At 71.2% G+C, this 57,671-nt stretch carries 50 protein-coding genes and 1 pseudogene (1 of these 51 running past the window's edge); 9 read left to right on the plus strand and 42 right to left on the minus strand.

The window, feature by feature from the left end:
- Positions 1 to 10 precede the first annotated feature (10 nt).
- Positions 11 to 1,090, minus strand: coding sequence for an aminotransferase class V-fold PLP-dependent enzyme (locus DEJ25_RS12070; protein WP_110903155.1), 1,080 nt, complete (start codon positions 1,088 to 1,090; stop codon positions 11 to 13).
- A gap of 71 nt (positions 1,091 to 1,161) precedes the next feature.
- Here DEJ25_RS12070 and DEJ25_RS12075 point away from each other — a divergent pair, with 71 nt between their 5' ends.
- The gene (locus DEJ25_RS12075; protein ID WP_111044843.1) at positions 1,162 to 2,112 is read left to right on the plus strand and encodes a LysR family transcriptional regulator; all 951 of its coding nucleotides are present in this window, start codon (positions 1,162 to 1,164) and stop codon (positions 2,110 to 2,112) included.
- 20 nt (positions 2,113 to 2,132) lie between these two features.
- Here the strand turns inward: DEJ25_RS12075 and DEJ25_RS12080 are convergent, their stop codons facing one another.
- From DEJ25_RS12080 to hrcA, 15 genes are all read right to left on the minus strand, one after another.
- Entirely contained in the window at positions 2,133 to 2,930 is a 798-nt protein-coding gene (locus tag DEJ25_RS12080; protein ID WP_111044844.1) for an isoprenyl transferase, read from the minus strand.
- On the minus strand, positions 2,927 to 3,772 hold the full coding sequence (gene recO / locus DEJ25_RS12085; protein WP_110903152.1) for a DNA repair protein RecO: 846 nt from the start codon (positions 3,770 to 3,772) through the stop codon (positions 2,927 to 2,929). The genes DEJ25_RS12080 and recO overlap by 4 nt, the downstream gene beginning before the upstream one ends.
- A 245-nt stretch (positions 3,773 to 4,017) precedes the next feature.
- Positions 4,018 to 5,787: a 2-isopropylmalate synthase gene (gene leuA / locus DEJ25_RS12090; protein WP_111044845.1), complete on the minus strand. Its 1,770-nt coding sequence runs from the start codon at positions 5,785 to 5,787 to the stop codon at positions 4,018 to 4,020.
- Between the two features lie 255 nt (positions 5,788 to 6,042).
- On the minus strand, positions 6,043 to 7,449 hold the full coding sequence (locus DEJ25_RS12095; protein WP_111044846.1) for an ABC transporter permease: 1,407 nt from the start codon (positions 7,447 to 7,449) through the stop codon (positions 6,043 to 6,045).
- Complete coding sequence (locus tag DEJ25_RS12100) at positions 7,446 to 8,195, minus strand: ABC transporter ATP-binding protein (protein WP_111044847.1); 750 nt, start codon at positions 8,193 to 8,195, stop codon at positions 7,446 to 7,448. Before DEJ25_RS12100 ends, DEJ25_RS12095 begins: the two co-directional genes overlap by 4 nt.
- Positions 8,196 to 8,303: 108 nt before the next feature.
- Positions 8,304 to 9,002: a response regulator transcription factor gene (locus DEJ25_RS12105; RefSeq protein WP_258366490.1), complete on the minus strand. Its 699-nt coding sequence runs from the start codon at positions 9,000 to 9,002 to the stop codon at positions 8,304 to 8,306.
- A gap of 13 nt (positions 9,003 to 9,015) precedes the next feature.
- A complete protein-coding gene (locus tag DEJ25_RS12110) occupies positions 9,016 to 10,227 on the minus strand; it encodes a sensor histidine kinase (RefSeq protein ID WP_146236689.1) in 1,212 nt (403 codons plus the stop codon).
- Between the two features lie 56 nt (positions 10,228 to 10,283).
- The gene (era, locus tag DEJ25_RS12115; protein ID WP_110903147.1) at positions 10,284 to 11,222 is read right to left on the minus strand and encodes a GTPase Era; all 939 of its coding nucleotides are present in this window, start codon (positions 11,220 to 11,222) and stop codon (positions 10,284 to 10,286) included.
- A complete protein-coding gene (locus DEJ25_RS12120) occupies positions 11,219 to 12,541 on the minus strand; it encodes a hemolysin family protein (RefSeq protein ID WP_110903146.1) in 1,323 nt (440 codons plus the stop codon). Before DEJ25_RS12120 ends, era begins: the two co-directional genes overlap by 4 nt.
- A 5-nt stretch (positions 12,542 to 12,546) precedes the next feature.
- Positions 12,547 to 13,008 carry an rRNA maturation RNase YbeY gene (ybeY, locus tag DEJ25_RS12125; RefSeq protein WP_110903145.1) on the minus strand — a complete coding sequence of 154 codons (462 nt, stop codon included), beginning with the start codon at positions 13,006 to 13,008 and terminating at the stop codon, positions 12,547 to 12,549.
- The gene (locus tag DEJ25_RS12130) at positions 13,005 to 14,048 is read right to left on the minus strand and encodes a PhoH family protein (protein WP_375334558.1); all 1,044 of its coding nucleotides are present in this window, start codon (positions 14,046 to 14,048) and stop codon (positions 13,005 to 13,007) included. The genes ybeY and DEJ25_RS12130 overlap by 4 nt, the downstream gene beginning before the upstream one ends.
- Positions 14,038 to 14,391, minus strand: a complete 354-nt coding sequence (locus DEJ25_RS12135) for a histidine triad nucleotide-binding protein (RefSeq protein WP_111044848.1) — start codon at positions 14,389 to 14,391, stop codon at positions 14,038 to 14,040. Before DEJ25_RS12135 ends, DEJ25_RS12130 begins: the two co-directional genes overlap by 11 nt.
- Before the next feature lie 76 nt (positions 14,392 to 14,467).
- Entirely contained in the window at positions 14,468 to 15,232 is a 765-nt protein-coding gene (locus tag DEJ25_RS12140) for a 16S rRNA (uracil(1498)-N(3))-methyltransferase (protein ID WP_110903143.1), read from the minus strand.
- A complete protein-coding gene (gene dnaJ, locus DEJ25_RS12145) occupies positions 15,232 to 16,344 on the minus strand; it encodes a molecular chaperone DnaJ (RefSeq protein ID WP_110903142.1) in 1,113 nt (370 codons plus the stop codon). Before dnaJ ends, DEJ25_RS12140 begins: the two co-directional genes overlap by 1 nt.
- A 49-nt stretch (positions 16,345 to 16,393) precedes the next feature.
- Positions 16,394 to 17,416 (minus strand): heat-inducible transcriptional repressor HrcA, encoded by a 1,023-nt coding sequence (hrcA, locus tag DEJ25_RS12150; protein ID WP_110903141.1) that lies wholly within the window; start codon positions 17,414 to 17,416, stop codon positions 16,394 to 16,396.
- Between the two features lie 119 nt (positions 17,417 to 17,535).
- Here hrcA and DEJ25_RS17055 point away from each other — a divergent pair, with 119 nt between their 5' ends.
- Entirely contained in the window at positions 17,536 to 18,051 is a 516-nt protein-coding gene (locus DEJ25_RS17055) for a DUF4870 domain-containing protein (protein ID WP_258366491.1), read from the plus strand.
- A 24-nt stretch (positions 18,052 to 18,075) separates the two neighbouring features.
- Here the strand turns inward: DEJ25_RS17055 and hemW are convergent, their stop codons facing one another.
- Positions 18,076 to 19,293, minus strand: a complete 1,218-nt coding sequence (gene hemW, locus DEJ25_RS12160; RefSeq protein WP_110903210.1) for a radical SAM family heme chaperone HemW — start codon at positions 19,291 to 19,293, stop codon at positions 18,076 to 18,078.
- 29 nt (positions 19,294 to 19,322) lie between these two features.
- Here hemW and DEJ25_RS12165 point away from each other — a divergent pair, with 29 nt between their 5' ends.
- On the plus strand, positions 19,323 to 20,015 hold the full coding sequence (locus tag DEJ25_RS12165; protein WP_181427432.1) for an HAD family hydrolase: 693 nt from the start codon (positions 19,323 to 19,325) through the stop codon (positions 20,013 to 20,015).
- Between the two features lie 204 nt (positions 20,016 to 20,219).
- Here the strand turns inward: DEJ25_RS12165 and DEJ25_RS12170 are convergent, their stop codons facing one another.
- The 3 genes from DEJ25_RS12170 to DEJ25_RS12180 all read right to left on the minus strand — a co-directional run bounded on the left by DEJ25_RS12170 (position 20,220) and on the right by DEJ25_RS12180 (position 23,961).
- Entirely contained in the window at positions 20,220 to 20,867 is a 648-nt protein-coding gene (locus DEJ25_RS12170; RefSeq protein ID WP_258366249.1) for a DUF1990 family protein, read from the minus strand.
- Entirely contained in the window at positions 20,864 to 22,711 is a 1,848-nt protein-coding gene (gene lepA, locus DEJ25_RS12175) for a translation elongation factor 4 (RefSeq protein WP_110903139.1), read from the minus strand. The genes DEJ25_RS12170 and lepA overlap by 4 nt, the downstream gene beginning before the upstream one ends.
- Positions 22,712 to 22,794: 83 nt before the next feature.
- Positions 22,795 to 23,961 carry a pyridoxal phosphate-dependent aminotransferase gene (locus DEJ25_RS12180; protein ID WP_111044850.1) on the minus strand — a complete coding sequence of 389 codons (1,167 nt, stop codon included), beginning with the start codon at positions 23,959 to 23,961 and terminating at the stop codon, positions 22,795 to 22,797.
- A gap of 203 nt (positions 23,962 to 24,164) precedes the next feature.
- Between DEJ25_RS12180 and rpsT the strand changes: the two genes are divergently transcribed.
- Complete coding sequence (gene rpsT / locus DEJ25_RS12185) at positions 24,165 to 24,425, plus strand: 30S ribosomal protein S20 (RefSeq protein ID WP_110903137.1); 261 nt, start codon at positions 24,165 to 24,167, stop codon at positions 24,423 to 24,425.
- Between the two features lie 340 nt (positions 24,426 to 24,765).
- Here rpsT and holA read toward each other — a convergent pair whose 3' ends face one another.
- The 13 genes and pseudogenes from holA to DEJ25_RS16750 all read right to left on the minus strand — a co-directional run bounded on the left by holA (position 24,766) and on the right by DEJ25_RS16750 (position 41,870).
- Positions 24,766 to 25,785 (minus strand): DNA polymerase III subunit delta, encoded by a 1,020-nt coding sequence (gene holA, locus DEJ25_RS12190; protein WP_111044851.1) that lies wholly within the window; start codon positions 25,783 to 25,785, stop codon positions 24,766 to 24,768.
- A gap of 716 nt (positions 25,786 to 26,501) precedes the next feature.
- Positions 26,502 to 28,328, minus strand: a pseudogene (locus DEJ25_RS17235) (ComEC/Rec2 family competence protein); the annotation flags it as partial.
- Positions 28,325 to 29,044, minus strand: coding sequence for a helix-hairpin-helix domain-containing protein (locus DEJ25_RS12210; protein WP_111044852.1), 720 nt, complete (start codon positions 29,042 to 29,044; stop codon positions 28,325 to 28,327). The pseudogene DEJ25_RS17235 and the gene DEJ25_RS12210, both read right to left, overlap by 4 nt.
- A 90-nt stretch (positions 29,045 to 29,134) precedes the next feature.
- Positions 29,135 to 31,681: a leucine--tRNA ligase gene (leuS, locus tag DEJ25_RS12215; protein ID WP_111044900.1), complete on the minus strand. Its 2,547-nt coding sequence runs from the start codon at positions 31,679 to 31,681 to the stop codon at positions 29,135 to 29,137.
- Between the two features lie 50 nt (positions 31,682 to 31,731).
- A complete protein-coding gene (gene cydC / locus DEJ25_RS12220; protein WP_111044853.1) occupies positions 31,732 to 33,447 on the minus strand; it encodes a thiol reductant ABC exporter subunit CydC in 1,716 nt (571 codons plus the stop codon).
- Complete coding sequence (cydD, locus tag DEJ25_RS12225; protein WP_111044854.1) at positions 33,444 to 35,123, minus strand: thiol reductant ABC exporter subunit CydD; 1,680 nt, start codon at positions 35,121 to 35,123, stop codon at positions 33,444 to 33,446. The genes cydC and cydD overlap by 4 nt, the downstream gene beginning before the upstream one ends.
- A 13-nt stretch (positions 35,124 to 35,136) precedes the next feature.
- A complete protein-coding gene (cydB, locus tag DEJ25_RS12230; RefSeq protein ID WP_111044855.1) occupies positions 35,137 to 36,141 on the minus strand; it encodes a cytochrome d ubiquinol oxidase subunit II in 1,005 nt (334 codons plus the stop codon).
- Between the two features lie 18 nt (positions 36,142 to 36,159).
- A complete protein-coding gene (locus DEJ25_RS12235) occupies positions 36,160 to 37,572 on the minus strand; it encodes a cytochrome ubiquinol oxidase subunit I (RefSeq protein WP_111044856.1) in 1,413 nt (470 codons plus the stop codon).
- Between the two features lie 207 nt (positions 37,573 to 37,779).
- On the minus strand, positions 37,780 to 38,703 hold the full coding sequence (locus tag DEJ25_RS12240) for an ABC transporter substrate-binding protein (protein WP_110903129.1): 924 nt from the start codon (positions 38,701 to 38,703) through the stop codon (positions 37,780 to 37,782).
- On the minus strand, positions 38,700 to 39,428 hold the full coding sequence (locus DEJ25_RS12245; RefSeq protein WP_110903128.1) for an ABC transporter permease: 729 nt from the start codon (positions 39,426 to 39,428) through the stop codon (positions 38,700 to 38,702). Before DEJ25_RS12245 ends, DEJ25_RS12240 begins: the two co-directional genes overlap by 4 nt.
- The gene (locus DEJ25_RS12250) at positions 39,425 to 40,141 is read right to left on the minus strand and encodes an ABC transporter permease (RefSeq protein WP_110903127.1); all 717 of its coding nucleotides are present in this window, start codon (positions 40,139 to 40,141) and stop codon (positions 39,425 to 39,427) included. Before DEJ25_RS12250 ends, DEJ25_RS12245 begins: the two co-directional genes overlap by 4 nt.
- The gene (locus DEJ25_RS12255; RefSeq protein WP_111044857.1) at positions 40,138 to 41,043 is read right to left on the minus strand and encodes an ABC transporter ATP-binding protein; all 906 of its coding nucleotides are present in this window, start codon (positions 41,041 to 41,043) and stop codon (positions 40,138 to 40,140) included. The genes DEJ25_RS12250 and DEJ25_RS12255 overlap by 4 nt, the downstream gene beginning before the upstream one ends.
- 179 nt (positions 41,044 to 41,222) lie before the next feature.
- On the minus strand, positions 41,223 to 41,870 hold the full coding sequence (locus DEJ25_RS16750; protein WP_181421522.1) for a TetR/AcrR family transcriptional regulator: 648 nt from the start codon (positions 41,868 to 41,870) through the stop codon (positions 41,223 to 41,225).
- A 211-nt stretch (positions 41,871 to 42,081) separates the two neighbouring features.
- Between DEJ25_RS16750 and DEJ25_RS12265 the strand changes: the two genes are divergently transcribed.
- Both DEJ25_RS12265 and DEJ25_RS12270 read left to right on the plus strand, forming a co-directional pair.
- Positions 42,082 to 43,164, plus strand: a complete 1,083-nt coding sequence (locus DEJ25_RS12265) for an App1 family protein (protein ID WP_375334559.1) — start codon at positions 42,082 to 42,084, stop codon at positions 43,162 to 43,164.
- Between the two features lie 70 nt (positions 43,165 to 43,234).
- On the plus strand, positions 43,235 to 45,160 hold the full coding sequence (locus DEJ25_RS12270) for a glycoside hydrolase family 15 protein (protein ID WP_258366497.1): 1,926 nt from the start codon (positions 43,235 to 43,237) through the stop codon (positions 45,158 to 45,160).
- 104 nt (positions 45,161 to 45,264) lie between these two features.
- On the opposite strand, the gene DEJ25_RS12275 is transcribed toward DEJ25_RS12270, so the two are convergent.
- The 6 genes from DEJ25_RS12275 to DEJ25_RS12300 all read right to left on the minus strand — a co-directional run bounded on the left by DEJ25_RS12275 (position 45,265) and on the right by DEJ25_RS12300 (position 52,251).
- Positions 45,265 to 46,638 carry a glucose-6-phosphate dehydrogenase gene (locus DEJ25_RS12275; protein WP_111044859.1) on the minus strand — a complete coding sequence of 458 codons (1,374 nt, stop codon included), beginning with the start codon at positions 46,636 to 46,638 and terminating at the stop codon, positions 45,265 to 45,267.
- Positions 46,639 to 46,864: 226 nt separating this feature from the next.
- Positions 46,865 to 47,281, minus strand: a complete 417-nt coding sequence (locus tag DEJ25_RS12280; RefSeq protein WP_110903122.1) for a cytochrome c oxidase subunit 4 — start codon at positions 47,279 to 47,281, stop codon at positions 46,865 to 46,867.
- 5 nt (positions 47,282 to 47,286) lie between these two features.
- On the minus strand, positions 47,287 to 49,026 hold the full coding sequence (ctaD, locus tag DEJ25_RS12285; RefSeq protein ID WP_181421521.1) for a cytochrome c oxidase subunit I: 1,740 nt from the start codon (positions 49,024 to 49,026) through the stop codon (positions 47,287 to 47,289).
- 12 nt (positions 49,027 to 49,038) lie between these two features.
- The gene (coxB, locus tag DEJ25_RS12290) at positions 49,039 to 49,941 is read right to left on the minus strand and encodes a cytochrome c oxidase subunit II (RefSeq protein WP_110903121.1); all 903 of its coding nucleotides are present in this window, start codon (positions 49,939 to 49,941) and stop codon (positions 49,039 to 49,041) included.
- 358 nt (positions 49,942 to 50,299) lie between these two features.
- Positions 50,300 to 50,668 carry an iron-sulfur cluster assembly accessory protein gene (locus tag DEJ25_RS12295; RefSeq protein WP_110903120.1) on the minus strand — a complete coding sequence of 123 codons (369 nt, stop codon included), beginning with the start codon at positions 50,666 to 50,668 and terminating at the stop codon, positions 50,300 to 50,302.
- A gap of 104 nt (positions 50,669 to 50,772) precedes the next feature.
- The gene (locus tag DEJ25_RS12300; RefSeq protein WP_111044860.1) at positions 50,773 to 52,251 is read right to left on the minus strand and encodes a dipeptidase; all 1,479 of its coding nucleotides are present in this window, start codon (positions 52,249 to 52,251) and stop codon (positions 50,773 to 50,775) included.
- 51 nt (positions 52,252 to 52,302) lie between these two features.
- Here DEJ25_RS12300 and DEJ25_RS12305 point away from each other — a divergent pair, with 51 nt between their 5' ends.
- Positions 52,303 to 52,878 (plus strand): DUF3043 domain-containing protein, encoded by a 576-nt coding sequence (locus tag DEJ25_RS12305; protein WP_258366248.1) that lies wholly within the window; start codon positions 52,303 to 52,305, stop codon positions 52,876 to 52,878.
- A gap of 370 nt (positions 52,879 to 53,248) precedes the next feature.
- On the opposite strand, the gene DEJ25_RS12310 is transcribed toward DEJ25_RS12305, so the two are convergent.
- The 3 genes from DEJ25_RS12310 to hisD are packed head-to-tail and all read right to left on the minus strand — an operon-like array spanning position 53,249 to position 56,124.
- Positions 53,249 to 54,316 carry a quinone-dependent dihydroorotate dehydrogenase gene (locus tag DEJ25_RS12310; protein ID WP_375334560.1) on the minus strand — a complete coding sequence of 356 codons (1,068 nt, stop codon included), beginning with the start codon at positions 54,314 to 54,316 and terminating at the stop codon, positions 53,249 to 53,251.
- Positions 54,313 to 54,804 (minus strand): transcriptional regulator NrdR, encoded by a 492-nt coding sequence (nrdR, locus tag DEJ25_RS12315; RefSeq protein ID WP_110903118.1) that lies wholly within the window; start codon positions 54,802 to 54,804, stop codon positions 54,313 to 54,315. The genes DEJ25_RS12310 and nrdR overlap by 4 nt, the downstream gene beginning before the upstream one ends.
- A 12-nt stretch (positions 54,805 to 54,816) precedes the next feature.
- Positions 54,817 to 56,124, minus strand: a complete 1,308-nt coding sequence (gene hisD, locus DEJ25_RS12320; RefSeq protein WP_111044861.1) for a histidinol dehydrogenase — start codon at positions 56,122 to 56,124, stop codon at positions 54,817 to 54,819.
- 80 nt (positions 56,125 to 56,204) lie between these two features.
- Here hisD and DEJ25_RS12325 point away from each other — a divergent pair, with 80 nt between their 5' ends.
- Both DEJ25_RS12325 and DEJ25_RS12330 read left to right on the plus strand, forming a co-directional pair.
- On the plus strand, positions 56,205 to 57,575 hold the full coding sequence (locus DEJ25_RS12325) for a hypothetical protein (RefSeq protein WP_110903116.1): 1,371 nt from the start codon (positions 56,205 to 56,207) through the stop codon (positions 57,573 to 57,575).
- Positions 57,572 to 57,671, plus strand: partial view of a glycosyltransferase family 2 protein gene (locus DEJ25_RS12330; RefSeq protein ID WP_111044862.1) — the 5' end (the start) only. 1,340 nt of this gene lie beyond the right edge of the window; only the first 100 of its 1,440 coding nucleotides appear in the window; its start codon is at positions 57,572 to 57,574; its stop codon lies off the right edge, out of view. Before DEJ25_RS12325 ends, DEJ25_RS12330 begins: the two co-directional genes overlap by 4 nt.

Below are 57,671 nucleotides of genomic sequence, written 5' to 3' on the forward strand. Positions count from 1 at the left end.
CCCGGACGCCTCACCTGCTCGACGCGCCCGGCTCCACCCCCGCCAGCGCCGCCGCCGCGGTGCGCACGTCGTCCTCGTCGTTCCACAGGTGGAACGCGATCCGCAGCCGTCCGGCCCGCCCCGAGGCGGTGAGTCCTGCGGCGGTGAGCGCACGCAGCCCGGTGCCGTCGGCGTCCGGGAAGGTGATGATCGCCTGCCCGCCCGAATGCTGCCCCTGCCGAGGCGCCCCCAGGGCGTCGCAGAGCCGGTCTGCGAGACCGGTGGCGTGCCTCCAGGTCGACTGCGCGTCGAGCGAGGTGGCGTGCCGGAGGGCGGCGACCGCGCCGGGCCACGCCTGCCAGGCCGGCGAGACGTCGAAGCGGCGGGCGTCGTCGGCCAGCCGCATGGCGGGCCCGTAGCAGGAGGACCAGACGTCCTGCCCCGCGTACCACCCGGCCTGCACGGGCCGCAGTCGGCCGAGCGCGGTGTCGGAGAGCGTCATGAAGGCGACCCCGCGGGGTGCGCAGAGCCACTTGTAGGCGTGGGTGATGGTGACGTCGAAGGGAGCGGCGGACACGGGGAGGACGCCGGCGGCCTGCGTGAGGTCGCACAGCGTGAGTGCTCCGACGCGTCGGGCCGCGGCGACGACCGGGTCGGGGTCGGTGACGACGCCGGTGGCGGACTGCACGGCTGACCAGGCGACGAGCGCGGTGTCCGGGCCGATCGACGCGGCGAGTTCGACGAGGGGGACGCTCCGGACCCGGACGCCGCGGTGTGCCTGCGCCAGGAAGGGGAAGACGACGGAGCTGAAGTCGCCGTCGGGGACGACCACCTCGGCGCCGTCGGGCAGGGCGTCGGCGACGACGGCGGCCATCACCGAGGTCTGCGATCCGGTCGCGACCCGCGCTGCCGGGACGTCGACCAGGTCCGCGAAGAGCGCGCGCCCCTCCTCGACGAGGGCGCCGTAGTGGGCCGGCGAGGTCTCGGCACGGGACCAGGCGTCGAGGTCTGCGCGTTGCGCGGCGAGGGTGCCGCTCGACGGGAGGCCGGCGGTGCACGCAGCGAGGTACCCGCGGCCGGCGGGGAACGAGTCCGTGGGGAACGAGTCCATGTCCGACAGGGTCCCTCCACCGGAGCCATCACGCCAGAGCAGCTTCGTTGTGCCACCGGTAACATCGCGTGATGGACGACATCGACCCGCAGCTGCTCCGAGTCCTCCGAGCCGTCGCCGACAGCGGGTCGATCACCCGCGCTGCCGTCGCGCTCGGGTCGAGCCAACCGGCCGTCAGTCAGCTGCTCACCCGGGCGGAACAGCGTCTCGGGCACGCGCTCGTCCTACGCGGTGCACGCGGCGCGACCCTCACACACGCCGGGCAGGTGCTCGCCGACCATGCCCTGCACGTGCAGGCCGCACTGACCGCCGCCCGCGAGGACCTCGACGCCGTCGGCGGGCTCACCCGTGGGCGCGTGCGGTTGGCCGGCTTCCCGAGTGCCTCGTCCGCCCTGGTGCCCGCGGTGCTCGCCCGGATGGCGGTGACGGCTCCGGGCGTGACGACCTCGTACGTCGAGGTCGAACCGCCCGAGGCGCTCGATCTGCTGCGCGGCGGCGAGGTCGACGTCGCACTCACCTTCACCTACGCCGGCGACGAGGTCGGGGCCGTCCCGGACCCGGGGCTCGTCACCCGTCCGCTCGGGCGTGACCCGCTCGCCCTGGTGACGCCGGTCGCTGCGGACGGTGCCGGCCTGCCGGGAGGCCCGGATGCCGTCCGCCCCGTCGGCTCCACCGCCGTGGACCTCGCGTCCCACCGCGGCGCCCGCTGGATCGGCGGGTGCCCGCGGTGCCGCGGCCACCTGCTCGCCTCGTGCGCGACCGCGGGGTTCACGCCGGAGATCGTCCTCGAGACGGACAACGCGGCCGCGGTCGTGGGACTCGTCGCCGCCGGGCTCGGGGTGGCGCTGCTCCCCCGGCTGGCGCTCGCGACGACGGTCATCCCCGCGGGGGTGTCGGTCGACCCCGTGGACGACGACCTGGCTCGGCGCGTCGAGGTGGTCGTGGCCCGCGGGGCGGAGCGCGTGCCGAGCGTCCGGGCGGCGCTGGAAGCGGTGCGGTCGGCGGCACACCTCCTCGCCTGACGCGCGGCCGACTCCCGTGCCTACGCGGTCGGTGTGTCGACCGCGCCGCCGTAGCGGCGGTCGCGGCTGGCGTACTCCTCGATCGCACCCCAGAGGTCGGTGCGCCGGAAGTCGGGCCAGAGCCGGTCGAGGAACACCATCTCGGCGTACGCCGACTGCCAGAGCAGGAAGTTGCTCGTCCGCTGCTCACCCGAGCTGCGGAGGAACAGGTCGACGTCCGGCAACTCGGGCACGTACAACCGCTTCGCCAGGGTCTTCTCGGTGACCTGGCTCGGCTTCAGGCGCCCGGCCGCCACGTCGTCCGCGATCCCGCGCACCGCGTCAGCGATCTCGTTCCGGCCGCCGTAGTTGACGCACATCGTGAGGGTCAGGACGTCGTTCGAGGCCGTCATCTCCTCGGCGGTCTGCAGCTCGTCGATGACGCTGCGCCAGAGCTTCGGGGTGCGACCGGCCCAGCGGACCCGCACGCCCCACTCGTCGAGCTGGTCCCGACGACGGCGGATGACGTCGCGGTTGAAGCCCATCAGGAACCGGACCTCTTCGGGCGAACGCTTCCAGTTCTCGGTCGAGAACGCGTACGCGGAGACGTGCGTGACGCCGATCTGGATCGCGCCGGCGACGACGTCGAGCAGTGAGGCCTCACCGGCCTTGTGTCCCTCGATGCGGGTGAGGCCGCGCTGGTTCGCCCACCGGCCGTTGCCGTCCATCACGATCGCCACGTGGCCCGGGACGAAGCGCTTCGGGATCGCCGGGGGCTGCTCGCCCGTCCAGTCGACGGGCAGGAACGGACCCGGCTCGGTGGCGGGGCGAGGGCTCATGCGCGGGTTCCTCCGGGGACGGGGTCGTGGTCGTCGGGCGTCGGCACGTCGGGCGCCGGCACCGCTGCGACCGCCGCCGGCACACCACCGGGGTGCGGGGCGAGCGGCGACGGGTGCTCGGTGCGGTCGACGTGCGGCAACGAACGGAGCGATCGTTCCAGGTGCCACTGCGCGTACGCCGCGACCACGCCGGAGGCCCGTGATCTCGTCCGCTCGTCGGTCACGTCGACACTGCCCCAGTCCCCCGCCAGCAGCTGCCCGAGGACGGCGAGCGTCGCCGGGTCCAGGCGCGGCGTGCCGGGAGGCGCGGCCGAGTCCGCCACGACCCCGCCGAGCTGCACGACGAACGCCGAGTGCGGTCCGGGCTCCCCGGTGACGGCGCAGTCACTGAAGGACGGCGCCCACCCAGCGATGCTCATCGCGCGGAGCAGGTACGAGTCGAGGGTGGCACTCGGCTGGTGCTCACCGCGCGACAGTGACCGCAGTGCACCGACGAGCAGCAGGTACTGCTGCAGGCCGGCGTCCGCCTCGCTCAGTCGGTCGGCGGTCTCGACCATCGCGCTCGCGGCGGTGTACGCGCCGTAGTCGGCCACGATGCGGGCGCCGTACGCGCCGAGGGACTCCGCCTGCGTGACGATGTCGAGCGAGCGGCCCTCGTAGAACTGGGCGTCGACGACCATGAACGGTTCGAGGCGCGAGCCGAACTTCGACGCGGTGCGCCGGACGCCCTTCGCGACGGCGCGGATCTTGCCGTGCTCCCGGCTGAGCATCGTGACGATGCGGTCGGCCTCACCGAGCTTGTGGGTGCGCAACACGACGCACTCGTCCCGGTACAGCGGCATGCCCCCAGTATCCCCCGCCCCGCCGACACCTCCACCCGCTCGCCCGCTCGCCCGCTCGCCGAGGTCGCCGAGGTCGCACGACCCGCCGCGTGGTGATCGCCGAGGTCGCGGGAACTGCCGCCGCGGCGGCGTCCGGACGGCAGGACGTGCGACCTCGACGCTGGCGGCGACCACGAAACGGACGGGAGGCGCGGTGCGGGTCCGCACCGCGCCTCCCGTCCCGGGTCGGGTCAGGTCGGGTCAGGTCAGGCGGAGACGAGCTCCGGGGCGCCCGAGGCGGCACCCGCGCGCACGGCGCGGTTCACCGCGGAGACGATCGCCTTGAGCGAGGCCGTCGCGATGTCGGCGTCGATCCCGACGCCCCACAGCCGGACGCCGTCGACGTCGAGCTCGACGTAGGACGCCGCCTGCGCGTCACCCGAGGCGCTCATCGTGTGCTCCGAGTAGTCGTACAGCGTGACCGCGACGCCCTGCTCCTTCATCACCGTGAGGAACGCGTCGATCGGACCGGTGCCGACGGCCTCGGACGTGATCGAGCCCTCGTCGACGCGCATCGCGACCGACAGCTTGGTCGTGCCGTCGAAGTCGCTCGACGTGGCGGTCTTCGTGATCTCGTACCGACCCCACTTGTCGTCGTCGACGTGGGCGGGCAGGTACTCGTCGTGGAACAGGTCCCAGATCCGGTCAGAGGTGAACTCGCCGCCCTCCGCGTCGGTGCGCTGCTGCACGACCCCGCTGAACTCGATCTGCAGCTTGCGGGGCAGGTCGAGCGCGTGGTCGGTCTTCAGCAGGTACGCGACGCCGCCCTTGCCGGACTGCGAGTTGACGCGGATGACGGCCTCGTACGAGCGGCCGATGTCCTTCGGGTCGACCGGCAGGTACGGCACCGCCCAGACGACGTCGTCGACGCCGACACCCTCGGCGGCTGCACGGGCCTCGAGGGCCTCGAGCCCCTTCTTGATGGCGTCCTGGTGCGAGCCGCTGAACGCCGTGTAGACGAGGTCACCCGCCCACGGCTGGCGCTCCGGCACCGGCAGCTGGTTGCAGTACTCGACCGTGCGCTTGACCTGGTCGATGTCCGAGAAGTCGATCTCCGGGTCGATGCCCTGCGTGAACAGGTTCATGCCCAGGGCGACGAGGTCGACGTTGCCGGTCCGCTCACCGTTGCCGAACAGGCAGCCCTCGATGCGGTCGGCACCGGCCATGTACCCCAGCTCGGCAGCGGCGACGGCGGTCCCGCGGTCGTTGTGCGGGTGCAGCGACAGGATGACGTCCTCGCGGTGGGCGAGGTTCCGCGACATCCACTCGATCGAGTCGGCGTAGACGTTCGGGGTCGCCATCTCGACGGTCGCGGGCAGGTTGATGATGACCTTGCGCTCGGGCGTCGGCGCGAAGACCTCGAGCACGGCGTTGCATATCTGCACCGCGACCTCGAGCTCGGTGCCCGTGTAGGACTCCGGCGAGTACTCGTAGTAGACCGTCGTGTCGTGCTGCAGCCGGGCCTCCGCCGCCTTGCACATGTGCGCTCCGGCCACGGCGATGTCGACGACACCCTGCACGTCGGTGCGGAAGACGACCTCGCGCTGCACGATGCTCGTCGAGTTGTAGAGGTGCACGATGGCCTGCTTCGCCCCGTCGATCGCCTCGTACGTGCGGTCGATGAGGTGCTCGCGGGCCTGGGTCAGGACCTGGATCGTGACGTCGTCGGGGATCGCGTCCTCGTCGATCAGGCTGCGGACGAAGTCGAAGTCGGTCTGCGAGGCGCTGGGGAACCCGACCTCGATCTCCTTGTAGCCCATGCGCACGAGCAGGTCGAACATCGCCCGCTTGCGATCGGCGTCCATCGGGTCGATGAGGGCCTGGTTGCCGTCACGCAGGTCGACGGCACACCAGCGCGGCGCACGGTCGATCTGCTTGGTCGGCCAGGTGCGGTCGGGCAGGTCGACGGTGATCTGTTCGGAGAAGGGGACGTACTTGTGGGTCGGCATCCCGGAGGGGCGCTGCGCGTTCTGCATCGGTTCGCTTTCGTCGGTGTGGTTGCGGTGCGGCCACGACGGACTCCGCGACGAGGTGGGCCGGTTGTCAGGCCTCGTCGCGGCGACGAAGGAGGAGGAGTGCCGAGTACATCGGGTTCACGGTAGCACCGTGGGCCTCGGGTGGCGCACAGTGTGACGGGAGCACGGACGGACGGGAGGCGCGGTGCCGGCTGGCACCGTCCCTCCCGTCCTTCCCGTCTCTCTCGTCCGACCGTCGTCACCGACGCGACCGCGTCAGTCCACCGCGAGCGCTTCCGTCGGCGGGACGCGCATCGCGCGGCGCACGGGTGCGACCGTCGCGACGACCGCGAGGACCAGGGCTCCGACGACCACGATCGCGATCGTCAGCGGCGGCAGGACCGGCGTGACCACGGAGCCCAGGATCCCGAGCAGCGTCTGCCCGCCCAGCCAGCCGTAGAACGTGCCGAGCACGAGTCCGGTGACCACGGCGGCGACGACCATCTGGACGGCCTCGGTGACGATCATCCGGCGGACCTGCGCCCCGGTCAGACCGAGGACGCGCAGCAGTCCGAGTTCCCGGCGGCGCTGCAGGACGCCGAGGGCGAGCGCGTTGACGACCCCGACGGCAGCGATCACGGCGGAGAAGCCGACCACGACGCTGACCACGGCGTTGAGCTGTGCGAAGAAGGTGCGCTGCTGCTCGAGCATGGCGGGCGTGATGCCGCTCTGGCCCGAGAGGGTGGACTCGGTGACGTGCTGCATGATCCCGAGTGCGACCGCGAAGGTGACGAGCAGGGTGACGCCGATGACGAGGCCGATCGTGGCGCGCGCGGACCGTGCCGGAGCGCGCATCGCGTTCCGCCCCGCGAGCAGGACGACCGGGTCGGCGGACCCGACGCGCCCGATGGCCTGCAGGACCGGCGGCATCACGATCGTGGCTCCGACCGAGACCCCGGCGAAGGACACGAACCCGCCGAGCGCTGCCGGGAAGACGGCGACCGGTGTGGTGCCGCTGAGCGCCAGCCCGAGCAGCGCGAGCAGCGCTCCCCCGGACATCAGGATGATCGCCCAGACCTTGCGCGCGGTGCCGGACCCGACGTCCTCGTGGCTGACCTCGACGCTCGAGGAGAGTGCCTGGAGCGGGGTCACCGTGAGCACGCGTCGCGAACCCGCTGCGAACGCACCCCAGGTGGCGAGGACGACAGCGACGACCGGCAGCACGAGCTCCCAGGGCAGCAGGGTGTATGAGCGATCGGGCAGGAACCCGTTCCCGCGGAGCACGGCGACGAACACCGCCGAGAACCCGGTGCCGACGACCGCGCCGATGACCCCGCCGAGCAGGCCGACGACGAGCCCGGTCCGGGTGATCCGTGCCCGGAGCGAGGCACCGGTCGCGCCGACGAGCCGCTGCAGGGCGATCACCCGGGTCTGGCCGGCGATGAGCGTCGCACAGGTGTTGGCGGTGACGATCGCACCGACGTACAGGGCGATGCCGAGGAACAGCCAACCGATCACCGAGAGGACCGACTTGACCGATCGGAGGTCGTCGAGCCCCGTGGCGGCCATCGCCTCGGCGACGATGCCCGGGGCGATGACGAGCGCGGACCCGAAGGTCGTGCCGAGCGCTGCGACGAGGATCGTCGGTGCGAACTGCCGGACGCCGTTCACGGTGCCGTTCACGCTGCCGCCTCCATGCCGAGCATCCTGGCGGAGATCTCGGCAGCACCCATGCGCGGCCGGTCGTCGACGACCCGGCCGTCGGCGAGGAACAGGATCCGGTCGGCGTTGGCGGCGGCGACGGGGTCGTGCGTCACCATCACGACGCTCTGGCCCCACTCCTCGACGGCGCCACGGAGGATGGCGAGCACGTCGCGTCCGGTCCGCGAGTCGAGCGCTCCGGTCGGTTCGTCGGCGACGACGACGGCGGGGCGCGAGGCGAGCGCCCGAGCGATCGCGACCCGCTGCTGCTGTCCGCCGGACAGCTCGTGCGGGCGGTGCGTGAGCCGGTTGCCGAGCCCGAGCATCTCGACCAGACGGTCGATCCACGCCGACTCCTCGCGGTCCGGCTTTTGCCCGCCGAGCAGGAACGGCAGCCGGATGTTCTCGCTGACGTCGAGTGTCGGGACGAGGTTGAACGACTGGAACACGAAGCCGAGCCGACGGCGACGGAGTTCGGTGAGCTCGCGGTCGCCGAGGCCGGTGATGTCGGTCCCGTCGATCGTGATGCGACCGGCGGACACCTGGTCGAGACCGGCGGCGACGTGCATGAGCGTCGACTTGCCGGAACCGGAGGGGCCCATCACGGCGGTGAACTCACCGGCGCCGATGTCGACGCTGACGTCATCGAGGGCGGTCACCCGGCGAGCGGCGTCGCCGTAGTGCTTGGACACGTGGTCGAGTCGGATGATCGGATCGTGGCTGGTCATGACTCCACGATCGCGTCCGGGAGGCACGTGCCGCGTCCGTCGACCGGCGCGCGTCCGTCATCCCATCGGTGCGGATCCGCGGCCGGTCTCCCTCTGGCGGATGATGTTTCAGTCGCCCCTGGTGACGAGGCCGTGCTCGTGCGCGAACACGACGAGCCGCACCCGGTCGCGCAGCTCGAGCTTCGTGAGGACCCGCGAGATGTGGGTCTTCACGGTCGCCTCGCTGACGTACTCGTGGGCCGCGATCTCGGCGTTGCTGAGCCCGCGCGCTGCGAGGTCGAAGATCTCGCGCTCTCGCGGGGTCAGGCCGGCGAAGGCCGGGGGCACCGTCGACCTGAGGTCGGCCGGGTCCTCGTAGCGCCGGAGCAGCTCGCGGGTCGCGGAGGCGGCGAACACCGTCGTGCCGGCATGCACGGTCCGGATCGCCGCGAGCAGGAACTCCGGGTCGGCGTCCTTGAGGACGAAGCCGCTCGCCCCGGCGCGGATGGCCTTCGCGGCCGCCTCGTCGAAGTCGAACGTGGTGAGGACGAGCACCTTCGCGTCGGAGCCGCTCGAGACGATGTCGGCGGTGGCGCTGATGCCGTCCTTGACGGGCATGCGGATGTCCATGAGCACGACGTCCGGGCGGTTCCGGCGGACGAGCTCGATCCCCTCGGCGCCGTCGCCGGCTTCTCCCACGAACTGCAGGTCCGGCTGGGAGCCGATCAGCATCCGGATGCCGGTGCGGAACAGCGCCTGGTCGTCGACCAGGGCGACGCGGATGCGCGCCGCCTCGGGAGTGCTCGTGTTCGTGCTCATGTCGGTCATCCCCTGCTCGTCGTCATCGGGTCGGGATCGTGTTCCGGGGCATCTGCCCGGTCGACGGCTGGGCGGGCATCCGGACCGCCACCGCGAAGTCCTCGCCCCGGGGTCCGGCCGTCATGCTCCCGCCGGACATCGTGGCACGCTCGCGCATCCCGACGAGTCCGTGACCGGTACCCGGGCCGGGTCGGCCGTCCTCCGAGCGCCGGTTCACCACGTCGATCTCGACGGTGTCCGGGCGGTAGGTCAAGCGGGCACGGACGGTCGAGCCGGGAGCCCCGTGCTTGTACGCGTTCGTCAGGCTCTCCTGCACGATCCGGTACACGGCGAGCTGGGTGGTGGTCGGCAGGGTGGACGGGTCGCCCTCACGCTCCACCTGCACCTCGAGCCCGACGTCGCGCATCTGCCCGACGAGCCGCTCGATGTCGTCGACGTCCGGGGTCGGAGCGGTGCCCTGCTCGTGCCGCAGTGCCCCGAGCAGCTCGCGGACGTCCCCGAGCGCGCGTCGGGCGGTCGAGCCGATCGTGTCGAGGGCCTCGTCGGCGACGCCCGGGTCGGCGCGGAGGGCGTACCTGGCACCGTCGGCCTGGGCGATCACGACCGCGAGCGAGTGCGCCACGATGTCGTGCATGTCGCGGGCGATCCGGACGCGCTCCTGCTCGATCGCGACGTTCCGGTCCGCTCGCGCGGCGTCCCGTTCGGCGAGGAGCTGCGCCTCCCGGCTCATCCGCGCCGAGCGGCGGGCCCGGACGGCCAGGCCGGCGAGCCAGGGCAGCAGCAGGACCGCGAGGACGACGACGAACAACATCGCGCCGTACTGCACGGCCTGGTTCAGGGTCTCCGGACCACCGACGCCCGGTACGCCGTAGATGCGGAAGCCCATGTAGGTGCCGGCGACGACCGAGCCCACGATCGCGGAGACCAGGCCGGCGACCCGGATGCGCCGGGTGCCGTAGACGCTCGTGGTGTAGAGCACTCCGGAGATGAACAGGTCGGCCATCCCGGCGGTCTGCATCGTCGCCATCTGGACGACGGCACCGATCCAGGCGATCCCGAGGGCGAGCCCCGGCGCGACCCGGCGGAGGGCGAGCGCCAGGGACAGGATCGCGGTCGTGACGAGGGCCGCGACGTCGTCCACCCCCTGCGCCGACAGGATCGCGACGAGCGCGCCGAGCAGGACCGCCGTGCCGATGTCGACGACGAGCTGGGTGCGGAGGACGGGACGGAACACCACCCCACGGTACGGCGCGCGCCTGCCCGGCGCGTCCGACCGTCGGATGACCCGGGTCAGAACCCCAGTCGGCCGAGCTGCTTCGGGTCGCGCTGCCACTCCTTGGCGACCTTCACGCGGATGTTCAGGTAGACGTGACGACCGAGCAGGCCCTCGATCTCGACCCGGGCGCGGGTGCCGACGTCCTTGAGCCGGCTGCCCTTGTGGCCGATGACGATCGACTTCTGGCTGTCGCGCTCGACGAACAGGTTGGCGAAGATGCGCAGCGGGCCGTTCGGGTCGTCGTCGGCGTCGGGTTCGACCATGTCCTCGATGACGACGGCCAACGAGTGCGGCAGCTCGTCGCGGACGCCCTCGAGCGCGGCCTCGCGGATGAGCTCGCCGACCCGCTCTTCGTCGGTCTCCTCGGTGACGGCGAGGTCGTCGTACAGCTGCGGTGACTCCGGCAGCAGCGACACGACCTCGTCGAGGAGGTCCTCGAGCTGCAGGCCCTCGGTACCCGAGGTCGGGATGATCGCGTCCCATTCGCGGAGCCGGGACACCGCGAGCAGCTGCTCGGCGATCTTCTCCTTGCCGGAGCGGTCGATCTTCGTGACGATCGCGACCTTCTTCGCCCGGGGGTACTGGTCGAGGGTGTCGTTGATGAAGCGGTCGCCCGGCCCGATCGGTTCGTTCGCGGGCACGCAGAACCCGATCACGTCGACGTCGCCGAGCGTGGACTGGACGAGGTCGTTGAGTCGCTCGCCGAGGAGGGTCCGCGGGCGGTGCACACCGGGGGTGTCGACGACGATGACCTGCCCGTGCGGACGGTGGACGATGCCGCGGATGGCCCGCCGGGTGGTCTGCGGCTTCGACGAGGTGATCGCGACCTTCTGGCCGACCAGGGCGTTGGTCAGCGTCGACTTGCCGACGTTCGGGCGACCGACGAAGGAGACGAAGCCCGCGCGGTAGGGGGTCGTCGCCTCGGGCGCGGTGTCGGGTCCGGAGTCGGTCATGTGGTTCGTGTTCCCGTCGTGGAGTGGTCGGAGTCGCCGAAGGCCTGCTCGGCGGACGCGAGGTCGGCGGTCCGTTCGGCGACCACGGTGATGAGGTGTCGGCGCTTGCCCTCGACGCGGTCCGCGGTGAGCAGGACCCCGGACACCGTGACGGCGTCCCCGGCGGAGGGCAGGTGCCCGAGCTCCTTCGTGAGCAGGCCACCGGCGGTGTCGACGTCGTCGTCGTCGAGTTCGATCCCGAACAGGTCACCGAGCTCGTCGATGGGCAATCGAGCCGAGATGCGCCAACGCCCCGGTTCGATCTCCGCGCGGTCGACCACGGCGCGGTCGTACTCGTCCGAGATGTCACCGACGAGTTCCTCGATGAGGTCCTCCATCGTGACGAGGCCCGCGACGCCGCCGTACTCGTCGACCACGAGCACCAGGTGGTTCTTCGCGAGCTGCATGTGCCGCAGGGTCTCGTCGGCGGGCTTCGACTCCGGCAGGAACTCGGCCGGCCGGAGCATCGTGCGCACCGGGCGGACGCCGACCTCGGGGCGCTCGTAGAGGCTCCGGGCCACGTCGCGCAGGTACGCCACCCCGAGCACGTCGTCGCTGTCCCGGCCGATGACCGGCATGCGGGACACGCCGGTGGCCAGGAACTGCTCCATGACCGCCGCGATCGTGTCGGCGGCGTCCGCGGTGACCATGTCGGTCCGGGGCACCATGACCTCGCGCACCAGGGTGTCGCTGAACGCGAAGACCGAGTGGATGAGTTCGCGGTCGTCCGCCTCGAGCACGTTGCTCTCGGTGGCTTCGTCGACCAGCGAGAGCAGCTGCTCCTCGCTCGAGACGCTGGACGCACTGCGGACGCGGCCCGGGGTGACCCGGTCGCCGATCGCGACGAGGAGGCCGGCGAGCGGCCCGAGCACGATGCGGACCCCGCGGACCAACCCCCCGGTGGCGGCGATGATGCCCTCGGCGTGGGCGCGTCCGACGCTGCGCGGGCTGGACCCGACGAGCACGAACGACACCGCGGTCATCACGGCCGCGGACACGATCAGGGCGACCCACCACGTGTCGAACACCGTCACGAGGGCGATCGTCACGAGCACCGCGGCGGCCGTCTCGGCGAGCACCCGGAAGAAGTTCAGGGCGTTGACGTGCGCACCCGGGTCGTCCGCCAGGGCCTCGATCGCACGGCGGCGCTTGCTGCCGCGGGCGATCTCCTCGAGGTCGGCGCGCGAGAGGACCGACAGCGCGGAGTCGGCGGCCGCGAGCAGTCCGCCGAGGACCACCAGCAGGAACGCCACCGCGAGCAGCCCGGCGACGAGCAGCACTGCGGTCACCGCCCCCGACGCGCGGCGGCGAAGGCGGTCAGGATCTCGCCCTGCAGACCGAACATCTCGGCCTTCTCCTCGGGCTCCGCGTGGTCGAAGCCGAGCAGGTGCAGGATTCCGTGGCAGGTCAGCAGCAGGATCTCGTCGAGCGTCGAGTGGCCGGCGGTCTTCGCCTGTTCCTCGGCGACCTGCGGGCAGACCACGATGTCTCCGAGGAGCCCGGCGGGCGTCGGCTCGTCCTCGGTTCCCGGACGCAGTTCGTCCATCGGGAAGCTCAGGACGTCGGTCGGGCCGGGCTCGTCCATCCACCGGATGTGCAGCTGCTCCATCGCGCCCTCGTCGACGAACACGATCGCGAGTTCGGCGTCCGCGTGCACGTGCATGGCGTCGAGTGCGAAGGCGGCGAGGCGCTGCACGACGTCCTCGTCCACCGCCACACCGGACTCGTTGTTGAGCTCGATGCTCACCGGGTGCCTCCTCGGCGGTCGTCCTGCTGGTGGGGGCGCTTCGCGGCCTGCTCGACGAGTCGTTCCTCGTCGTAGACGGTGTAGGCGTCGACGATCCGGCCGACCAGGGTGTGGCGCACCACGTCCTCGCTGCCGAGGCGGGCGAAGTGGATGTCGTCGACGTCCTGCAGGATCCGGGTCACCAGGCGCAGGCCGGAGACGTTGCCCGGCAGGTCGACCTGGGTGATGTCCCCCGTGATCACCATCTTCGAGCCGAAGCCCAGACGCGTCAGGAACATCTTCATCTGCTCGGGCGTGGTGTTCTGCGCCTCGTCGAGGACGACGAACGAGTCGTTGAGCGTCCGACCGCGCATGTAGGCGAGCGGAGCGACCTCGACCGTGCCGGCGGCCAGGAGCTTCGGGACCAGCTCGGGGTCCATCATCTCGTTGAGCGCGTCGTACAGCGGGCGGAGGTACGGGTCGATCTTGTCGGTGAGCGTGCCCGGGAGGAACCCGAGCCGCTCGCCGGCCTCGACCGCGGGACGGGTGAGGATGATGCGCGAGACCTCGCGTCGCTGCAGGGCCTGGACGGCCTTCGCCATCGCCAGGTAGGTCTTGCCGGTACCGGCCGGGCCGATGCCGAACGTGATCGTGTTCTCGTCGATGGCGTCGACGTACGCACGCTGCCCGTCGGTCTTCGGGCGCACCGACTTGCCGCGGCTCGAGACGATCGGGGTGCCGAACACGTTCGACGGGCTGCGCTCTTCGTCGATGATGCGCGCAGAGGTCGGGATGTCCGACTGCCCGATGTCCTGCCCGCGCCGGACCATCCCGACGAGTTCGTCGACCAGGGCCCGGGCACGCGTGACGTCGCGCTCCGGTCCGGACAGCGTGACCTGGTTGCCGCGCACCAGGACGCGGACGGACGGGTACTGGCGCTCGACGGTCTTCAGCAGGCGGTCCTGCGGGCCGAGCAACTGCACCATGGCGATGCCGTCGACGGTGAGTTCGGAGGTCGAGACGGAGTCCGGCTCGGTGGTGGCTGGTTCGTCAGCTGGCAAGGGTGCCTTCCTGCAGGTCTCCTGCGAGTACGTGCGCGTGCACGTGGAACACGGTCTGGCCGGCGGCTTCGCCGGTGTTGAACACGAGTCGGAACTGTCCGCCGGCGCGTTCGTCGGCGATGCGCTGCGCCGTCGTGACGACGTGCGCGAGCAGGTCGGGGTCGGCGGCCGCGAGCTCGCCCACGTTCGCGTACGCCTGGGTCTTCGGGACGACGAGCACGTGCACGGGTGCCTTGGGCGCGTTGTCCTCGAAGGCGATGACGCGGTCGTCCTCGGCGACGATGGTCGCCGGGATATCGCGCGTGACGATCTTCGTGAAGACGCTGGGCTCGGTGCTGGTCATGGGCACCATCGTAGAACGCGCGACCGACGCCGCGCCTTCCCGATGTCTCCGGTGCTCCGATCCACGCCGTACGGACTCACCAGCGTCCGAGCCGCGACTGCAGGACGGCCAGGGCCGCCGGCCCGGCGGTGGAGGTCCGCAGCACGGTGCCGCCGAGTCGGACCCGCACCGCGCCGGCCGACTCCAGACGCTCGAGCTCCGACGGCTCGATCCCACCCTCCGGCCCGACGACCAGGGCGATCTCGTCGACGTCAGCCGGCGGCTCCCAGGTGGCGAGGCGCACCGAGGCGGTCGGTTCGAGCAGGACCAGCTGCCGGCGGGCCTCCTGGCCGTCCGCCGGTGCTGCCGCTCCTGCGCCGCCGGCGAGCTGCGCCGTCGTCACCGGCGCGACCACGTCGGGGACGCGCGAGCGCACCGCCTGTTTCGCTGCCTCGTGCGCGATGGCCGCCCACCGGGCGCGGCCCTTCTCGACCTTCGGGCCGTCCCAGCGCGAGACGCTGCGCGCGGCTGCCCACGGCACCACCCGGTCGACACCGATCTCGGTCGCGGCCTGCACGGCCATCTCGTCGCGGCCGCCCTTGGCGAGCGCCTGCACGAGGGTCAGGGACGGACGCGGAGCCGGTTCGACGCCGACGGTCGCGACGGTGAGCAGGAGCGAGTCCTTGCCGACCGACGCGACCGTCCCGGCGACCACGGTGCCGCGGCCGTCCGAGATCCGGAGCTCCTCCCCGACCCGGACACGCGACACCGTCACGGCGTGGCGCCCCTCGGCACCCTCGAGCGGCACCTGGCCGCCCACCGCGACGTCGTCGAGCGTGTCGACGAGGTAGAGCGAGGCCATCAGAAGTTGAAGAACCGGTCGCGGAGCTTCCCGAACATGCCCTGCTGGAAGCGGGACAGCTGCGGGGCACCGGCCTTGTGGGACTTCGCGAGCTGTTCGACCAGCTGCCGCTCCTTGTGCGAGAGCTTGCTCGGGGTGACGACCTGGATGCCGACCTTGAGGTCACCGCGGCCGGAACCGCGGAGCTTCGTGACGCCGCGGTCCTTGATGACCAGTACGTCGGCGCTCTGCACGCCCGGACGGAGCTCGAGCTCGACCGGACCGTCCAGGCCGTCGATCGTGGTCGTCGCACCGAGGATGGCGTCGGTCATCGGGACCTCGAGCGTCGCGAGGAGGTCGTCTCCGTCACGGCTGAAGACGTCGTGGTGGCGGACGCGCACCTCGAGGTACAGGTCACCGGCGGGTCCACCGGCCGGGCCGACCTCGCCCTGGCCGGGCATCTGCAGGCGGAGGCCCGAGTCGACGCCGGCAGGCACGTCCACCGGAACGGTGCGACGGGCCCGGACGCGGCCCTGACCCTGACAGGTGGGGCACGGGTTCGGGATGACGGTGCCGTAGCCGCGGCAGGTGCCACACGGAGCGCTCGTCACGACGTTGCCGAGGAGCGAGCGGACCTGGCGCTGGATGTGGCCGGTCCCGCCGCAGATGTCGCACGTCTGCGGGCTCGTGCCGGGCGCGCAACAGGAGCCACCGCACGTGTCGCAGAGCACGGCGGTGTCGACCTCGAGGTCCTTGTGCGTGCCGAAGACGACCTCGTCCAGGTCCACCTCGAGCCGGAGCAGGGCGTCGCCGCCGCGCTCGGCACGGCTGCGCGGACCGGTCCCACGGCCGCCACCGCCACCACCCCCGCCGAAGAAGGCGTCGAAGATGTCGCTGAAGCCGCCGGCGGCGGCACCGAACCCGCCGTCCTGGGGGCCGGCATCGAAGCGACGGCGCTGTTCCGGGTCGCTGAGGACGTCGTACGCGTGGGTGACGTCCTTGAAGCGCTCAGCGGCGTCGGGGCTCGGGTTCACGTCCGGGTGCAGTTCGCGAGCAAGCCGCCGGTACGCCTTCTTGATGTCGGCGTCGGAGGCGTCGCGCGGGACGCCGAGGACGTCGTAGTGGTCTGCCAAGTGTTCCTCAGGGGGTGCGTGGGTGGACGGGGTGGGGGTGTCCGGCGGGTCAGTTCTCGCCGAGCAGCCGGGACAGGTAGCGGGCGACCGCACGGACCGCGGCCATGTTCGTGCCGTAGTCCATCCTGGTCGGACCGAGGACGCCCAGTCGGGCGATCTCACCGCGGGCGGCCAGGTAGCCGCCGGCGACGATGCTCGTGGCGTCGAGACCGTACTCGGCGTTCTCACGTCCGATGCTCGCTGCCACGGCGATGTCGTCGACCTGCATCTCGCCGAACAACCGGAGCAGGGTGACCTGTTCCTCGATCGCCTCGAGCACGGGGAAGAGTCCGCCGGAGAAGTCCTGCTCGCTCTTCGCCAGGTTCGCGGCACCCGCCATCAGCAGGCGGTCCTGCCGGTTGGCGGCGACCTGCTCGACCAGGCTCGCGACCACGACGCCGGCGAGCGGCTGGACCGCGGGCCGGAGCTGGCCGGGGATCTCACGGAGCGCCGGCGGAGCGTCCTGCAGCAGCAGGCCCACGGTCGCGCCGTTGACGAGGGTGCGGAGTTCGGAGAGCGCGGACTCGTCGAACGGGACGTCCGTCTCGATGACGCGCTGCTCGACCCGGGCGGTGTCGGTGATGAGGACCACCATCAACCGGTTGTCCGCGAGGCGGACGAGTTCGACGTGCTGGACACGCGCGTGGCCCATCGTCGGGTACTGCACGAGCGCGACCTGGTTCGTCAACTGGCTGAGCAGCCGGACGGTGCGGGTGAGGACGTCGTCGAGGTCGTTCGAGGCGCCGAGGAAGGTCTCGATCGCCTGCCGCTGCGCGCCGGAGAGCGGACGCGCCGCCGCCAGGTGGTCGACGAACACCCGGTACCCCTTGTCCGTGGGCACACGGCCGGAGGAGGTGTGCGGGGCGATGATGAGCTGCTCGTCCTCGAGCTGAGCCATGTCGTTGCGGATCGTTGCGGCGCTGACCCCGAAGGCGTGGCGCTCGACGATGGTCTTCGAGCCGACGGGTTCGCGGGAGGCGACGTAGTCGCGCACGATCGCCTTGAGGACCTCGAGGCTCCGTTCGCTGACCATCGGTTCCCTCCGCTCGTGTCGATCCGTCCGGCTGGCACTCTCGCATGCCGAGTGCTGATCCTACGCCCGACCGCCGACGAGACGGGACTTCTCCACCGGTCGCTCGGTACGCTGCGGGCATGAGCGACGGACACGGACCCGGCGGCCCGGGCGACCAGTACCCGGGCGGGAAGCAGCCCGGCGGGCAGTACCCCGGCGGCCAGTACCCCGGCGGGCAGTACCCCGGCGGGCAGTACCCCGGTGGGCAGTACGGCGGCGGGCAGCAGCCCGGGCAGCAGTACCCGTCCGGCTACCGGCCCCCGCAGCCGATGACCCCCGAGGACCAGCGCCTCTGGGCGACCCTGACGCACGTCGGCGGGATCTTCTCGAACGTCCTGGTGCCGGTCATCGCCTACTTCGTCCTGCGGGACCGCGGCAACTTCGTCCGGGAGCACACCCGGGCGGCACTGAACTTCCACATCACGATGGCCATCGCCTACTTCGCCGGCATCCTGACGTCGGTGCTCGGCATCGGGTTCCTCGTGATCACGGCCACCGGGATCGTGTCGATCGTGTTCGGCATCCTGGCCGCCCTCGCTGCGAACCAGGGGCAGTTCTACCGGTACCCGCTCACCATCGAGTTCATCAAGCAGTAGCGAGCACGTACCGGGACCGACCGGTCAGTCGAGCAGGTCGCGGACCACGGCGTCGGCGAGCAGCCGTCCCGGCAGGGTCAGTTCCAGCGTCCCGCCGAGCGCTGCCCGGCCGTCCACGAGACCACGGGCGATGAGGCCGGCGACGCGGCCACGGGCCTCCCGGCGGAGCTCGTCGATCCGCAGCTCGCCGCGGACCCGCGCGGCGAGCAGGACCCGCTCGACGTAGCGCGTCTCGTCGTCCAGGGTCTCGCGCCCGGCGGCCGGGGACACGTCCTGCAGCACCTTGTTCGCGTAGGCGGCCGGGTGCTTGACGTTCCACCAGCGGGTGCCGGCGACGGCGGAGTGCGCGCCCGGGCCGATGCCCCACCAGTCGTGGCCCTTCCAGTAGGACAGGTTGTGCCGACTGGCGTGTCCGGCGCCGCGCGACCAGTTCGAGACCTCGTACCAGTCGTAGCCGGCGTCACGGAGCACCTGGTCGGCGAGCTCGTACATGTCCGCCGCCAGGTCGTCGTCCGGGGCGGGCAACTCCCCGCGGGACACGGCACGGCCCATCGCGGTCCCGTCCTCGACGATGAGCGAGTAGGCGGACACGTGGTCCGGAGCGCAGGCGATCGCCGCGTCGAGCGAGGTGCGCCAGTCGTCGAGCGACTCCCCCGGCGTCGAGTAGATGAGGTCCAGGCTGACGTCGAGACCCTGCTGCTTCGCGAGGTCGACGACCACCGGCACCCGCTCGGGGTCGTGCGTGCGGTCCAGGGTCGCCAGCACGTGCGGCACCGCCGACTGCATGCCGTAGCTCATCCGGGTGAAGCCGGCGCGCTGCAGCGTCGCGATCGACTCGGCGTCGACGGAGTCCGGGTTGGCCTCGGTCGTGACCTCGGCCCCGGGCAGGATCCCCCACGTGTCGTCGACCGCCCGCAGGATCATCGCCAGGTCGGACGCCGGCAGCATCGTCGGGGTGCCGCCGCCGAAGAACACCGTCGAGACCGGCCGCCGCGGGACGCCGGAGCGCTCGAGCACCTGGTCCGCGAACGCGATCTCACGGAGGGCGTGGCCGGCGTAGTCGTCACGCCGGACTCCGCGGAGCTCGGAGGCCGTGTACGTGTTGAAGTCGCAGTACCCACACCGCACCCGGCAGAAGGGCACGTGGACGTAGACGCCGAACGGCACCTGACCCGCTCCGGGTGCCGGTTCGACCAGTCCGTCCGACGGAGCGGGATCGGCGATCGGGAGAGCACTCGGCATGGAGTCCATTGTCCGTCATCATGGACGGCATGGAGCACCATCCGGTCACCACCACGGTCCTCTGGGACATCGACGGCACCCTCGTGCGCAACGCCGCGGCACCGGGGAACCTGTACCACCTGGCGCTGGAACGAGCGCTCGGCCGCGACCTCCCGCAGCTCGTCGGCCACCAGCACGGTCGGACCGACGCCGGCATCATCGTCGAGCACGTCCGCGCGCACCACCTGGACGACGACCTGGTCCCCACCGTCAGCGGACACCTCCGCGACCTGTCCGAGGAACGGCACCGCTCTGGCGACCGACGCATCCCGGCACCCGGCGCGATCGACTTGGTCCGACGCTTCGCCGACCTCGGCTGGCGGAACGGCCTGCTCACCGGCAACTCCGCGTACCGAGCCCGCGTCAAGCTGCTCGGCGCGGGCTTCGACGTCGACGTCTTCGACTGGGAACACTCGTACTTCGGCGACACCGAGGTCGAGCGGGCCGGCATCACCGCCGTCGCCGCCGCAGCCCTGTCCGGCACCCGGGCGGTCATCGTCGGGGACACCCCGCGCGACGGCGAGGCGGCGGATGCGGTCGGGATCCCGTTCGTGGCGGTCGCGACCGGCGCGTACGACGTGGCGGCGCTCCAGGGGACGAGCGCGGTGGCCGTGGCGCGGGACTGCGTCCAGGACGCGGGGCTCATCGAGGACGCGATCGCGGGCCTGGCGCCGCTCGCCTGAGCAGACCGGTGGTCTGCCTGCTGGTCCCGGTCGGCCCCGTGGCCGCCGGGCGGCCCCGTTGCTGCCGGTCGGGCGCGGGGCTGCCGGTCGGGCCCGGGGCTGCCGGTCGGGCGCGGGGCTGCCGGTCGGCGCCTGTCGGGAGCGGGGCGGGCCTCCCGGCCGGGAGGCACGTGACCGGTCTCCGGGACCGGTCACGTCGTCGGGTCAGTCGCCGCGCAGGGCGGCCAGGTACTTCTCCGCCATCACCCGCTGCTGGCGGCGCAGCAGCGGCGCGACGAAGCGCCACTTGCGGCTGGCCGGCTGCGAGAACTGGCGGACCTGCAGCCAGACCGAGCCGTCCGGGGTCCGCTCGACGACGAAGGACTCTTCACCCGAGAGCGGGTGGCCGTCGAGTGTGCCGTACGCGAAGCCCTTACGGTCGCGCTCGTCGATGATCGCGACGACCCGCACCGGCGCCTGGACGGTCTGCCCGAAGGCGTGCATCGTCAGCGTCGCCGTGGTGCCCGCCGTGATCAGCGGGGTGCCGTCGGGCGTCGTCTTCTCCACCCGCGGCGTGCCGATCGAGGCGGGGGCGATCGGGACGCCCTGTTCGTCGAACGTGACCGGGTTGTAGCGGACCTCGTCGTCCTCGGGCGTGTCCTCGACGCGGACCCCCATCCCGCTGCGCTCCTGGATCTGCCAGGTGAGCGCCTGCATGACGGCGGTCTCGAAGCGCTGGTCGCCGTGCCCGATGCGGGCGCGGGACTCGGCCGGTACGAAGCCCTCCGGCGGGTACGTCATGAGGTCCGACGCCTGGGTCGCGCCGACGGCGCCGTACGTCAACGCCGTGCGGTGCTGGTGTCCGCGGCTCACTTCTTCTTCTCTTCCACGTCGCCGGAGAGTGCGGCGATGAAGGCCTCCTGCGGGACCTCGACCCGGCCGATCGTCTTCATGCGCTTCTTGCCCTCCTTCTGCTTCTCGAGGAGCTTGCGCTTGCGGGTGATGTCACCGCCGTAGCACTTCGCCAGGACGTCCTTGCGCATGGCACGGATGCTCTCACGGGCGATGATGCGGGCGCCGATCGCGGCCTGGATCGGGACCTCGAACTGCTGGCGCGGGATGAGCTTGCGCAGTCGCTCGGTCATCAGCGTGCCGTAGGCGTACGCCTTCTCGCGGTGCACGATGGCGCTGAACGCGTCGACCTGGTCACCCTGCAGCAGGATGTCGACCTTCACGAGGTCAGCGGCCTGGTCACCGACGGGCTCGTAGTCCAGGCTGGCGTAGCCCTGCGTCTTGCTCTTCAGCTGGTCGAAGAAGTCGAACACGATCTCGCCGAGGGGCATCTCGTAGCGGATCTCGACGCGGTCCTCGCCGAGGTACTCCATACCGAGCAGTGAGCCGCGCCGCTGCTGGCAGAGCTCCATGATCGCGCCGACGTAGTCCTTGGGCGCCAGGATCGCAGCGCGGACCATCGGCTCGCGGACCTCGAGGATGCGGCCGGTCGGGAACTCGGACGGGTTCGTGACCTCGGTGACCTCGTTGTCCTCGGTCGTGACCTCGTAGACCACGCTCGGGGCGGTGGTGATGAGGTCGAGGTCGAACTCGCGCCGCAGTCGCTCGGTGATGATCTCGAGGTGCAGCAGGCCGAGGAACCCGCAGCGGAAGCCGAAGCCCAGCGCCACGGACGTCTCCGGCTCGTAGACCAGGGCCGCGTCGGACAGCTTGAGCTTGTCGAGCGCTTCGCGGAGCACCGGGTAGTCGCTGCCGTCGATCGGGTACAAACCCGAGAAGACCATCGGCTTCGGGTCCGTGTAGCCGGCCAGCGCGTCGGTCGCCGGACGCTGCGCGCTCGTGACCGTGTCGCCGACCTTGGACTGGCGGACGTCCTTGACGCCGGTGATGAGGTACCCGACCTCGCCGACGGAGAGCCCCTTCGTCGGGGTCGGCTCCGGGCTCGACACCCCGATCTCCAGGATCTCGTGCGTCGACTTGGTCGACATCATCTGGACCTTCTCGCGCGGCTTGATCGAGCCGTCGATCATGCGCACGTAGGTCACGACACCGCGGTAGCTGTCGTACACCGAGTCGAAGATCATCGCGCGGGGTGCGGCGTCGACCGTACCGACGGGAGCGGGCACGGTGCGGACGACCCGGTCGAGCAGCTCGGCGACGCCCTCGCCGGTCTTGCCGGAGACCCGCAGGACGTCCTCCGGCTTGCCCCCGATGAGCTGCGCGAGCTCGGCGGCGTACTTCTCCGGCTCGGCGGCCGGCAGGTCGATCTTGTTGAGGACCGGGATGATCTCGAGGTCGTTCTCGAGCGCCAGGTACAGGTTCGCGAGCGTCTGGGCCTCGATGCCCTGCGCGGCGTCGACGAGCAGGATCGCTCCCTCGCACGCGGCCAGGGAGCGAGAGACCTCGTACGAGAAGTCGACGTGCCCGGGGGTGTCGATCATGTTCAGCGCGAAGGTCTCGCCGTCGAGCTCCCACGGCATGCGGACGGCCTGGGACTTGATCGTGATGCCGCGCTCACGCTCGATGTCCATCCGGTCGAGGTACTGCGCACGCATCGCCCGGTCCTCGACGATGCCGGTGATCGACAGCATGCGGTCAGCCAGCGTGGACTTGCCGTGGTCGATGTGCGCGATGATGCAGAAGTTGCGGATCGCGGCGGCCGGTGTCGAGGCGGGCTCGAGCGGCGCAGATGCTTGTGGGCTCACGGTTCCTCGGGGTGGGTCGGACGGTCCGTCGATTGTCCCATGCTCACGCCCCGACAGCGCGCACCGGGCGGGTCCGGCTCTGGTCAGGCGTCGGTCGCGTGCGTGCCCGCGGTCGGGACCGGCAGCGCGCCGAGTCCTCGGCGCAGGTCCTCCGCCGACGCCGCGAGGCACACCCGGATCCACCCCTCACCCGTCCGGCCGAACGCGCTGCCCGGCGCGACCGCCACCCGCTCGCGCTGGAGGAACGCCAGGGCCCACTCCGCGACGTCGCCCCGGGCCGCGTGCGAGACGTCGATCCACAGGTAGAACGCTCCTCGAGGATCGAGGTAGCGGATGCCGGCGGCGTCCAGGACCCCCGTCGCGATCTCGAGGTTCTCGCGGTAGTGCTCGCGGGCGTCCTGCACCGACGAGTGGTCGCCGACGATCGCCGCGAGGGCCGCCCACTGGTCGGGCTCCGCGACACAGCTGATGATCGACTCCTGGACGGTCCGCATCGTCGGGCCGAGGCCCTTGGGCGTGACGAGGTAGCCGACCCGCACGCCGGTCATCGCGTACGTCTTGCTCAGCGAGAACGCCGAGAAGACGCGGTCGTCCTCGTCGAGGGACGCCAGGCTCAGGTGCCGTGTGCCGTAGGTGAAGTACTCGTAGACCTCGTCGCTGATCACCCAGAGGTCGTGGCGCTTCGCCAGCGCCAACAGGTCACGCAGCGTCTGCTCGCCGAAGACGGTGCCGAGCGGGTTGGACGGGGAGTTCACGATGATGGCGCGCGTGCGGTCGGTGATCCGCGCCTCCAATGCGGCGAGGTCGGGCTCGAACCCGTGCGCCGGCGACAGCTGGTACGGCACCGGGTCCGCGCCGATGATGTGGGCGTTCATCGTGAAGGTCGTGTAGCCGGGGTCCGGTACCAGGACCTCGTCACCGGGCGAGAGCACGAGCGTCATCGCCGTGAACAGCGCCTGCGTCGCACCGACGGTGACCCAGACCTGCTCGAGGTCGACGTCCATCCGGTTCTCGCGGCGGAGCTTGTCCTGGATCGCCTGCCGCAGCTGCGGGATGCCGCCGTTGGGCCCGTAGTCGGTGCGGTCCTCGGCCCACGCACGACGTGCGGCGTCACCGATGTGCTTGGCGACGGGGACGTCCGGCTCACCGATCACGAGCATCGTCACGTCGTCGAGGAGGGCCGCCTGCTCGAACACCCGGCGGATGCCCGACGGTGGGACGGTGTCGATGCGGGGTGCGATGGACGGCATGTCGACACCGTATCCGCTCGGGATCGCGCGCCCGTCTCGTCGCCACACGACCCGTGTCGGGCTTTGGTCCGGACGGGTCGACCTGGTAACGTCAGTCGCTGGCTTACGCGTTCCGTCGCCCACGGGTGGAACGCGATGCGACGAAGGGCCCCTCTACCCGGGATCGCAACCACCCGTCCGAGACGAAACCAGGAGCAACACGCATGGCGAACATCAAGTCGCAGCTCAAGCGCATCAAGACCAACCAGAAGGCCACCGACCGCAACAAGGCGTACAAGTCGGAGCTCAAGACGTACATCCGTCACACCAACGAGGCGATCGCCACGGGCGACAAGGACAAGGCCGTTGCCGCCCTGTCGCTCGCGTCGAAGAAGCTCGACAAGGCCGTGAGCAAGGGTGTCATCCACAAGAACCAGGCCGCGAACCGCAAGTCGGCCATCGCGAAGAAGGTCTCCGCGCTCTGATCTGAGCGTCTGACCGTCTCGAAGGCCCTGCACCGTTCGGTGCGGGGCCTTCGTCGTTCCCGGGTGCGGGGCCGGGGCAGGCCGCGTGCGGGGCCGCGGGCCGGTGCCGCGGGTCGGCGCGGCGGGTCGGTGCCGTTCAGCTGCGCCCAACAGCAACCGTTCCGAACCGCGGGATGCTGCGGTTCGATCCGGACCCGGTTGGGCGGAGCCGATCGGAACCACGGGCGCGGCCGGACACTGGCCGGGCACCGGACGGGCACCGGACGGGCGTCATCGCGCACGCCGGCAGCGGAGCGTCCCCAGCAGCGGCTCCGCCGACGGCCGGGAGGCCCGGTGCCGGTCAGCGCTCCTCGCCGCGTCGTGCGATGGTGCGGACCATCACCTCGAGCGCGAAGTGGGCGTCGCGGGACCCGCCCTTCACCGCGGCGTCGGCGGCCGCGATGCTCGTGATCGCGTTCGCGAGGCCTGCTTCGCTCCAGCCGGCGACGTCCCGCTGGGCACGCTGGACCTGCCACGGCGCCATGCCGAGCGCCGAGGCCGCCTGCCCGCTCGACCCGCGGAAGGAGCTGACCTTCGCCATCGTGCGGATCTTGCTCGCGAACGCGGCGACGATCGGTACGGGCGCCTCTCCCGTTGCCAGCGCGTGCCGGAGTTCGACGATCGCCGGTGCCGACCGGCCGGCCAGGGCGATGTCGGCGACCTTGAACGCGTTCGTCTCGACCCGGCCGCCGTAGTACTTGTCGACGGTCCGGTCGGTGATCTCCGCGGCCTCGTCGGCCAGGAGCTGTCGGCAGGCGGCGGCGAGTTCGGCGAGGTCGTCCGCGAACGCGGCCACCAGGGTCCGGACGGCGGAGGGTGCGATCTTCCGCCGTGCAGCACGGAACTCGGCGTTGACGAAGTCGATCCTGTCGGTGTCGCGCTTGATCTCGTCGCACTGCACCTCGATGCCGCCGCCGACCCCGCTGCGGATCGTGTCGAGGAGCTTCTTGCCCCGGACTCCACCACCGTGCCGGAGCACCAGGGTGACGTCGTCGGCCGGGTTCTGCAGGTACGAGATCGTCTCGGTGATGAAGGCGTCGGTGCACTTCTCGACGTTCGTGACACGGACCAGTCGGGGTTCACCGAAGAGGGACGGGCTCGCCAGCGTCGACAGCAGCCCGGAGGCGTACTGGTCCGCCTCGAGGTCGTGCACCTCGAGCGCCGGGTCCTCGCCGACGAGCAGGTCGCGGAGCATGCCGATCGCCCGCTCCGCCAGGAACGTCTCGGCACCGGTGACCAGGACGACCGGGGCCGGGCGGATCGCCGACCACGGGATCTGGTCGATCTTCGCTGCGGCGCGCGCGGGCTTCTTGGCGGGCATGCGGGTCCTTCCGGTGGTGCTGGGCGACGACGACGTCCGGGCCCGTGCATCGGCGGCGCAGTGCCGGTCGGCGTCGCACCGATCCTACGGGCGGCAGCCGACGCCCCGGCGTCGCGCTCGGTCCACACCGCGACCGGTGCCCGGCTCTGGGCACCGGAGTCCCCACCCGCCTCCGCGCCCGCATCGTCGCTCTCACCGCGCACCACGACCGTCCCCGACCGGTCCGTGCGGTACGCCACCGTCCCGGCGGCGGCGAGCATCCGCAGGGCGCTCGGTGTCGGGTGCCCGTAGTCGTTGTCCGCGCCGACCCCGATGAGGCCGACCCGGGCTGCGAGCTGCCGGTAGAGCTCCGGGTCCTGGTCCGCGGACCCGTGGTGCGCGACCTTCACGACGTCCACGGGCGTCAACGTCTCCGGCGGCGCGGTCCGCAGCAGCCGACGCTGCGCGTCCTCGCCCAGGTCGCCGAGGAGCACCGCGCTGACGCAACCCGGGCAGGGTCGCTCCCGTGCAGGATCGACCCGGAGGACGATGCTCGCGGCGTTGCCCGCACGCTCCTCGCCGTCCGGCGGCCACAGCACCCGCCAGCGGAGGTCCCCGAGCAGGCCGCTGGTCCGATCGGCTGCCCGCCGGACCGCCACCCCCGCGCTCCGGAGGTCCCGGACCACCCGGTCGTCCGCGGGCCGGCCGACCGGACCGACCAGGGCGGTCTCCACCCGTGTCGCGACCGAGGCCACGGCGCCGACGTGGTCGCGGTCGAAGTGGGTCAGGACGAGCAGGTCGATCCGGTCGACGCCGAGGAGGGCCAGACAGGAGACCAGACGCTCGGCATCGTCCCCGGTGTCGACGAGCGCCGTGCGTCCACCGCTCCGGAGCAGGGTGGCGTCGCCCTGCCCGACGTCGCACATCGCGACGGTCCATCCGGTCGGGACACTGCCCCGGACGAGGACCGCGGGCACCGCGACCGACCCGACTCCCCCGACGAGCACGAGCACGGCCACTCCGAGCGCCACCCGACGCAGGCGTCGGCGAACGAGCACCCCGACCGCGAGGGCTGCGCTCACGACCCCGGCGGCGATGACCCCGCCCGCCCCGGAAGGCCACGGTGCCGAGGCGGTCGGCAGGCCGGCGGCCCCGTGTGCGATGAGTCCGATCCCGGCAGCGGGCACCCAACCGACGGTCGCGAGAAGCCCGGCGCCCACCGGCCACACCGGCGCGAGCAGGCACGCGGCGAGACCGACGACGGTGGCGACCGGTGCCAGGACCTCGGCGAGCAGGTTCGCCGGCACCGCGTACGTCGGAAGGGCGGCGGAGAGCGGGATCGTGACCGGCCAACAGGCGACCTGCGCGGCGACCGGCACCGCGACCGCGGTCGCGACGGGCCTCCCGACCCGCCGCGCGAGCAGGTCGGTCACGGGCGCAGCGAGGACCACGATCCCGGTGGTCGCGAGCACCGACAGCGCGAAGGCGAACGAGCGGGCCACCCACGGATCGACGACGAGCATGCCGACGGCGGCGAGGGCGATGAGCGGCACGCCGCGCACCGGCCGTCCGGTCAGGTGCACGACGAGGACCACGATCGCCATCACGGTCGCCCGGGTGATCGACGGGTCCGGACGGACGAGCACGACGAACCCGAGCAGCACGACCACGGCCACGGCGGCACGCAGCGCCCGGGGAGCCCCGACCGCCCGTCCGAGCAGCACCACGAGGCCGACGAGGACCGCACAGTTCGACCCGGAGACCGCGGTCAGGTGGGTCAGCGCCGAGGTCTTCATCGCCTGCTCCGTCTCGGCGTCCAGCCCGGATCGGTCCCCGATCGCCAGCCCGCGGAGGAGCGCCGCACCCGGCTCCGGCAGGTCGGCGGTGACGTCGACGAATGCCGCCCGTGCGACTGCACTGGCGCCGAGCAGCCCGGTCGGGCCCGCCTGCGGCGTGACGGTCCCACGGGCGAAGAGCACGACGCTGGTCGGCGCTCCGGGGTCCTCGACCAGCAGCTGCCCGCGGACGACGACGACCGATCCGGCCGACAGCACGGTCCGCCGCGGTTCGTCGAGTGCCGGTACGAGCCGGACCGGCACGCGCAGGCCGTCCTGCCGGGAGGCTCGCACCACGACCGCCTCGAGCGTCCCGATCACGGACCGGTCGGCGGGGGCGAGGTCGCGGTCCAACCGGACACGGGCCTCCAGGCTGTGGCCGGCCGTCTGCCGCACGATCGACGGGGCCCGGTGCGCCTGGCCAGCTGCGACCGCTGCGGCCGTCAGGGCGACCAGCAGGGCCGTCGTCAGTACCAGTGCCGCGATCGCCCGGACGAGGACGGGCAGCCCGCGCCGGAGGAGCACGCCGAGCGAGGCCAGACCGAGGACGATCGCGCCGACGGCCACCACGCCGGCGAGTCGTGGGATGCCGACGAGCACCGCGACGACGATCCACGTCACTGCGACCGGTCCGGCGAGCCGGAGGTCGACCAGCGACGCCCGCAGCGCGCTGCCGTGCGCCGCGCCGGACGCACTCCGAGCGGGAGCCGACACCACCGGGCCGCTCACACCCGCACCCGGTCCTGCAGCTCGGCGAACCGGCCCTCGCCGATGCCGCTGACCTCGAGCAGGTCCTCGACCGAGCGGAACCCGCCGTGCTCGTCGCGCCAGGAGAGGATCCGCTCCGCCAGCGCCGGCCCGATGCCGGGGAGCGTCTCGAGCGCGGCGGCGTCCGCGGTGTTGAGGTCCACGACGTCCGGCACGGCCCCCGCACCGCTGCCCGCACCCGACGAGCCCGTGGTTCCGGAGGCCGAGCCACCGGGACCAGCACCCGCGCCCGCGGGCAGCTCGGCCGGGACGTCCGTCTCGCCGACGCGGGGCACGTACAGCCGCTCGCCGTCGACGACCGGCCGCGCCAGGTTCAGCCGCGACAGGTCGGCGTCCGCCACCGCTCCCCCGGCTGCGGCCAGCGCGTCCGCGACACGGTCGTCGGCGGCCACCGTGACGACCCCCGCGTGCTCGACCGCCCCGACGACGTAGAGCACCGCAGTCGCCGGCGACGCGGACGCAGTGGGAGCAGCGGTCGACGACGGGACGGGCACGGCCGCTGACGGCTCAGGGACACCGACCGTCGGCGCCCCCGACACGACCGTGACGCCGGACCCCGACTCCTCGCCCCCGCGACCGCCGCCCCACCATCCGGCGACGACGACCCCGAGCGCGAGCACCGCCACGACGCCCACCAGCAGGAGGGCGGCACGGGGTGACAGCGTGAACCGGGACATGTCCCGAGACGCTACGGAGCCCGGTCGGTCGACCGGGCTCCTCGCAGACCACCTGTGGACGGAGCCCGCGCGACGGCCTCTGTGGAGGGACTAGCCCTTGATGGCGATGTTGACGAGCTTCGGTGCCCGGACGATGACCTTCACGATCTCGCGGTCGCCGATGTACCGCTGCACCGCGTGTGACGAGCGCGCGAGCCGCTCGAGCTCGTCGGCCTCGATCGACTTCGACACCTCGAACGAGTCGCGCACCTTGCCGTTGACCTGCACGACCGCGGTCAGCGTCTCCTGCACGAGCAGCGTCGGGTCGGCCTTCCGCCAGCCGAACGTCGCCACCGGGGAGTCGTAGCCCAGCGTCTGCCACATCTCCTCGCCGGTGTACGGCGCGAAGACGCTGAGCCCGAGGGCGATCGTCTCCGCAGCCTCACGCACGGCGGGGTCGGCGGCACCGGGTCCGCTGTCGATCGCCTTGCGGGTCACGTTCACCAGGTCCATGAGTCGTGCGATCACGACGTTGAACTTGAACGACTCCATCAGTCCCGGAGCGTCCGCCAGGAAGCGGTGCGTGGCCTGTCGGACGCCGCGGTCGCCGGTGGACCAGACGGCGTCCGGCGTCGAGGTGACGTCGACGGCGATCCGGTAGGCGCGTGCCAGGAAGCGTGCGGAGGCCGCGGGCGAGACGTCCTCCCAGTTGATGTCGTCCTCGGGCGGGCCGGCGAAGCCCATCACCAGGCGGATCGCGTCGACGCCGTGCGCGTCGAGCTCGTCTCCGAGCGAGACGCCGCCCTTCGACTTCGACATCTTCGAGCCGCCGGAGAGCACCATGCCCTGGTTGAGCAGCGCCGAGAACGGTTCGGTGAAGTCGAGGTAGCCGAGGTCGAACAGCACCTTCGTGACGAAGCGTGCGTAGAGCAGGTGCAGGATCGCGTGCTCGACACCGCCGATGTACTGGTCGACCGGCGCCCACTTGTTGACGAGTGCCGGGTCGAACGCCTGCGTCTCGTCCTGCGGGGACAGGAAGCGCAGGAAGTACCACGACGAGTCGACGAAGGTGTCCATCGTGTCCGGGTCGCGGCGGGCCGGGCTGCCGTCGACCGGGTTCGGGACGTTCACCCAGTCGGTGGCACCGCCGAGGGGCGAGGTGCCCTTCGGCTTGAGGTCGAGGCCCTCGGTGTCGGGCAGGACCACCGGGAGCTGGTCCTCGGGCACCGGGTACTGGGTGCCGTCCTCGCCGTGGATGATCGGGATCGGGGTGCCCCAGAAGCGCTGTCGCGAGATGAGCCAGTCGCGCAGGCGGTAGGTCTTGGCGGCACGACCGGTGCCGCGCTCCTCGAGCAGGCTGATCGCCGCGGTGATGGCGTGCTGTTTGCTCATGCCGTCGAGCGGACCGGAGTTGACCATCCGACCCTGTCCGGTGAGGGCTTCGCCGGTGGTCGTCGGGTCGATCGAGGGCAGTTCGGTCTCGTCCGTGATCACCGGGATCGCACCGGTGACCGGCTGGTTCGTGTCGACGACGACCTTCACCGGCAGGTCGAAGGCCCGGGCGAAGTCCAGGTCGCGCTGGTCGTGCGCGGGCACGGCCATCACGGCGCCGTGGCCGTAGTCGGCGAGGACGTAGTCGGCAGCCCACAGCGGCAGGCGCTCCCCGGTCAGCGGGTGGATCGCCGAACGGCCGAGCGGGACACCGGTCTTCGGGCGGTCGGCGTTCTGCCGGTCGATGTCCGACGCCTTCTGCGTGGCGACCAGGTAGTCCTGGAACGCGGCGCGGGTGGCATCGTCGACGGACGGGTCGGCGACGAGCTCGGCGGCCAGGTCGGAGTCCGGTGCGACGACCAGGAAGGTCACGCCGTGGATGGTGTCCGGGCGCGTGGTGAACACGGTGACGGGCTCGTCACGGCCCTCGATGACGAAGTCGACGTCAGCACCGACCGAGCGGCCGATCCAGTTGCGCTGCATCGCGATGACCTTCGACGGCCACCGGCCCTCGAGCTGGTTGAGGTCGTCGAGCAGCCGGTCCGCGTAGTCCGTGATCTTGAAGTACCACTGCGTCAGCTTCTTCTTGACGACGACGGCACCGGAGCGGTCCGAGGTGCCATCGGGCAGGACCTGCTCGTTGGCCAGGACGGTCTGGTCCACCGGGTCCCAGTTGACCCAGCTGTCCTTCCGGTACGCCAGGCCCTTCTCGTACATCTTGAGGAACAACCACTGGTTCCACTTGTAGTACTCGGGATCGGAGGTGTGGATCTCGGTGGACCAGTCGAACGACGGCGCGTAGCGCTTGAAGGACGCCTTCTGCTGCGCGATGTTCGCGTAGGTCCAGTCCTTCGGGTCGACGCCGCGCTTGATGGCGGCGTTCTCGGCGGGCAGGCCGAACGAGTCCCAGCCGATCGGGTGCAGCACGTTGAAGCCCTGCTGGCGCCAGTAGCGCGCGACGAAGTCCCCGAGCGCCCAGTTCTCGGCGTGCCCCATGTGCAGGTCGCCGGAGGGGTACGGGAACATCTCGAGGATGTACTTGCGCGGGCGCTTGTCGTCGGGGTCGGCGGTGAAGAGGCCGAGCTCTTCCCACCGCGCCTGCCACTTCTGCTGGATGCGCCGGAAGTCGTAGGCGTGCGGGTCCTCGACGTGCTGCTCGATGGTCACGGTCGTCAACGATACAAGCCGTCAGGACCGTCTCGCGTCCGTGCGCCGGGTCACCGCGCGAGCAGGCGTCCGTCCCGCATCCGCAGGGTCCGGTCGACGAGGTCGGCCGGCACCGGCACGTGCGACACGACGAGCAGGGAGCGTCCGGCGGCGCGGGCGGTCGTCACGAGGTCGCGCAGCACGTCATGGCCGAGGTCGGGGTCGATGTCGGCGGTCGGCTCGTCGAGCACGAGGACCGGGAACTCGTGCAGGAGGGCCCGCGCCAGCGCCAACCGGTGGGCCTGCCCCCCGGACACGAGCGACCCGCGCTCCCCCACGGCGGCGCCGAGTCCCCCACGACGCCGGACCCAGTCCCCCAGTCCGACCCGGTCGAGCACGGCGAGCAGTTCGTCGTCGGTCGCGGTCTCCCGCGCGAAGAGCAGGTTCTGCCGGACCGACTGGTCGAACACGAACGGGTCCTGCTCGATCAGACCGATGCGGGCGCGGACCGCGTCGGGGTGCATGGTCCGCGCGTCCGTCCCGTCCAGGGTGACGCTGCCGGTGTGGTCGACGAACCGGACGAGGGCGTCCACCAGCGTCGACTTGCCGGCGCCGCTCGGCCCGCTGAGCACGACGACCTCGCCCGGGTGCAGGTCGAGCGAGACCCCGTCGACCGCGGGGGTCGGCACGCCCGGCCAGCGGACGGACAGGTCACGGACCCGGACGGTGACGGCGGCCGGCGCCACGAGGGCCTCCGGGCTGGCAGCGTCCTCCGGTTCGGGCACCAGTCCGACCGGCAGCTCCGCGGGGACGACCCGTTCGACGCGGTCCGCGGCGGCCCGGACCCGACGGAGTGTGAGGACGGCGAGCGGGACACCACCGACGACCTCGAACAGCGCGAGCGGGACGAACACCGCCAGTGCCCAGAACGGGCCGTCCAGGGCACCACTGACGACGGCCGGTGCGCCCACGGCCAGCGTCCCGATGACCGCAGCCCCGCCGACCAGGCCGACGAGCGCGCCGACGAGTGACTCGACGGCGCCGCGGCGGCGGACGGCCCGCGTGACGCGGTCGTCGAGCCGCGCGATGTGGGTGAGTCGTTCCTCCAGCGTGCCGTAGGCCACGAACACGTCGAGCGTGCGGACGGTGTCGAGCACCAGGTCCGCGACGCGCCCGCGGTCGGCGGCGGTCACCACGTCGGAGCGGCGGGCGACCGCGGCGGTCACGACGGTCCCGACCAGGGCTGCCGTGCCGAGGGCCGACAGCAGCACGAGGGCGGCCGGCAGGGACACGAACGCGACGGCGACGACCGAGAGGAACGCGGTGACGCCCGCTGAGACGAGCGGCCCGACGACCCGGATCGGCAGGTCCTGCAGCCGGTCGGTGTCGGTGACGAGCCGCGTCATGAGGTCGCCGCGCCCGGTCGATCCGAGCCCGGCCGGAGCGACCGAGGCGAGCCGACGGTACATCTCGGTCCGGACGACGGCGAGCTGGCGGAACGACGCGTCGTGCCCGGCGAGCCGGTCCACGTAGCGGAACACCGCGCGCCCGAGGGCGAAGGCGCGGACGCCGACCATGACCAGCGTCAGGTAGAGGATCGGCGGGTGCTCGGCGGCGCGGGTGATGAGGTACCCGCTGGCGGCGAGCAGGGCCACCCCGCAGAGCGCGCTGAGCACGCCGGCGGCGACGGCCTTCACCCAACCCCGCCCACGGGGCAGGGCGAGCCGGAGGACTGACCGGGTGCGGGCCTCCCGGCCGTCGGGGCGACTCACGCGGGCGCTGCTCATGCGGGCACCTCCTGTGGAGACCGCTGCGCCGAGACCGTGACGGATCCGGAGGCGCGGATCGCGACGACGACGTCGGCAGCGGCCACGACGGCGGGTCGGTGGCTCGCGACGACGACGACCGCCCCCGCGTCCGCCAGTCGGCGGAGGGCGGCGACGACCTGCGCCTCGGACTCCGCGTCGAGGGCCGACGTCGGCTCGTCGAGGAGCACCAGCGGCGTCTCGAGCCGAGCCGCACGGTACAGCCCGCGCGCGACGGCGACACGCTGCGCCTGCCCGCCGGACAGCCCGGACCCGCCACTGCCGACCGGGAGGCCCGGCTCGACTCCCAGCCCCACCGCACCGAGCGCGGTCCGCACGTCCGCCGTGTCCGGCTGGGCGCTGAGGGCGACGTTCTCGGCGACCGTGCCGCGCACCAGTCGCGGACGCTGGTCGACCCAGGTGGTGCGGTCGAGGACCGGCAGGTCGGCACGCCCGGGCACCGTGACCGTGCCGTCGGCGGGGAGGACCCCGCGGATCGCGGCGATCAGGCTGGACTTGCCGGAGCCGCTCGGGCCGGAGAGGGCGACGACGGTCCCGGTCGGGGCGGTGAGGTCGACCGGGCCGACGACCGTGTCGGAGCGGTGCACGGTGAGCCCGGCGAGCACCAGGGCCGGCGCCGGGACGTCCACTCCGGCGGCGGCGACGGTGTCCGGCGCAGCTGGTACCGGGACGTCGGGGTCGTCGAGCACGTCGAGGACGGCCTGGGACGCCTGCACCCCGTCCTGGGCCGCGTGGAAGTCGGCGCCGACCTGCCGGAGCGGGGCGAACGCCTCCGGGGCGAGGACCAGGACGAACATCGCCGCGCCGAGGCCGAGCGAGCCGTCGACCAGCCGGATCCCGATCGACACCGCGACGAGCGCGACGGACAGGCTCGCAGCCAGCTCGAGGGCGAAGCCGCTGACGAAGGACAGCCGCAGCACACCGATGGTGCCCTGGCGGTACTCGTCCGTGACCTGCCCGATGCGGCCGACCTGGCGGCGGGCACGACCGAACACCTTGAGGGTCGCGAGCCCCTCGACGGCCTCGGTGAACGCCCCACCGAGCCGGGCGAGTGCGTCGGCCTGCCGCTGCTGCAGCGACCGGGTGGCCAAACCGATGAGGGCCATGAACACCGGGATGACGGGCATCGCGCAGACGATGACGACAGCACTCGTCAGGTCGCCGAAGCCGATCGCGACGAGCAGCAGCGGGGTGGCGACGGCGGTGAGCGCGAGCTGCGGCAGGTACCGGCCGAAGTAAGCGTCCAGCGCGTCGAGCCCGGGGCCGAGCGTGGCGGCGAAACCGGCGCTCGACCGGCCGGCGAGCCACCCGGGGCCCCGGTCGGCCGCGCGCCGGAGCACGGAGGCGCGGAGTTCGCTCTTCACGCGGGCACCGGCGCGGGCGGCGAGGTCGTCGGTCGCCCAGGCCGCGACCGCGCGGAGCAGGAACGCGCCGCCGAGCAGGGCGAGCGTGCCGGCGAACGTCGCGGGGACGGCACCGGCGGGGACCGCGTCGACGACCTGGGTCACCGCGGCCGCGATCCCCCAGGCGATCGCGATGGTCGCGATGGTGCGTACCGCGCCGGTGCCGGCGGCGGCCACGACGAAGCCGCGCGCCGTCCGGGACAGACGGAGCAGGCGGGGATCGAGCGGCTTCACACGTGCCTCCTGCTCAGTGCGCGGCTTGCGCGACGGTGGCGCGCGAGACCCGCTTGCGGAAGACCCAGTACGTCCACGCCTGGTAGGCCAGCACGAGCGGGATGCAGACCAGGGCGACCCAGCTCATGACCGTCAGCGTGTACGTGCCGGACGAGGCGTTGGCGACGGTCAGGCTGTTCGCCGGGTCGTTCGTGGCGGGCATCACGTCCGGGAACACCGCGGTGAACATCGCCAGGACGACCGCCGCGATGGTGACGGCCATCAGGGTGAAGGCGCGACCCTCCCGACCGCGTGCGGCACAGAGGACCGCGACGACCAGGGCCACGGCACCGACGGCCGACAGCACGAGCGACGTCGGGGAGGACCGGACGAGCGCCATCGTGACCAGGAACACGGCGGCGACCACGATCGTGACCACTCCGGCCCGCTTCGCCAGGCGCATCGCCCGCTCGCGCATCTCGCCCTCGGTCTTCAGTGCCACGAACACGACGCCGTGGGTGAAGAAGACCAGCAGGGTGGTGGCACCGGCGAGCAGTGCGAACGGGTTGAGCAGGTCGAACAGCGTGCCGGAGTAGTTGTGTCCGGAGTCCATCGGGATCCCCCGGACGACGTTGCCGAACGCGACGCCCCAGAGGAACGACGGCACCGCGCTGCCGACCACGATCATCAGGTCGAACCGGCGCTTCCATGCCCGGTGCTTGTCCTGGTGCCGGTACTCGAACGACACCCCGCGCAGGATCAGTGCGGCGAGGATGAGCAGCAGTGCCAGGTAGAAGCCGGAGAACATCGTCGCGTACCACTCGGGGAAGGCGGCGAACAGGCAGGCTCCCGCCACGATCACCCAGGTCTCGTTGAGGTCCCAGACCGGGCCGATGGTGTTGATGAGCACACGGCGGTCGGTGTCGTCCCTGCCGAGGAACGGCAGGGACATGCCGACGCCGAAGTCGAACCCGTCGAGCACGAAGTACCCGACGAAGAAGAGTCCGACGATCGCGAACCACAGAACGGGCAGGTCCATCTCAGGCAGCTTCCATCTCTAGTAGACCGTCACTTCGTGCTTGACCTCGCCGGTCTCCGCGTCGACCTCGGCCGGGGCGGCCGGGCCCTCCTGGGCGACCTTCTTGATCAGTCGGAACTCGACCACCGCGAGGGATCCGTAGATGAGGGTGAACACGACGAGCGAGACGAGGACCTCGAGGCCCGTCACGTTCGGGGAGACGCCGTCGGCCGTCTTGAGCAGGCCGAACACGAGCCAGGGCTGGCGGCCCATCTCGGTGAAGACCCAGCCGACGATCATCGCGGCCATCGGCAGCGGCACGGCCCAGATCGCGATGCGCCAGACCCACCGCTGCTGCGGGAAGCGGCCCTTGCGCGTCAGCCAGAGTCCGGCGAGCGAGACCATCACGGCGCCGACCCCGAGGGCGATCATCCAGCGGAAGGACCAGTAGGTCACCCAGATGATCGGCTTGTAGTCGCCCGGCCCGTAGACCTGCGTGTACTGCGCCTGCAGGTCGTTGATGCCCTCGACCGTGCCGGAGAAGGTGTGCGTCGACAGGAAGGACAGCAGGTACGGCACCCGGATCGAGAAGAGTTCGGTGACACCGTCGGGCGTGCCGAGCGTGAAGATCGAGAACGAGGCGTCCTTGCCGGTCGCGGTGTTGTACAGCGCCTCGGCCGCGGCCATCTTCATCGGCTGCGTGTCGACCATGGTGAGACCGAGCTGGTCACCGGTGAGGACCGTGAGGGCGCCGGCCGCGACCATCGTCCAGAGGCCGAACTTCAGCGCCGGCATCATCGTCTCGAGGTTCTGGTTGCGCGCCAGGTGGTACGCGGCGACCGAGATGATCACGCCGGCGGCGACCATGAAGCACGCGAAGACCGTGTGCGGGAAGGCGGCGAGGGCGACCTTGTTGCCGAGGACGGCCCAGATGTCGGTGAGTTCGGCGCGACCCTTCGCCTCGTTGATCGCGTAGCCCACGGGGTGCTGCATGAACGCGTTCGCGGCGATGATGAAGTACGCCGACATGATCGTGCCTGCGCTGACGCACCAGATGCTCGCCAGGTGCAGCTTCTGGGGAAGGCGGTCCCAGCCGAAGATCCAGACGCCGATGAACGCCGCCTCGAAGAAGAACGCCAGGATGCCCTCGAGCGCGAGCGGGGCGCCGAAGACGTCGCCGACGAAGCGCGAGTAGTCCGACCAGTTCATGCCGAACTGGAACTCCTGCACGATGCCGGTGACGACCCCCATCGCGAAGTTGATGAGGAAGATCCGTCCGAAGAACCGCGTCAGCTGCAGGTAGTGCGCACGACCGGTCCGGACCCAGGCGGTCTGGAACACCGCGACGACGACGGCCATGCCGATCGTCAGCGGGACGAAGAGGAAGTGGTAGATCGTCGTCAGACCGAACTGCCACCGCGACAGCAGGAGCGGGTCCAGGAGGTCGTTCATGCTTCGACGGTACTGTCGAGCGTCCCGGTTCGACAAGTTGTAGAGGGGCCTCCTGCACGAACGTGCACAGCCGGTGCACGGCACAATCGTGCGGAACATGTGTCACGCACGGCTGACCCCGGAACGCCGACAGGCGCCGGGCTCGATGCCCGACGCCTGTCGTCGAGATCCCCGCGCAACGACGCGGGGACCGGGTGTCCGTGGGACCTAGAGCAGCCCCTCGTCGGTCAGGAAGTCCTTCGCGATGGTCGAGGCCTTCTCCTTGTCGACGGTGCTCTTGGTGTTGAGCTCGATGAGCGCCTCGGTCGTCAGGACCTTGCTCACCTCGTCGATGTCGGCCGCCGCCTTGTCGTCGACCTTGCTCGAGACCACCGGGGTGACGTTCTGCGGAACGATCAGGTTCTTCGGGTCCTCGAGCGTCACGAAGTCGTTCGCCTTGATGCTCGGGTCGGCGGTGTAGATGTCCGCGAGCTGCACGGTGCCGTCCTTCAGCGCCTTGACCGTCAGGGCCCCGCCGGAGTCCTCGATCGCCTTGGACTGGACCGTCACGCCGTAGACCGACTTCAGACCCTTCGGACCGTACGGGCGGGTCTGGTTCTCCGAGTTCGCGCCGACGGTCAGGGTGCCCTTGACCTTCGACAGGTCGGCGAGGCTCGTCACGTCGTTCTCCTCGGAGAACTCCTTCGTGACGGTGTAGCTGTCCTGGTCGGTGGCCTCGGCGGCGTCCAGGGCACGGAGCCCCTTCGGCAGGGAGCTCTTCAGGCCGGCCGTGATCTCGGACTCGGACTTCGCGGTCGAGTCCTTGTCGAAGTACTGCAGCAGGTTGCCGCCGTACTCGGGCATGACGTCGATCGCGCCCTTCTCGAGCTGCGGGAGGTAGACCTCGCGCTGCCCGATGTTGAAGTTCCGCTTCACCTGGAAGCCGTCCTTCTCGAGGACCTGGGCGTAGAGCTCGGCGATGATCTCGTTCGAGTAGTACTGCTGCGACCCGACGACGATCGTCTTCGAGTCCGAGGACGAGCTGGAGCCGCTGTCGAGCGGGCTGCTGGAGGAGCAGCCGGCGAGGGCGGCGGCCACGCCGACGGCGACCGCGGCGGCGATGCCGGCGCGGAGCTTGGGTGCTGTGATCACGAGGGGGTTCCTTCCGGGATGGGGGTGTGGGGCCGCTCACGCGATCCCGAGCGTCGCCGCGTCGGGCGGTCGGCGATGCCCGCGGGCACCACCGCCCGCTGGAGCACGGAGAAGACGATCTCGAACGCGATCGCGAGTGCGATCACGAGGATGGAGGCACCGAGCATCATCGCGTAGTCCTGGGTCTTGAGCCCGAGGAACACGTACCCGCCGAGCCCACCCGATCCGACGTAGGCGGCGAGGGTGGCGGTGGCGACGACCTGGAGCACGGCGGCGCGGACACCGCCGACCAACAGCGGCAGTCCGAGCGGGATCTCGACCTTGGTCAGGATCTGCCACCCGGTCATGCCCTGCGCGCGGGCAGCGTCGACGGTGACCGGTTCGACGGACTCGATGCCGGCGTACGCACCGGCGAGCACCGACGGGATCGCGAGCACGACGAGTGCGAACAGCGGCGCCTGCAGGTTCGCGCCGAGCAGGAGGCCCACCAGGGTGAGCACACCGAGCGTCGGCAGGGCGCGGATGCCTCCGGAGAGGGCGATCGCGAAGCCCCGTGCCTTGCCGGTGTGGCCGATCGCGTAGCCGATCGGGATCGCGATCACCGACGCGATGACGACGGCGAGCAGCGAGATCCAGACGTGTTCCCACAGTCGCTCGGAGACACCGTCGGGACCGGCGTAGTTCGCCGGGTCGAAGACCCAGCCGAAGGCCTGTCCGATGATCATGCCGTGAGCTCCGCAGACTGGAGCACGCGGCGGGCCGCACGCTTCGAGGGCGCCGATGGACGCGTCCACGGCATCACGATCCGACCGAGCAGCACGAGCAACCCGTCGGTCGCGAACGCCAGGACGAGGACCATCACGACACCCGCGACGATCTCCTCCGGGATGTTCCGGCCGATGCCGTCGGTGAAGAGCGATCCGAGGCTCTGGACACCGAGCACCGCACCGACCGTGGTCAGCGAGATCGTGGACACCGAGACGACCCGGAGGCCCGCGAGCAGCACCGGACCGGAGAGCGGCAGGTCGACGCGGAAGAACCGCTGCGCTCCGGAGTACCCCATCGCGGTCGCCGCCGACGTGGTGGCCGGGTCGACCGAACCGAGGCCGTCCACGGTGGACCGGACCATGAGGGCGAGGCCGTAGAGCGTCAGGCCGATGACGATGTTCACGGGGTCCTGCAGCCCGGTGCCGATGAGGCCCGGCAGCGCGATGAACAGCGGCAGCGACGGGACGGCGTAGAGCAGCCCGGCGAACGTGACGATGCCTCCGCCTACCCCGCTGCTGAGCCGGCGTGCGCCGGGTCGCCGGAGTCGGACGACGAGCCACCCGATCGGGATCGACAGCAGGAAGGCGATGATGATCGGCGGGATCGCGATCGCCAGGTGCGCGACCGTGTCGTCCCCGATCGTGTCGAGGTTCGACAGCACCCACTTCACCGGGTGCTCCCACCCTGCGCCGCAGCACCCGGGACGCTGGGCGTCCCGGCCTCGGAGCGGACAGCGGCAGCGGCGTCGACGACGCCAACGGGGCTGGTGAGGACGCCGGCGGCACGGCCGTCACCGTCCACGACGACCGGACCGGTCGGGGTCTGCTCGACCCGGAGGGACCGGCGGCCCCGTCTGACGCCGATGAAGTTCGCGACGAAGTCGTCCGCCGGCGCGGACAGGATCTCCGCCGGCGTCCCCTGCTGGGCGATCTCGCCGCCCTTCTTCAGGATGACGACCTGGTCGCCGAGTTTGAAGGCCTCGTCGATGTCGTGCGTCACGAACACGACCGTCTTGCCCAGCTCACGCTGCAGCCGGATCAGTTCGTCCTGCAGGTCGTTGCGGACGAGCGGGTCGACGGCGCCGAACGGCTCGTCCATGAGCAGGATGTTCGGGTCGACCGCGAGACCGCGAGCGACGCCGACCCGCTGCTGTTGCCCGCCGGACAGCTGCGACGGGTAACGATCGGCGAGCGACCGGTCGAGGCCGACCGTGTCCATCAGCTCGAGCGCGCGCTTCCGCGCGTCGGCCTTCGAGACGCCGGTGAGCAACGGCACCGTCGCGATGTTGTCCACGACCCTGCGGTGCGGCAGCAGACCGGCGTTCTGCATGACGTAGCCGATCCGACGGCGGAGCTGCACCGGGTCGACGCCCGCGATGTCCTCACCGTCGATCTCGACGGACCCCGAGGTCGGGTCGATCATCCTGTTGATCATCCGGAGGAGCGTGGTCTTGCCACAACCGCTCGAGCCGACGAACACCGTCGTGGTCCGCGAGGGGATCACGAGGTCGAACGACTCGACAGCGTTCGTGCCGTCCGGGTAGGTCTTGCGCACCGAGCGGAACTCGATCATGGGTGCCCTTCTTGGTGGAGGTAGCCCGACTCCGGACGACAGTACAGTGCGGAGCCCATAGCGGTTCGGTCGTGACGGCGCATGACGCCTGGCGGACATCGACCCCAGGTCCGCGCACTTCGGACACGAACGCCCGCCCCTCCGCGACAGAGGGACGGGCGTCCGAGGTGGGTCAGCGGTCAGGAGGCCCCGATCACCGACTCCAGGTACGGCCGGCTCATCGCGCGGTACGCCGCGATCAGCTCGGTGTCCGGGTTCTCGCGGTCCACGTGCGCACGGGCGAGGACCGCGTGCGCGGACTCGGCCAGCACGACCCAGGCCCGGTTGATCGCCTCGGACTGGGGCAGGTCGAAGCGCTCGCGCATCACGGTGCCGACGGCTCCGCCGAGTGCGGCGAGTCGGTCGGCGTCCTCGTCACCGGACGTGGTGTCGATGTCGGCGAAGCGGATCGCCCGGAAGCCGGGCTCGGTGCGGTACATCTCCGCGGTCATGTCGACGAGCGCGTCGCAGCCCTCCTGCCACGTCGTGGCGCCGGAGGCATCGAGCGTCTCGACGAACCGGGCGGCGAGGCGCTGCGTGCACCGGACGGCCAGGGCCTCGACCACGGCGATCCGGTCCGGGAAGTACCGGTAGACCGTGCCGATCGACGCACCGGCACGCTCGGCGACCATGGCCGTCGTGAGCCGCTCGAAGCCGATCTCGTCGATGACCGCGGCCGCCGCGTCGAGCAGACCTGCGAGGCGCGCCGAGCTGCGGGCCTGGACCGGCTCGTTCCTGAGCAGTGATGATCCCCCCGGCAGTGCGTTCGAAACCTCGGTGACGAGCACGTGAACTCCTTCTCGCGGTGACCGCGGGCTGACTGACTGAGACGGCAACTCTCGCAGACGCCGCCTTGGTCTTGGCTGCGATTCCCCGGGTGTCGGGTCCATGACCCCGTTGCGGGACCACCCCGCATGGGATGATGGTGCGATGCCCGAGTCGACGCCTCCGGACCCTGCCGCGCCCCGGGCAACCACCCCGCAGCGGGACGCACGGTCCGTGGAACGCGAGCACGACCGCCGCGAACAGTCGCCCTGGGGCATCCAGCAGTGGGAGACCGCGATCCCGGAGCCGATCCTGCACCGGGCCGCCCGCATCGAGGACGCCGTGCAGGAGTACCGCGAACAGCACGCCCGGAAGCGCGGCCAGGTCCCGACCGTCATCCCGTACACGGGCTACGGAGCCCCGGGGTGGGTCCGCGTGCTCTGCCGGGTGCTGCTGACCCGCCGCGGCCTGGCGTCGGACGTCTCGTACACGGGCGTCCGCGGGTGGCGCAGCTTCACGAGCGTGGCCGTCGACCACGCCGAGGTCACCATCTCGGCCGGCGGCAGCACGCACACCGTCCAGAGCGACCGCGGTGGTGTGGTCGACGCGATCGTCCCGATCGACCTCGAGCCGGGCTGGCAGACGATCCGACTGTCCGCTGGCGGCATGCGCGACGTGGACGCCGACGTCTTCGTGGTGCATCCGGACACCCGCTTCGGCCTGCTGTCGGACATCGACGACACCGTGATGGTGACGAGCCTCCCCCGCCCGATGCTCGCCGCCTGGAACTCGTTCGTGCTCACCGAACACGCCCGCCGTCCCGTGCCGGGGATGTCGGTCCTCTACGAACGGATCCTCGCGCAGCACCCGGGCGCGGCGACCGTGTACCTCTCCACCGGTGCGTGGAACGTGGCGCCGACCCTGCAGCGCTTCCTGACCCGGAACATGTACCCGTCCGGCACCCTGCTGCTCACGGACTGGGGCCCGACCCACGACCGCTTCTTCCGGAGCGGACAGCAGCACAAGCAGGACAACCTGCGGCGCCTCGCGCGGGACTTCCCGGACATCCAGTGGCTGCTCGTCGGTGACGACGGACAGCACGACGAGCACCTCTACGGCGAGTTCGCTCGCGAGCACCCCGAGAACGTCGCCGCGGTCGCGATCCGACAGCTGTCGACGAGCGAGGCCGTCCTCGCCGGTGGTCGATCGCGCGCCCAGGAGCGCACTCGGGACTCCACCGTGCCGTGGGTCTACGCCCCGGACGGCGCCGGCCTCTGGACCGAGCTCGGACGCGTCGGGATCGCCGACCTCGACTGACCCGGGCTCTCAACCGACCCGGGCTGCTGTCGGCTGTCGGCCGCGCCGCCGAAGTCATGCCGGGAGCGATCTGAACGCACCTTCAGCGCAGCCGCGTCCGGGGTGCGGGTGGTTCGATCAGGGCATGGCTCAGCGCATCGAGGACCACGCCCTCATCGGGGACTGTCACACGGCCGCACTCGTCACCCGGGACGGTGACGTCGACTGGGCGTGCCTGCCCCGCTTCGACAGTGCGTCGACGTTCGCGGCACTGCTCGGCGACGAGCACGACGGTCAGTGGTCGCTCCGCCCCGCCGACCCCGACGCGACCCCGGTCCGCCGACACGACGGCGACTCCCTCGTGCTCTCGACCGTGTGGACCACCACGACCGGCGTCGTCGAGGTCACCGACTTCATGCCGGTCGACGCGCACCGGGCCACCATCGTCCGGCGGGTCCGCGGGCTCACCGGGACGGTCGAGATGCGCCAGGTCCTGCGCATCCGCTTCGGCTACGGGGACGTCCTGCCCTGGATCCGTCAGGTGGGCAACGACGACGAACCGGTCCTCGTCGCGACCGCCGGTCCGGACGCCGTCGTCGTCCGGGGCCCACGCTTCCGGGCGGACGACCACCGGCACACCGCCACCACGACCATCGCGGACGGCGACGTCCTCGACACCGTCCTCACCTGGTACCCCTCCCACCGTGAGCCCCCGGAGCCGTTCGACGTCGGCGCCGCCCTGCACCACACCCGCGACTGGTGGCACGACTGGACCTCCCGCACCCGTGCCGAGGGCAGGTACGCGTCCGCCGTCCGCAGCTCGCTGATGTACCTGCGCGCCATGACCCACGCCGAGACCGGGGGTGTCGTGGCGGCCGCCACCACGAGCCTCCCGGAGGACCCCGGCGGCGAACGCAACTGGGACTACCGCTTCGTGTGGCTGCGTGACGCGTCGATGGCGCTCGCGTCCCTGATCGCCCACGGGTACCGCGACGAGGCGTCACACTGGCGGGCGTGGCTGCTCCGCGCGATCGCGGGTGACCCCGACGACGTGCAGATCATGTACGGCATCGCCGGCGAACGGGACCTGCCGGAACGGACGCTCGACCACCTGGCCGGGTACGCGGACTCGAAGCCGGTGCGGGTCGGCAACGGCGCGTACACGCAGTACCAGGGCGACGTGTTCGGAGAGGTCCTGGCAGCGCTGCACGACGCCCGCGAGCTCGGCGTCGAGGAGAGCGGCGCCTCGTGGTCCCTGCAGCGTGCGCTCCTCAGCCACGTCGAGGAGCACTGGCAGGAGCCCGACAACGGCATCTGGGAGATGCGCGGACCGCGGCGACACTTCACCCACTCACGCGCGATGATCTGGGCCGCGTTCGACCGCGGGGTCGCCGCGTGCGAGGAATTCGGCCTCGAGGGGCCCGTCGAGCGCTGGCGGACCCTGCGCGACCAGGTGCGCGCGGAGATCGAGGAACACGGATGGAACGCCGAGCGCGGCGCCTACCGGCAGCACTACGACACCGACGAGGTCGACGCGAGCCTGCTCGTCCTGCCACAGATCGGCTACTGCAAGCCGGACGACCCGCGGATGCTCGGCACGGTCGCGGCCATCGAGCAGGACCTCCGCGTCGGCGACGACGGGCTCCTGCTCCGGTACCGGACGTCCTCCGGCTTCGACGGTCTCAGCGGCGCGGAACACCCGTTCCTGGCCTGCTCGTTCTGGCTCGTCGAGCAGTACGCGGGGTCCGGTCAGATCGCGGACGCCGAACGACTCATGGACGTCCTGGTCGGCTTCGCGAACGACGTCGGCATGCTGTCGGAGGAGATCGACGTCGCGACCGGACACCACATCGGCAACACCCCGCAGGCGCTCTCGCACCTGACCCTCGTGACCGCGGCCGATGCGATCGCACGTGCACGGGGAGCGGCCGCCGGCCACCGGACGCGGTCGGCGCAGCGCGACGGCGGGACGTGGAGCGTCACCGGCGCGGGCGAGCGGGCCGGACGGCCGGCCTGACACGACCGGGCCCACCGTTGGACTCTGCCGACGGTGCGCCCGCACGGACGGGAGGCCCGGTGCCAGCTGGCACCGGGCCTCCCGTCATGCGGTTCTCGCGTCGGTCAGGAGGAGCTGACCCACTCGGCAGGGCCGCGCGAACCGGCGCGGTACTCCTCGAGCGGGACTGCTCCGGACTTCCATGCGGAGACGACCGGCTCGACGATCTCCCAGCAGCGCTCCGCGACGTCGCCGCGGATGGACAGCAGCGGGTCGTCGTGGAAGATGCCGTTCAGCACCTCACCGTAGGGGGTGAGCTCGCCGTCGTCGAACGAGGACGACAGGGTGACCTGCCCCATCTCGAACGGGTTGCCGCCGCCGTTGGCCGAGACCGACAGCTCGATCTCGTCCGGGTTGAGGACGATGCGCAGCGTGTCGGCCTTCGGCCGCCCGGTCAGACCGGAGGGCAGGCGCGTCACGGGCTTGAAGGTGATGAGCACCTCTTTCCGGCTGGCGCCGAGCGCCTTGCCGGAGCGGAGGGTGAAGGGGACGCCGGCCCAGCGGGCGGTGTCGACCTCGACCTCGATCTCGGCCAGCGTCTCGGTCCCGCGCGACGGGTCGACCCCGTCCTCCTGCTGGTACGACGGCAGTTCCTTGCCGTCGATCGTGCCGGCCGTGTAGACCGCGCGGCGGGAGGCGATGGTCGCGTCGTCGCCCTTGAGGCGGGTCGAGCGGAGGACCCGGGCGAGCGAGGAGCGGAACTCGACGGAATCGATCGCCGCCGGGGCGTCCATCGTGACGAGCGCCAGGATCTGGAGCAGGTGCGACTGGATCATGTCGACGAGGGCGCCGGCCTCGTCGTAGTACTGCGCGCGGTTCTCGAGGCCCAGGGTCTCGTCGTAGAAGACGTCGACCTTCTCGATGTTGTCCGCGTTCCAGATCGGCTCGAACATGCGGTTCGCGAAGCGCAGACCGATGATGTTGAGGACCGTCGTGCGGCCGAGGAAGTGGTCGGTGCGGTGCACGCGCTCCTCGGGGACGAGCTCGAGGACCGTCTTGTTGAGTGCCTCGGCACTGGCGACGTCGGTGCCGAAGGGCTTCTCGAACGCCAGCGTCGTGCCCTCGGGGAGCTCGACGTGCTGCAGCGCCTCGCAGATGTCGGAGGCGATCTGCGGCGGCAGCGCGAAGTACAGGATCGGCTCGGCCTCGGCCGCGTCGAGCAGGGCCTTCAGGTGATCCGGGTCGGTGGGGTCGCCCTGGATGAACTTCGTCGAACCGATGGTCGCATCGACCTCCGGGCCGGCCACGTCCTGCGACGCGAACGACTTCGTGACGACGTCCTTCCACTGCTCCTCGCTGCGGGCGCTGCGGCCCGTGCCGATGAGCTGGACCGGGACGGAACGGCCGCTCTGCAGGAAGGTGCCGAGACCCGGCAGGAGGAGGCGGGAGGCGAGGTCGCCGGTCGCGCCGAAGATGATGAGCGTGCGCTTGTCAGTCACCGGAGGTGACTCCTTTCGCTTGTGGACGGTCCGCAGGACCTGCGGCCGCGGTCATGCGGTCCTCAGGAGCCAAGGTCCATCGTGCCCGGGAGATTCCCGGGCCGTTCCAGATGGTGGTCGGACGTGTTCTTGTTCGGTGCGTGCTTCCGGTGGCGGCGGTCCGCCTGCCCCGGACGCAGTTCGGGCGGCACCGAGATGGTGCCGCCCGAAGCGTGTGTGGCGTGGGTCAGTGCCCGAAGTTGCCGCGGTAGTACTCGTAGACCCAGCCGACGAGCGTGATCGCGACGAGCACGAGTCCGATCGGCACGATCCAGAGGCCGGCGGCGACCCCGAGGAACACGAGCGCGATCGCTGCGGCGAGGAACAGCGGCCACCACGACCACGGGCTGAAGTGCCCGAGCTCGGCGTCGCCGTCCTCGATGTTGGCGTCCTGGCGGTCCTCCGGCAGCACCCCGCCCTGGGCCGACATGACGCGACCCAGGTAGAAGGCGATGAAGGCGGACATGATGCCGGTCAGACCGATCGACAGGGTGCCGACCCACTCGACCGAGCCGTAGTAGATCATCGACCAGATCGTGTACGCGGCGTCAGCGAGCACGAAGAAGACGAACAGGATCCAGAACAGATTGGTGTTGGCGCGCATGGTGGCTACTTCACCTCGCCCTTCGCGGCGTCGTAGGTCGGAGCGTCAGGTGCGTCCTTCGCCGGGCCCACGCCGACCGGCACGCCGGCCTCGGGGTGGTTCAGGTCGAACGCCGGGGACTCGGAACGGATCCGCGGGATCGAGGTGAAGTTGTGACGCGGCGGCGGGCAGGAGGTCGCCCACTCGAGCGAGCGGCCGTAGCCCCACGGGTCGTTGACGGCCACCTTCGGAGCGTTCCGCGCGGTGACGTAGACGTTGAAGATGAACGGCAGGAACGAGATGCCGAGGATCATCGAGCCGATCGTCGACACCTGGTTCATCCAGGTGAAGCCGTCGTTCGGCAGGTAGGTCGCGTACCGACGGGGCATGCCCACGACGCCCAGCCAGTGCTGGATGAGGAACGTGGTGTGGAACCCGACGAACAGCAGCCAGAAGTGGATCTTGCCGAGGCGCTCGTTCAGCATCTTGCCGGTGAACTTCGGCCACCAGAAGTAGAAGCCGGAGAACATCGCGAACACGACGGTGCCGAAGACCACGTAGTGGAAGTGTGCCACGACGAAGTACGTGTCGGACACGTGGAAGTCGAGCGGCGGGGACGCCAGGATCACGCCGGTGAGACCACCGAAGGTGAACGTCACGAGGAAGCCGATGGCCCAGAGGATCGGCGTCTCGAACGTCACCGAACCGCGCCACATGGTGCCGACCCAGTTGAAGATCTTCACGCCGGTCGGGACCGCGATGAGCATCGTCATCAGCGAGAACCACGGCAGGAGGACGCCACCGGTGACGTACATGTGGTGCGCCCACACCGTGACCGAGAGGGCCGCGATGGTGATGGTCGCGTAGACCAGGGTCTTGTAGCCGAAGATCGGCTTGCGGCTGAACACCGGGAAGACCTCGGACACGATGCCGAAGAACGGCAGCGCGATGATGTAGACCTCGGGGTGGCCGAAGAACCAGAACAGGTGCTGCCAGAGCAGGGCACCGCCGTTGGCCGGGTTGAAGATCTGGGCGTCGAAGACACGGTCGAGACCGAGGCCGAACAGCGCGGCGGCGAGGACCGGGAAGGCCATCAGCACGAGGAGGCTCGTGACGAGCACGTTCCACGTGAAGATCGACATGCGGAACATCGTCATGCCCGGGGCACGCATCGTGATGATCGTGGTGATGAAGTTGACCGCACCGAGGATCGTCGAGAAGCCCGTCATTCCGAGCCCGAAGACCCACAGAGTCCCGCCGAGCCCTGGTGTGAACGTCGTGTCACTCAGTGGCGCGTAGGCGAACCACCCGAACGAGGCTGCACCCTGCGGGGTGAGGAAGCCACCGACGGCGATCGCGCTGCCGAAGAAGTACATCCAGAAGGCCAGGCCGTTCAGACGCGGGAACGCGACGTCCGGTGCACCGATCTGGAGCGGCATGATCGCGTTCGCGAAGCCGGAGAACAGCGGCGTCGCGAACATCAGCAGCATGATCGTGCCGTGCATCGTGAAGAGCTGGTTGTACTGCTCCTTGGTCGCGACGACCTGGAGCCCCGGCTCGAACAGCTGCGCGCGGATGACGAGCGCCATGATGCCGGCCAGCAGGAAGTAGAGGAACGAGGTGATCAGGTACATGTACCCGATCGTCTTGTGGTCGGTGGACGTCGCCCACCGAACGATGATGTTGCCCTTGCGGCCGACCTTCGACGCCTGGAAGTCCGGCGTCGAAGGCCTGGTGGTCGCCTGGCCGACGAATGACGTTGTCATTGAGACGCGCCCTTACTTCTTCTCGCTGGACGCCTCGGCAGGCGCCTCGTTGTTCGGCTGGTTCGTGTTGGTGTCGTACTCGTTGCCGAGCAGACCGACCTTGCCCTGGTCCTTGAGGGACGAGAGGTAGTCGTCGTACTTCGCCTGCGACACGACCTTCACCTGGAAGAGCATGAGGGAGTGGTACTCACCGCAGAGCTCGGCGCACTTGCCCTGGTAGGTGCCTTCCTTCTCCGGGATGAAGTACTCGTAGTTCGTACGACCCGGCAGCATGTCCTTCTTGTAGAGGAAGTCGATGACCCAGAAGGAGTGGTTGACGTCGCGAGAGCTGAGCTCGATCTCGACCTTCTTGCCCACCGGCAGGTACAGCGTCGGGAGGAGCGACTCGTCGATGGCGCCGCCACCGTTCTCCTCTTCCTGGGCCTGGATGCCCTGGTAGTAGACGCTTTCCTTCGGGTTGTCCTTGTTGATGTAGTTGAAGTCCCAGCCCCAGCGCTTGCCGTACACGTGCACGGTGGCATCGGGCTGCGCGAACGGCTTCTCGATCGCTTCCTGGTCCTTCGCGGTGAAGGCGAAGAAGCCGAGGACGAGGATCAGCGGCACGATCGTGTAGAAGATCTCGAGCGGCATGTTGTACCGCATCTGCACCGGCAGGCCGGTCTGGCCCTTCCGGCGGCGGTACACGATCGCGGCCCAGATGATCAGGCCCCAGACGATCAGACCCACGGCCAACAGGACGATCCAGCTCGTCGTCCACAGGCCGACGATGCGGCTCGTGTGGTTGGTGACGTCCTTCGTCTGCTCCGTGCCCGGGAGCCATCCGTTCATCTGCTGCTGCGTGCAGCCAGCCAGTGCGATGACCAGACCGACGGCCACCGGCACGGCCGCCCAACGTATACGGCGATTCGAACGCACTGTTACCTCTCGGAAAGACGTGGCCCGGGAACCGGTCGTCGTGCGACCGGCGCCGACGGTGACCCCGTCGACGAGCACCGAGGTCAGCCGCAGGGCTGACGCGTGGGTGACTCCCAGCTTGGTTGGAACACTCCTAGCCTACTCGCAGCCATCGACACCGAGCGCACAACCGACACGCGTTGTGGACGGAAACGGCGCTGCGAGGGGCGGTTTCCCCTGGTCATCTGCGTCGGCGGTGATGTCCGTGACGATCGAGATGCGGGAACGCGAACGGGGAGCGGCCGTCTCGGCCGCTCCCCGTTCGCGTGTCGTCGCTCCCCCGCGTGTTCCGCGGCCCAGCGACCAGCCCGTCCGGTGATCAGTGGAAGCTGTCACCACATGCGCAGGAGCCCTGCGCATTCGGGTTGTCGATCGTGAAGCCCTGCTTCTGGATCGTGTCTTCGAAGTCGATCGTGGCGCCGTCGAGGTACGGGACGCTCATCTTGTCGACGACCACTTCCACCCCGTCGAACTCGGCCGTGGCGTCACCGTCGAGGAGTCGCTCGTCGAAGTAGAGCTGGTAGATGAGACCCGAGCAGCCGCCGGGCTGGACGGCGAGGCGGAGGCGCAGGTCGTCGCGGCCTTCCTGCTCGAGCAGGCTGGCGACCTTCGCCGAGGCCGCGTCGCTCAGCAGCACACCGTGCGACTTGGCGTCGGTCGCTGCTTCGGTCGTGATGGTGTCGCTCATCGACGTCTCCCTTGCTGGCGGTGTCGTTCACCGGCCGTCGCGTCGATTCTAAGCACGTGCACCGACGAGCGGGGTCCCGATCCAGGACCTGCGGAGGACGGGGGTCACCCGCGACCCTGCAGCCGTGCCAGGAGGATCGCCTCCGAGACGATCGCGCGGTGCAGCACGCCGAGGTGCTGGGACTCGTTCGGGCTGTGCGCCCGCGTGTCGGGGTCCTCGACACCGGTGACCAGGATCTGGGCCTCGGGGAACTCCGCCGCCAGGTCCGACACGAACGGGATCGACCCACCGATGCCCTGCTCCACCGGGGCCGCGCCCCAGCCCTCGGACATGGCCGTGCGGGCCTCCTGGACGGCCCAGCCGGTCGCGTCGACCAGGAACCCGTCGCCGGCGTCGACCTCGGTGATCTCCATGCGGGCACCGAAGGGGACGTGCGCACGCAGGTGGGCCTCCACCGCGGCGAAGGCCTCCGTCGCGGCCTGGCCCGGGGCGACGCGGACCGACACACGCGCCGCGACCGTCGGGATCAGCGTGTTCGAGGCGTTCGCGACGCTCGGGACGTCGAGGCCCGTCACCGTGATCGACGGCTGGAACCACATCCGCGACAGCACCGGACCGCTGCCCACGGGCTGGGCACCGTCGACCAGGGCGGCCTCGGTCGCGAAGTCCGACTCGGACCGCTCGGGCACCGGGGCGTCGTGCGCCGTCAGACCGGACACGGCGACCGCGCCGTCGTCGTCGTGCAGCGAGGCCAGCAGGCGCACCATCGGCATCATCGCGTCCGGGGCGGCGCCGCCGTACATGCCGCTGTGGCTGGCGTGCTCGAGCGTCGTCACGGTGAGCTTGAACGTCGTGTTGCCACGGAGCGACACCGTGATCGCCGGCACCTCGGTCGACCAGTTGTCACTGTCGGCCACGACGATGACGTCCGCGGCCAGGTGCTCGCGCTGCTCGCGCAGGAAGGTGCGGAACGAGCGGGAGCCGAACTCCTCCTCCCCCTCGATGAACAGCACGATGCCGACGTCCAGGTCCTCGCCGAACTGGGCGTGCACGGCCCGGAGTGCGGCGACGTGGGTCATCACGCCGGCCTTGTCGTCCGAGGCACCGCGCCCGTAGAGCCGGTCGCCGCGCAGGGTCGGCTCGAACGGCGGCGTCTCCCACAGCGCGTCGTCGCCCTGGGGCTGCACGTCGTGGTGGGCGTAGAGCATCACCGTCGCCTTGCCGTTCCGGGCCGGCCGCACCGCCAGGACCGCCGGCTGCCCGAGCTCGACGGACTCGTCGCCCGGTGCCACCGTGTCCGCGTCGGCGGGCGTGTCGCCCCCGACCGCGGAGCGCACGATCCGGACCTCGTCGAACACCTGGGTCGAGCGCACCAGCTCGGCCACGGCCTCCGCGTTCCGGCGCACGTGCGCCGGGTCGAACGCCGACCACGACACCGACGGGATGCGCACGAGTGCGGACAGGTCGGCGATCGTGGCGGGCAGCGCGCCGTGCACGTGCTCGCGCAGCGCCGCCAGCAGAGCGGGGTCGGTCGCGGGCGCCTGGGGCCCCGCTGCGGAGGTGTGCTTCTCGGTGTCGGTCATGGCCGGTAATCTAGAGGACGTCCAGCACGCAGAGCGCCGTTAGGAACGACCGTGGCGAAGGCAACCCCCAAGACCAACGTGACCGTGAACCCGGCCGACGACGAGCTCGTCGCGCACGGCAAGGGTCGCCCCACGCCCTCGCGCCGCGAACGTGAAGCCGCCAACAAGCGCCCGATCGTCGGCAACAGCCCGGCGGACAAGAAGGCCGCTCGCTCGCGTCTGAACGGTGATCGCGAACGTGCCCGCGTCGGCATGGCGAACGGCGAAGAGCGCTACCTGCCGGCCAAGGACCGCGGCGAGCAGCGCCGGTTCATCCGCAACTACATCGACGCGCGCTGGAACGTGGGCGAGGTCATGATGCCGGTGCTCATCCTGTTCCTGCTCGTCGGGTTCCTCGCGGCGCAGACCGCTGCTGCCTCGTACTCACTGCTGTTCGTCTGGGCGTTCGTGCTGCTGTTCGTCCTCGACTGCGCCGTGCTGTGGTTCGCGCTGCGCCGGAAGTTCGCCGCGACCGGGCAGGAGTTCCAGCGTGGGAACTTCCTCTACATCCTGACCCGTGCGTGGCAGCTCCGGTTCCTCCGCCTGCCGAAGCCGCAGGTCAAGCGCGGGCAGTACCCGACGCTCTGACCTCGTTCCGTTCGAGCGCCGCAGCGCCGTCGACCTCCGGGTCGGCGGCGCTGCGTCGTGTGGGGCCGGCGGTGCGGCCCGGCCTCCCGGCCGAGACGCCGCCGAGTGCGTGAGACGCCGCCGAAATCCGCGGCGTCTCACGCGGAAGGCGGCGTCTCGCCGAGACGCCGGCGCCAGCGCCCGCCCAGCCGACGGGAGGCTCGTGGCGGCCCCGCCACGAGCCTCCCGGCCGAGACGCCGCCGTATGCGTGAGACGCCGCCGAAGTGCGCGGCGTCTCGCGCGGAAGGCGGCGCCTCGCGCGGAGCGCGGCGTCTCACCGAGACGCCGGCGCCGCGACGCGCCGCACGAAGCCACTTGCCAGGCGCGGCCTCAGCGTCGCCGCAGGCGCTTCCGCCGCAACCGGTTGATGCGCATCGCCCAGGTCGGCCCCTCGTAGAGGAACGCCGTGTAGCCCTGCACCAGCGTGGCACCGGCGGCGATCCGGGCCTGGACGTCGGCCTCGGAGGTGACGCCACCGACCGCGATGACGCAGAACCCGGCGGGCACCGCAGCGCGCACGCGACGCAGGACCTCGAGGGAGCGGGCACCGAGCGGCGCTCCGGAGAGTCCCCCGGTACCCATCGCCTGCACGTCCGCATCGGGCGTGGTGAGGCCCGTGCGCTCGATCGTCGTGTTCGTCGCGATGACCCCGGACAGCCCGAGCTCGACCGCGAGTCCGGCGATGGCGTCGATCTGCTCGTCGGTCAGGTCCGGGGCGATCTTCACCAGGACCGGCGTCCGGCCGGCGGCGTCGTGCACCGCGGCGAGCAGCGGTCGGAGTTGGTCGAGTTCCTGCAGGCCGCGGAGGCCCGGGGTGTTCGGCGAGCTGACGTTGACGGCCAGGTAGTCGGCGAAGGGGGCGAGCAGCCGCGCGGACTCGAGGTAGTCCTCGACCGCGTCGTCGACGGAGACGACGCGGCTCTTGCCGATGTTGACGCCGATCACCGGTCGGCCCGGGTTGCGGCGCGCACGCTCGAGTCGGCCGGCGGCCTTGACGGCACCGTGGTTGTTGAACCCCATCCGGTTGATCAGCGCCCGGTCCGGGATGAGTCGGAACAGCCGGGGTCGTTCGTTGCCCGGCTGGGGGCGCGCCGTGATGGTGCCGACCTCGACGTGCCCGAAGCCCAGGACGCCGAGTCCGGCGATGCCACGGGCGTCCTTGTCGAACCCGGCGGCCAGACCGAAGCGGGACGGGAAGTGGATCCCCATCGTGGTGATGCCGTCCTCGGCGGAGGGCCTGGCGTACCGCTCCACGGCACCACCGATGACGGGCACGTGCGGGAGGAGCCGGATGACGCTGAACGCCAGGTGGTGCGCGCGCTCGGGGTCCATCTTTGCGAAGACGTTCCGGAAGACCATCCCGTACCCGGCGCGGACGAGGGACTCCAGGCCGCTCACGCGCTGGCGCCGTCCGCGGGACGATCCGCACCGGACGCGCTGTGGTGGTCGATGCGCAGCTGGCCGATGGCGTCCTCGAAGTCCTCGAGGGAGTCGAACGCCTGGTAGACGCTGGCGTACCGCAGGTAGGCGACCTCGTCGAGTTCGCGCAGCGGGCCGAGGATCGCCAGACCGATGTCGTTCGCCTCGATCTGGCTCGCGCCGGAGGACCGGACGATCTCCTCCACACGCTGCGCGAGCACCGCGAGGTCCGAGTCGGTGACGGGTCGACCCTGGCAGGCCTTCCGCACGCCCGAGATGATCTTCTCGCGGCTGAAGGGCTCGAGGACACCGTTGCGCTTCACCACGTTCAGTGAGGCGGTCTCGGTGGTCGAGAACCGTCGTCCGCAGTTCGGGCACTGGCGGCGTCGGCGGATGGAGGTTCCGTCGTCGCTCGTCCGGGAGTCGACGACACGGGAGTCCGGGTGGCGGCAGAAGGGGCAGAACATGGCGCCCTCAGGCTAGCGGTTCGTGCGCTCGGACACGGCGGCACCGTGCGCCGGCAGCTGCTCTTCGGTCGAGAGCGCGACGATGTGCGGCGCGACCTCGGCCAGGGCGGCCGCGGTGTACCGGATCACCTGCTGCGGGCGCAGGAAGGTGGACGCGGACAGCCCGGCCCCGAAGCGCGCCTGGCCGCCGGTCGGCAGGACGTGGTTCGACCCGGCGAGGTAGTCGCCCAGGCTGACGGGGGTGTCCGGTCCGACGAACACCGCACCGGCGGCGTCGATGTCGGCGAGCACCGCGTCGTCGTCCGCCGTCTGGATCTCGAGGTGCTCCGGCCCGTAGGCGTTGCTCACGGTCGCGGCGTCGGTCAGCGAGTCGACCAGGACGATCACCGACTGCGGTCCGTCCAGGGCGGTCTGGAGGCGCGCAGCCGTCACGAGCACCGCCGTCCGTTCCGGGATCGCCGCCTCCACCGCGTCGGCGAACGCCGCCGACGTCGTGACGAGGACGCTGCCGGCCTGTTCGTCGTGCTCGGCCTGGCTGATGAGGTCGGCCGCGACGTTCCCGGCGTCGGCGGTGTCGTCGGCGATGACGAGGATCTCCGAGGCGCCGGCCTCGGAGTCGATGCCGACGATGCCGCGCACCAGGCGCTTGGCGGCCGCGACGTAGTTGTTGCCCGGACCGGTCACCAGGTCGACGGGCTCGAGGCCGATCTCCGACACGCCGTGGGCCAGCGCCCCGATCGCGCCGGCACCGCCCATCGCGTAGACCTCCTGCACGCCGAGGAGCCCTGCCGCAGCGAGGATCGTCGGGTGCACCGCGCCGCCGTGGTCGCGCTGCGGCGGGGACACGAGCGCGATCGACCCGACGCCGGCGACCTGGGCGGGCACGACGTTCATGACGACGCTCGAGGGGTAGACCGCCTTGCCACCGGGCACGTAGAGCCCGACACGACGCATCGGCTGCCAGCGCTGGTGGACCTCGGCGCCGTCCGCGAGGGTGGTCACCGACGGCGACGGCACCTGCGCGGCGCTCGCGGCGCGGACGCGGCGGATCGCCTCGTCGAGCGCGGTACGGAGCTCGGGGGTGAGTCCGGCGACGGCGGCGGCGATCTCGGCGGCCGGCACCCGGACGTGCTCGGGTGCGCCCCCGTCGAAGCGTTCGGCCTGCTCCCGGAGCGCGTCGGCACCGCGGTCGCGGACGTCGTCGACGAGCACCCGTGCGGCGTCCACCGCATGCCCGACGTCGCCTGCGGCACGCGGCATGAGTCGGAGGAGTTCGGCACGGCCGGGGAGCCCGCCACGGAGGTCGATTCGCTGCATCATGAGGGCTCCGAGTCTAGTGATCCGGCCATCACCGGGCCGGATCCCCGGGCCGCGGGACCGTCCCGGTAACGTGAGCGTCGATGAACTTCGAGAAGGCCCGTCGGCTCGTTGCCGACCTGGTCCGTGTGAACGAGCGCTACGCCCGCGACGGGCACTACCGCAACGACGTCCGGGAACGGCTCGGACGCACCGCCTCGCGGATCGACGTCGGCGTCGCCCGCCGCGAGCGCGACCGCGCTCCCCGCGCGGCTCGCCCGTACGAGGGGCTGGTCGAGACGAGCCTGGCCCTGGCCGGCATCCGCACCGCCGCCCGCGAGCCCGAGGTCGTGCTCGTCGTCGACGAGTTGCGCGACGGGGCTGCCTTCGCCGGCGTGCAGACCGCCCTCGCCGTCGCGATCGCGCTCGGGGACCGCCTGGGCCGGCGCGTCCGGGTCGTCATGGTCCGCTGGACGACGCCGGGCAACAGCGTCGCAGCGGCCGAGGCCCTCGTCGCCGACCGCTTCCCCGACACCCGGGTCGACGGACGCCCGGGTGTGCGCGTCGTCCGCCGCGAGGACGTGCTCGACACGGTGTTCGGGACGCAGGACATCTGGCTGGCCACGCACTGGAAGACGGCGCACCCGCTCGACGTCGCCGCGACGGCGGGTGTCGTCGCCCGCGAACGGGTCGTGTACCTCGTGCAGGACTACGAGCCGGGCTTCAGCGCATGGTCCACCGACTACGCCGTCGCCGCGTCGACCTACCGTGCCGGCTTCCGGATGCTCGTGAACTCGGAGCCCCTGCGTCGGTACCTGGCGGACGTCGAGGGCATCGACATCGCCTCGGCCGCGACGTTCGCGCCGCACCTGGACGTCGAGCTGCTGGAACGGGTCGCCGCCGCCCGACGCCCGGTCGCCGAGGACGGCGGGGTCGTCCGCGTCCTCTTCTACGGGCGACCGAGCAAGCACCGCAACCTCTTCCGCCTCGGCGTTGCCGCGCTCCGGATCGCCGTGCAGGAGCTGGCTCCGGACGGCATCCGGGTCGAGTTCCACTCCGCCGGTGAACAGCACTCGGACGTCGAGCTCGACGGGGGGGCCGGTGACGTCAAGCTGGTCTCGCACGGCACGATGCCGTGGGACGACTACTTCCGGTTCATCGCCTCCACCGGGGTGGTGCTCTCGCTGCAGCACAGCCCGCACCCGAGCCACCCGCCGTTCGACGGCGCGATCTCCGGGGCACGGGTCGTGACCAACGAGTTCCGGGGCACGCGCGCCGGGCTGCACCCGAACCTCCAGGCCGTCCCCACCGACGCCCGCTCGCTCGGCCTCGCGGTGGCCGACGCCGTCCGGCGGGTCGCCGCGGACGGACCGACCGGGTTCGTCCCGCTCGCCGACGGCGCCCTCGGCGGGCCGCTGGACGCCGCCGTCGACGCGCTCGGCGCCGCACTCGAGACCGAGGAGGAGAACCGATGACCCGCACCACCCTCGTCGTCGTCCCCGTGTACGGCGACCTCGAGTCGCTGCTGCGCTGCGTGGACGGGCTGCTCGAGCACCTCGACATCACAATGC

This window comes from Curtobacterium sp. MCPF17_011 (assembly GCF_003234145.1).
Classification (GTDB): domain Bacteria; phylum Actinomycetota; class Actinomycetes; order Actinomycetales; family Microbacteriaceae; genus Curtobacterium.

Bases quoted from the DNA above. Each gene is read 5' to 3' on its own strand.
- DEJ25_RS12070 (WP_110903155.1), bottom strand. From the start codon at position 1,090: ATGGACTCGTTCCCCACGGACTCGTTCCCCGCCGGCCGCGGGTACCTC.
- DEJ25_RS12075 (WP_111044843.1), top strand. From the start codon at position 1,162: ATGGACGACATCGACCCGCAGCTGCTCCGAGTCCTCCGAGCCGTCGCC.
- DEJ25_RS12080 (WP_111044844.1), bottom strand. From the start codon at position 2,930: ATGAGCCCTCGCCCCGCCACCGAGCCGGGTCCGTTCCTGCCCGTCGAC.
- recO (WP_110903152.1), bottom strand. From the start codon at position 3,772: ATGCCGCTGTACCGGGACGAGTGCGTCGTGTTGCGCACCCACAAGCTC.
- leuA (WP_111044845.1), bottom strand. From the start codon at position 5,787: ATGCAGAACGCGCAGCGCCCCTCCGGGATGCCGACCCACAAGTACGTC.
- DEJ25_RS12100 (WP_111044847.1), bottom strand. From the start codon at position 8,195: ATGACCAGCCACGATCCGATCATCCGACTCGACCACGTGTCCAAGCAC.
- DEJ25_RS12105 (WP_258366490.1), bottom strand. From the start codon at position 9,002: ATGACCGACATGAGCACGAACACGAGCACTCCCGAGGCGGCGCGCATC.
- era (WP_110903147.1), bottom strand. From the start codon at position 11,222: ATGACCGACTCCGGACCCGACACCGCGCCCGAGGCGACGACCCCCTAC.
- DEJ25_RS12135 (WP_111044848.1), bottom strand. From the start codon at position 14,391: ATGACCAGCACCGAGCCCAGCGTCTTCACGAAGATCGTCACGCGCGAT.
- DEJ25_RS12140 (WP_110903143.1), bottom strand. From the start codon at position 15,232: ATGGCCTCGCTCTACCTCGTCGACACGCTCGACGACGTCGCGGTGGGC.
- hrcA (WP_110903141.1), bottom strand. From the start codon at position 17,416: ATGGTCAGCGAACGGAGCCTCGAGGTCCTCAAGGCGATCGTGCGCGAC.
- DEJ25_RS17055 (WP_258366491.1), top strand. From the start codon at position 17,536: ATGAGCGACGGACACGGACCCGGCGGCCCGGGCGACCAGTACCCGGGC.
- hemW (WP_110903210.1), bottom strand. From the start codon at position 19,293: ATGCCGAGTGCTCTCCCGATCGCCGATCCCGCTCCGTCGGACGGACTG.
- DEJ25_RS12165 (WP_181427432.1), top strand. From the start codon at position 19,323: ATGGAGCACCATCCGGTCACCACCACGGTCCTCTGGGACATCGACGGC.
- DEJ25_RS12180 (WP_111044850.1), bottom strand. From the start codon at position 23,961: ATGCCGTCCATCGCACCCCGCATCGACACCGTCCCACCGTCGGGCATC.
- rpsT (WP_110903137.1), top strand. From the start codon at position 24,165: ATGGCGAACATCAAGTCGCAGCTCAAGCGCATCAAGACCAACCAGAAG.
- holA (WP_111044851.1), bottom strand. From the start codon at position 25,785: ATGCCCGCCAAGAAGCCCGCGCGCGCCGCAGCGAAGATCGACCAGATC.
- DEJ25_RS12210 (WP_111044852.1), bottom strand. From the start codon at position 29,044: ATGTCCCGGTTCACGCTGTCACCCCGTGCCGCCCTCCTGCTGGTGGGC.
- cydC (WP_111044853.1), bottom strand. From the start codon at position 33,447: ATGAGCAGCGCCCGCGTGAGTCGCCCCGACGGCCGGGAGGCCCGCACC.
- cydB (WP_111044855.1), bottom strand. From the start codon at position 36,141: ATGGACCTGCCCGTTCTGTGGTTCGCGATCGTCGGACTCTTCTTCGTC.
- DEJ25_RS12235 (WP_111044856.1), bottom strand. From the start codon at position 37,572: ATGAACGACCTCCTGGACCCGCTCCTGCTGTCGCGGTGGCAGTTCGGT.
- DEJ25_RS12245 (WP_110903128.1), bottom strand. From the start codon at position 39,428: ATGATCATCGGACAGGCCTTCGGCTGGGTCTTCGACCCGGCGAACTAC.
- DEJ25_RS12255 (WP_111044857.1), bottom strand. From the start codon at position 41,043: ATGATCGAGTTCCGCTCGGTGCGCAAGACCTACCCGGACGGCACGAAC.
- DEJ25_RS12280 (WP_110903122.1), bottom strand. From the start codon at position 47,281: ATGCGCGCCAACACCAATCTGTTCTGGATCCTGTTCGTCTTCTTCGTG.
- ctaD (WP_181421521.1), bottom strand. From the start codon at position 49,026: ATGACAACGTCATTCGTCGGCCAGGCGACCACCAGGCCTTCGACGCCG.
- DEJ25_RS12295 (WP_110903120.1), bottom strand. From the start codon at position 50,668: ATGAGCGACACCATCACGACCGAAGCAGCGACCGACGCCAAGTCGCAC.
- DEJ25_RS12300 (WP_111044860.1), bottom strand. From the start codon at position 52,251: ATGACCGACACCGAGAAGCACACCTCCGCAGCGGGGCCCCAGGCGCCC.
- nrdR (WP_110903118.1), bottom strand. From the start codon at position 54,804: ATGTTCTGCCCCTTCTGCCGCCACCCGGACTCCCGTGTCGTCGACTCC.
- hisD (WP_111044861.1), bottom strand. From the start codon at position 56,124: ATGATGCAGCGAATCGACCTCCGTGGCGGGCTCCCCGGCCGTGCCGAA.
- DEJ25_RS12325 (WP_110903116.1), top strand. From the start codon at position 56,205: ATGAACTTCGAGAAGGCCCGTCGGCTCGTTGCCGACCTGGTCCGTGTG.